This window comes from Litorisediminivivens sp. KMU-197, assembly GCF_056858395.1.
In genome coordinates this window covers 57,115-111,555 of the sequence record NZ_JBXEQG010000005.1, presented here as the reverse complement: position 1 = coordinate 111,555, position 54,441 = coordinate 57,115, and the positions used below count along the sequence as shown (strand labels likewise).

Below are 54,441 nucleotides of genomic sequence, written 5' to 3'. Positions count from 1 at the left end.
CCTGCGGGTTCGATCTGACGACGCCGGGGTTCGTCTGGGAGGGCGTGGTGCAGGCGGTGGCCGAGACCTCGACCGTGACGGTCGACACCGGCGGCGGATTCGCGCCGGGGTGGTTCCAACGTGGGCGCATGGATGTGCTGAGCGGGGTGGCCGAGGGGCTGTTCGGCGCGGTGAAACGGGATGTCATCGTCGATGGGCGGCAGGAAATCGAGCTGTGGGAGCCGCTGCGCGCACAGATCGCGGTGGGCGAAACCGTGCGGCTGACGGCGGGCTGCGACAAGCGGGTGGAAACCTGCCGGTTCAAGTTCGACAACCTGCTGAACTATCGGGGCTTTCCGCATGTGCCGGAGGATGACTGGCTGATTGCCAGCCCGGCGCGCTCGGGCGGCAAGTCGGGCGGCAAGCGCAAATGACCTGCACCGGCGACAGGGTCGTGGCCGCGGCGCGCGGGTGGATCGGGACGCCCTATCTGCACCAGGCCTCCGTGCAGGGTGCGGGGTGCGATTGCCTCGGGCTGTTGCGCGGGGTCTGGCGCGAGGTATTCGGCGCGGAGCCGGAAGCCGTGCCGGCCTATACCCGCGACTGGTCGGAGCCGCAGGGAGACGAGCGGCTGTGGCGGGCGGCGCAGGCGCATTTGCTGGCGAAGCCGTTGCAGCAGGCCGCGCCGGGCGATGTCCTGCTGTTCCGAATGCGGGACGGCGCAGTCGCCAAGCATCTGGGATTGCAGGCGCGTATCGGGGCGCAAGGGTCCTTCATCCATTCCTACACCGGCCACGGGGTCACCGAGAGCCCGCTGAGCGCCCCCTGGGCGCGGCGCATCGTGGCGCGGTTTGCATTTCCTTGAAGGGGAGGCCATCTGATGGCGACTATCGTTCTTTCCGCCGCCGGCGCGGCGCTTGGCAGCTCGGTCGGGGGCACGTTCCTTGGCCTGTCGATGACAGCTGTGGGCCGCTTCGTGGGCGCCACCATCGGGCGGGCCATTGACCAGCGGCTGATGGGGCAGGGGTCCGAGGTGGTTGTTGAGGGCAACCGGATTGACCGTTTCCGGGTGAATCGCGCGGGCGAAGGCGCGCCGGTGGCGCGGGCCTACGGTCGGATGCGGATGGCGGGGCATGTGATCTGGGCCAGCCAGTTCACCGAGCATGTGAACACCAAGAAAAGTGGCGGCGGTGGCGGCAAGGGCGGACCGCCGCAGCCCAAGGTGAAGGAGACGCGTTATTCCTATTCGGTGAACCTTGCGATCGCGATCTGCGAGGGCGAGATCACCAGCGTCGGGCGCGTCTGGGCGGATGGCGAGGAGATCTCGCCTGAGAGCCTGACGATGCGGGTCTATACCGGCGCCGAGGTTCAATTGCCCGACGCCAAGATCGAGGCGATCGAGGGCGCGGGCGCGGTGCCGGCCTATCGCGGGACGGCCTATGTGGTGCTGGAGGACCTTGACCTCAGCGCGTTCGGCAACCGGGTGCCGCAGTTCAGCTTCGAAGTCTCGCGGCCGGTGCAGACCGACACGCCCGAAGGCTACAAAGAGGTCCCGCATAACCTGCAGGCGGTGGCGCTGATCCCGGGGACCGGGGAATATGCGCTGGCGACGACGCCGGTGAGCTACAAGTACGGGCCGGGGCAGCACCGGCTGGCCAACGTGAACGGCGCATCGGGGCGGAGCGATCTGGACGTGTCGCTGGATCAGCTGGTTGAGGAATGTCCGAACATGGGCGCGGCCTCATTGGTGGTGTGTTGGTTCGGGGACGATCTGCGGGTTGGCGAGTGTACGGTGCAGCCCAAGGTCGAGCAGACCGAGTTCGACGGCAAGGATGCGGGCTGGAAGGTCAGCGGAATGGCGCGGGGCGCGGCGGAAGTGGTGCTGCTGGATGAAGGGGGCGAACCGGTGTATGGCGGGACCCCCAGCGACGGGTCGGTGCTGGAAGGCATCGCGGCGCTGAAGGCGCGCGGGCAGGTGGCGATGTTCTATCCGTTCATCCTGATGGAGCAGCAGGCGGATAACGGACTGCCGGATCCCTACAGCGACGCCGTGGATCAGCCGGTGCTGCCGTGGCGCGGGCGGATCACCACGTCGAAGGCGCCGGGGCAGCCGGGGTCTCCGGACGGGACGGCGGCGGCCGAGGCTGAGGTGGCGGCGTTCTTCGGGACCGCGCAGGTCGGTGACTTCGCGGTGGACGGGGTGAGTGCGGCGAACGGTGGCGTGATCGGCGCGTTGGCGGGGGCTGCCAAGGTCATCGACAAGACCGTTGTTTACAGCGGACCGCAGGGCTGGGGCTATCGCCGCTTTATCCTGCATTACGCCACGCTGTGCGCCGCCTCGGGTGGTGTCGACGCCTTCTGCATCGGCTCCGAGATGCGCGGGCTGACCCAGATACGCGGGGCCGGGGGCAGCTTTCCCGCCGTAGACCAGTTGCGACAGCTGGCGGCGGACGTGCGCGAGATCCTCGGCCCCGATGTGAAGATCTCCTATGCGGCCGACTGGTCGGAGTATTTCGGTTATCACCCGCAGGACGGGTCGGGAGACGTGTACTTCCACCTCGATCCGCTGTGGGCAGATACGAACATCGATTTCGTGGGGATCGACAACTATATGCCGCTGTCGGACTGGCGCGACGACGCGGATCACGCGGATGCGGGCTTTGGCGCGATCTACAACCTTGATTACCTGCGCGGCAATGTGGCGGGGGGCGAGGGCTACGACTGGTACTACACCACGCCCGAGGCGCGAGAGGCGCAGCGGCGCACGCCCATTACCGATGGCGCCTATGGCGAGGACTGGGTGTTCCGCTACAAGGACATTCGCGGGTGGTGGGAGCACGCGCATCACAACCGGACCGGCGGGGTGGCCGAACCCGCGCCCACGGCATGGCTGCCGCAGATGAAGCCGGTGTGGTTTACCGAGTTTGGTTGTGCAGCCGTCGACAAGGGCACCAACCAGCCCAACAAGTTCCTCGATCCGAAGTCGAGCGAGTCGGGCCTGCCGCGCTATTCCGACGGGCGGCGCGATGAGCTGATCCAGCGGCAGTACCTGCGCGCTGTGACCGAGTACTGGGGTGACCCGGCGAACAATCCGGTGAGCGAGGAATACGGCGCGCCGATGATCGACATGGGCCGGGCGTTCGTCTGGGCATGGGACACGCGTCCTTTCCCGGCGTTTCCCGGCAACGAGCTGTGGAGCGATGGTGAAAACTACGCCCGGGGGCATTGGCTGAACGGGCGGGTCTCAGGGATGTCGCTGGCCAAGCTGGTCGAGGAAATCTGCATCGAGGCGGGGGTGCTGGCCTATGACGTGTCGGGCCTGCACGGTTTCGTGCGGGGATATCTGAGCGAGCAGATTGGCGACATGCGCAAGCTAATGCAGCCGCTGATGCTGCGTTACGGCTTTGATGCGGTGGAGCGCCGGGGTGTGCTGCATTTCGTCATGCGCAACGGCCTGAACCCCAAGGCGGTCGATGCCGCGCGGCTGGCGCTGAACGAGGACCTCGACGGGGTGCTGACCCAGACGCGGGCGTCGGAGGCCGACATGGCGGGACGTGTGAGGCTGGAGTTCATCCGCTCGGACGGCGATTACGAGACTGTGGCCGAGGAAGCCGTATTGCCGGACGAGGCGACACATGCGGTGTCGCGCAGCGAGATACCTTTGGTGATGACCCGCGCCGAGGGGCGGCAGACGGTCGAGCGCTGGCTGGCGGAGGCCCGGGTAGCGCGGGAGACGGCGCGTTTCGCGCTGCCGCCGTCGCGGCTGGACATCGGGCCGGGGGACGTGGTGTCGCTGCCCGAGGGCGCATCGCGGGCCTTGTACCGCGTCGATCGGCAGGAGGTGGGCCGCGAGCAGATCGTCGAGGCGGTCAGGATCGAACCCGAGGTCTACAAGCCGGTGGACCTGCCCGACGAGCTGCCCTCGGTCCCGGAATTCGTGGCGCCGGTGCCGGTGCTGCCGCTGTTCATGGACCTGCCGCTGATGCGCGGCGACGAGGTGCCGCATGCGCCGCACCTGGCGGTGGCCGCGAAACCCTGGCCGGGGAGCGTGGCGGTCTACGACTCGGCGCAGGATGCGAACTATGCGCTGAACGATATCATCGCGGCGCGGGCGACCTTTGGCGTGACCGAGACGCCACTGTTCGCCGCCCGTTCCGGGCTGATTGACCGCGGTGACGCGGTGCAGGTGAAGCTGACCACGGGGATGTTCGAGACGATCGACGAGGCCGGATTGCTGGCGGGTGGCAACCTGTGCGCCATCGGTGACGGCACGCCCGGTGGGTGGGAGCTGTTCCAGTTCCGGGACGCGGAGTTGGTGGATGAGGATACCTGGCTGCTGAGCCACCGGTTGCGGGGGCAGCTGGGCACCGATGCGCTGATGCCGCAAGCCTGGCCTGTGCGCAGCTATGTGGTGCTGATGGACGGCGCGCCACAGCAGATCGACCTTGCCTTTGCGCAGCGCAGGCTGGCGCGGCATTACCGGATCGGACCGGCGCGGCGTCCGGTGAGCGACCCGTCCTACGTGCAGGAGGTGCATGCCTTTGACGGAAACGGCTTGCGGCCGCTGAGCCCGGCCCACTTGCGGGGGACATGGCAGGGCGCGGACCTAGCGGTGGACTGGGTACGTCGGACCCGGATCGACGGCGACAGCTGGGACCTGGCGGATGTGCCGCTCGGCGAAGCCTTCGAGCGGTATATCCTGCGGGTCATGGACGGCGTGACGGTGCTGCGCGAGGAGGTGCTGGATGCGCCGGGGTTCAGCTACACGGCCGGGATGCAATCCGCGGATGGGGCAGTGCCCGGCTTTGCCGTCGAGGTGGCGCAGGTGTCGGATGTTTACGGGCCGGGGCTGTTCGCGCGGTGGCAGGCCTGATGCGGCCGGTGCTGCATGGAGACGTGACGGCGGCGGCGCGGGCCCTACTGCTGGTGCCCGAGGCCGCGCGGGACGGGCTGTGCCGGCGCATGATCGAGGAGGCGGATTTCGCGGATCGCTATGCCAAGCGGCTGGGCCGGCCGCACCGCGACTGGGGCAATGGCACGCTGATGGCGGCGGCGCGGGCGCGTCCGCTGGCGGATGAGCCGGCGCTGGGCGAGGAACGCTATTGCCGCTGCATGGAGACGGTGTTCCGTGGGCTGCTGGACTGGCGGGCGGGGCGGCGGATCGGGTGAGGGAGGTACGTAATGTGCTATTGCCGCCGAACCTTTTCACGCTGATCCGGGCCTGATCCGGCACCTCACGTCCAAGCTTGAGAAGAGGTCCCGGCTCAAGTCCGGGACTGCGGCGGCGTCAAACTTCCGACTGACGGCCGCCTGATGCGCCGGGCTTGCCTCATCCGCGGGCGCAGCCGATGCAGAGCGTCACCGCGGGGTCGAACTCCAGCCGTTTCACAGCGATCCGCTCACCGCAGTCGTCGCAATAGCCGAAGTCGTCGCCGCCCAACCGGATCAACGCCTGACGCAGCCGCGCGGCCTGGGCATCGCGGCGGGTTTGCGCCGCCTTGGCCATGCTTTGGCTGAGCAGCGCGTCCTGCCGGCTGAGCCGCCCGACGGATTGCTGATCCAGCGTGACCACCGATTGCCCGTCCCGGCCACGGTCGCTTTCATCGGCGAGCTCCGCAAGTTTGTCCTCTATCACCTTGCGAAAGCGGTCCTTTTCCGAATCGATCATGCCCGCGAATGCCCTTGATCACAGGTTTGCGCTTGGCGTTGGCCTCTGCGATGTTATATCCAAGGGACGACAGCCGAGACGAGGATGCCATGGCCCGTACACAAGCGCAAATCGCCGAGGTCGACCCGATCTGGGCGCGGATCCTCGAAGAATCGGAAAAAGCCGTTGCGGATGAGCCGCTTCTGGGCGGGTTGATCCACCAGAGCGTCCTGCACCATCCGTCGCTCGACCGGGCGCTCAGCTACCGGATTTCGCTGAAACTGGCTTCGGGCGAGATGTCCGAACAGATCCTGCGCGAGATCTGTGACGAGGCCTTTGTTTCGGACGCCACCATCGGACGGTCGGCACGGGCCGACCTGGCGGCGGTTTTTGACCGGGACCCGGCCTGCCACCGGTTCATCCAGCCGCTGCTGTTCTTCAAGGGCTTCCAGGCGGTGCAGTCCTATCGCGTCGGGCATTGGCTCTGGCATCAGGGCCGCCGCGACATGGCCTATTTCATCCAGATGCGCGTGTCCGAGGTGTTCGGCATCGACATCCACCCTGCCGCCCGCATCGGCAAGGGCATCATGATCGACCACGCGCATTCCATCGTCATCGGCGAGACCGCGGTGGTGGGCGACAACGTGTCGATGCTGCATTCGGTCACGCTGGGCGGCACCGGCAAGGAAGAGCAGGACCGTCACCCCAAGATCGGCGATGGCGTGCTGATCGGGGCCGGGGCCAAGGTTCTGGGCAATATCCGCGTCGGCAACTGCGCGCGGATCGCCGCGGGATCGGTGGTGCTGGCGGAGGTTCCGCCCTGCAAGACCGTCGCAGGGGTGCCGGCGCGGATCGTCGGCGACGCGGGATGTGCCCAGCCGTCGCTGAGCATGGACCAGATCCTGCGCAACGGCGGCTGACGCGCGCCCGGAAAGGCCGCCAAAACAAAACACTTGTCAGATGACCTGTGCCCTCCGACAATCGGTCGGGCATTTCGTGGCTTTTGTCATCTGCATTTTAGGCAGTTCTTCATTGCCGTTCTCGCGCCTGCGCGCCAATGGCCTTTTTTCTAGGGAGGACCGGACATGGGCGTCACCGATCATGTCGATTTCAATCAATTCATGGAGGGCGTGAAGCGCCGCAATCCCGGACAGCCGGAGTTCGTTCAGGCCATCCACGAGGTCGCGCAGGACATCTTCGACTTCATCCAGGACAAGGAGGCCTATCACGAATACCAGATCCTGCGGCGTATTGCAGAGCCGGACCGTGTGGTGTCGTTCCGGGTGTGCTGGGAGGATGACAATAACAACATCCGTGTGCAGCGCGGCTGGCGGGTGCAGAACAACAACTCGATCGGGCCATACAAGGGCGGCATAAGGTTTCATTCCAACGTCACCGAAAGCGTGCTGAAATTCCTTGCCTTCGAACAGACCTTCAAGAACAGCCTGACCGGCCTGCCGATGGGCGGCGGCAAGGGCGGCGCGAACTTCAACCCCAAGGGCAAGTCGGACCACGAGGTGATGCGCTTCTGCCAGTCGTTCATGACCGAGCTCTACCGCCATGTCGGCGCCGATACGGACGTGCCGGCGGGGGATATCGGGGTGGGCGCGCGCGAGATCGCCTATATGTTCGGGCAGTACAAACGGATCACCAACCAGTTCACCGGGGTGCTGACCGGCAAGGGGCTGGAATACGGCGGCAGCCTGGTCAGGACCGAGGCCACGGGCTATGGCGCGGTCTATTTCCTCGAGGATATGCTGAAGCGGCAGGGGCAGGAGATCCTCGGCAAGACGGCGGTTGTCTCGGGGTCGGGCAACGTGGCGACGCATGCTGCCGAGAAGATCACTCAGCTTGGCGGCAAGGTGCTGACGCTGTCGGATTCACGCGGGTTCATCCACGATCCGGACGGCATCGACCTCGACCGGATCAACTGGGTCAAGGAGCACAAGACCAGACGGCGCGGACGGATCGCGGATTACGTGGAGGAGTTCGGGAGCGCCACCTATCATGAGGGCCAGCGGCCCTGGGGGGTCGCCGCCGATATCGCCGCGCCCTGCGCCACGCAGAACGAGCTGAACGGAGACGAGGCGCGGACGCTGGTCAAGAACGGCTGCATCGCGGTCACCGAGGGGGCCAACATGCCCACCGACCTTGAGGGCGTCGAGGTGTTCAAGCAGGCGCGCATCCTGTTCGCGCCGGGCAAGGCGGCCAACGCGGGCGGCGTGGCCATGTCGGGGCTGGAAATGAGCCAAAATTCGGCACGGATGTCATGGCGCGAGGACGAGTTGCAGGCCCGGCTGCGCGAATTGATGATGGGCATTCACGACCGCTGCCTGGAATTCGGCTGCGAGGACGGCAATCCCGACGGCCAAGGCTATTGCGACTACGTGAAGGGCGCCAATATCGCGGGCTTCAAGAAGGTGGCCGACGCGATGCTGGCCTACGGGGTTGTCTGACGGCGCTCAGACCCGGTCCGCGGCTTTCGGGGCGTGTTCGAACCGCGGCCGCGACAGCCAGCGCATCACCACGCCGCCCAGCGACATGGCGATGTAGAACAGCTGGATCATGGCGGCGCTCAGGTTGAAGTCCGCCCAGAGGCTGACCAGCACGCAGCTCGCAGCGACGAAGACCAGCACGAAATACGCCGTTCCCCGGCTGTCCAGCCGACCCATGCAGAGACAGAAGAACCCGCCCACGTAGAGCAAGACTCCGATCAATCCGATGCTGCGGCAAATGACGTCGATTTCGGGCAGGGTGACGTAATCAATGACCATGGTGCCTCGCAACCGGGGGAAATATCCCCGAACCAGACGCCCCGGAAATACGGAGCGTGAGAGCACCTTACGGCATCGCGAGAGCCTGTCAGGTCAGGAGAACCTTGCTTGACAGTTCGCGCCTCGGCTGGGCGGGGTCAGGCCAGCAGGGCCATGGGGTTCTCCAGCCCGTCCTTGATCGCCGCCAGAAGCTCGGCGCCGAGCGCGCCGTCGATGACCCGGTGGTCGACCGAGAGCGTGACCGACATGACGGTGGCCGCGGTGATTTCCCCGTCTTCGTCCACGACGGGTTTCCGGACGCCGGCCCCGACGGCCAGGATCGCGCCGTGGGGCGGGTTGATGACGGCATCAAAGTTCTCGACCCCCATCATCCCGAGGTTGGAGATCGCGAAGCTGCCGCCCTGATACTCCGGCGGCGAGAGCTTGCGGTCGCGGGCGCGGGCGGCGAGGTCTTTCATTTCGGTCGAGAGCGCCGAGAGCGTCTTGGCATGGGCGTCGCGCAGCACCGGCGTGAAGAGGCCGCCCTCGATGGCGACGGCAACGGCCACGTCGGAGGGTTTCAGCCGCAGGATGCGGTCGCCGGCCCAGACCGCGTTGGCGTCGGGCACCTGTTGCAGCGCGGCTGCGCAGGCCTTGATGATGAAGTCGTTGACCGAAAGCTTGACGCCGCGCGCCTCGAGTTGGCGATTCAGCTTGGCGCGGAAGTCGAGCAGCGCGTCGAGGCGGATGTCGCGGCGCAGGTAGAAATGCGGGATTTGCTGCTTGGCCTCGGTGAGGCGCGCGGCAATGGTCTTGCGCATGCCATCGAGGGGGACCTCGTCGTGATCGCGGTCCTGGTACATCGCCGCCACCTGGCTGGCGGAAGCGGCGGGCGGAGGTGTCGGGGCAGCCGCGGCTTGTTGGGCCTGCTGGGGTGCTTTCGGCTGCTCCTGCGCAGCCTCGACGTCGGCCTTGACGATGCGGCCGCGCGGGCCGGAGCCCTTGATCCCGGCCAGGTCCAGCCCCCTGTCGGCGGCGATGCGACGTGCCAGTGGCGAGACGAAGATGCGGTCACCGTCCGAGCTGTTCCGGGCCGGGGGGGCGGGCTTCTCGGGACCCCCTGCGGGGGCCGCCTCGTCGCCCGCGTCGGCAGGCTGCGCCGCCTCCGGCACGGGGGCGGAGGGTGCCGCGTCGATGTCATCGGCGCTTTCGCCCTCGGCCAGGAGCACCGCGATCGGCGCGTTGACCTTGACGCCCTCGGTGCCGTCCGCCACCAGCAGCTTTCCGATCACGCCTTCGTCGACGGCCTCGAACTCCATTGTCGCCTTGTCGGTCTCGATCTCGGCCAGCAGGTCGCCCGAGGCCACGGTGTCGCCTTCCTTGACCAGCCATTTCGCGAGCGTGCCTTCCTCCATCGTCGGGCTCAGGGCGGGCATCAGGATTTCGGTCGGCATGTCTTCGTCTCCGGACGTGGCGTCTTGGGTGAGGGCGGGAGCGAGGGGCCTGCCCCTCGCGCTCCCCGGGATATTTTCAGCCAGAAGAAGGCATCAGGGTGATCTGGTCATAGGGGGCTTTCGCGGATCCCCCGTGGGCAAGGGATTCGATGGCGGCTTCGATCCTGTCCTTGTGGCCGGCCATCCAGACATAGGCGTCCTGATGGCTGGGCCGGCCCACCACGCGGGTGTCGGCGGCCAGCCGTTCGGGCACGAGCGCGGTGACGGTACGCCCGTCGACCACATGGGTGACGCGGTAGCACTCAGTCTCGATATCGCGGCCGTGAACCTCCATCAGCGGTACGTCACCTTCTTCACGGCTTCGATCACCTCGGCGGTCGAGGTCAGCGCGTGTTTCTCGAGGTTGGCGGCATAGGGCATGGGCACGTCCTTGCCGGTGCAGTTGATCACCGGGGCGTCGAGCCAGTCGAAGGCCCGTTCCATCAGCACCGCCGAGATGTGGTTGCCGATGGAGCCAACCGGGAAGCCTTCCTCGACCGTGACGCAGCGGTTGGTCTTCTTGACGCTTTCGATGACCGTTTCGGTGTCCATAGGGCGCAGGGTGCGCAGGTCGATGACCTCGGAGTCTATTCCGTCTTCGGCCAGATTTTCCGCGGCTTCCAGCGCGTAGGTCATGCCGATCCCGAAGCTGACAATCGTCACGTCGCTGCCCTCGCGCCAGATGCGGGCCTTGCCGAAGGGGACGGTGAAATCCTTCATTACCGGCACGTCGAAGCTCTTGCCGTAGAGGATCTCGTTTTCGAGGAAGATCACCGGGTTGGGGTCGCGGATGGCGGATTTGAGCAGGCCCTTGGCGTCCGAGGCCGAGTACGGCATGGCCACCTTGAGGCCGGGAATATGGGCGTACCACGCCGCGTAATCCTGGCTGTGCTGGGCGGCGACCCGGGCGGCGGCGCCGTTGGGGCCGCGGAACACCATCGGCGCGCCCATCTGGCCGCCGGACATGTAGAGCGTCTTGGCCGCCGAGTTGACGATCTGGTCCATCGCCTGCATGGCGAAGTTGAAGGTCATGAATTCGACGATGGGGCGCAGGCCGCCGAAGGCCGCGCCAACGGCGAGGCCGGCAAAGCCGTGTTCGGTGATCGGGGTGTCGATCACGCGTTTCGGGCCGAAGTCGTCCAGCAGGCCCTGGCTGATCTTGTAGGCGCCCTGGTATTCGGCGACCTCCTCGCCCATCAGGAAGACGCTGTCGTCGGCGCGCATCTCCTCGGCCATGGCGTCGCGCAGAGCCTCGCGGACGGTCTGCTGCCGGGTTTCGGTGCCTTCGGGCCAATCGGGTTCGCGGTCCCGGCGGGCCGGGGGCGGACCGCCACCATCGTCGTCAGACGTGGCGTTGCGGGCCTTGGCGGGAGGCCCCGGCTCGGGGGGTGGGGCTGCGCCGGAGGAGTCGGCGGATGTGTCGATATCCGCGGCGCTTTCGCCGTCTTCGACCAGCACCGCGATCGGGGTGTTGACCTTGACGCCCTCGGTGCCTTCGGCGATCAGGATCCTGCCGACGGTGCCTTCGTCCACCGCTTCGAATTCCATGGTCGCCTTGTCGGTCTCGATCTCGGCGATGACGTCGCCGGAGGCGACCTCGTCACCTTCTTTCACCAGCCATTTCGCCAGTGTGCCCTCTTCCATGGTGGGCGACAGTGCGGGCATCAGGATTTCAACCGCCATCAGGCATCCCCTTCGGTTTCGGGCGCAAGGAAGCCCACGATATTGCCCTGTCCGTCCTCGACATAGGCCGCGCGACCGATGCCGGGATAATCCGTCGGCGGCAACGCCTCGGCCCCGCCGTTGGCCAGCGCCCAGGCATAGCGGTCGTCGCAATCGGCCACTTCGAACGTCAGGGTGCAGCCGCGCACCGGGCCGCCGGGGGCGGGCGCCTCACCCATCCGCTGCATCATGCCGCCGGTCAGGCCATCGCCGAGGCCGGGGCCGGAGATCAGCTGGTAATCAACCTCTTCGCCGCCGGGCATCGGGTCGAAGGACCAGCCGAACAGCCCGGAATAGAAGGCGCGCGCGGCGGCGGTGTCGGCGGCGTGAATCTCGAAATGTGCGGCCATCAGCCTGCCTCCGCGTAGATGTCCGTCCAGAGTTCGTCCAGCGGCGGTTCGGGACTTTCGCGGGCGAAGTCGGCGGCGTCGCTGACCACCTTCTTGATCTCCTTGTCGATCGCTTTCAGGTCATCTTCGCTGGCGTGCTTGCCCTCGAGCAGCAGCGAACGGACGTGTTCGATGGGATCGCGTTCCTCGCGCATCTTCTGCACCTCTTCGCGGGTGCGGTACTTGGCCGGGTCGGACATCGAATGGCCACGGTAGCGGTAGGTCTTGACCTCGAGGATATAGGGCCCCTTGCCGGAGCGACAGTGACCAACGGCCTTCTCGCCGGCCTCCTTGACCGCCAGGATGTCCATGCCGTCGACAACCTCACCGGGGATGCCGAAGGCTGCGCCACGGGTATAGAGGTCGGGGGTGGAGGTCGACCGCTGCTGCGCGGTGCCCATGGCGTACTGGTTGTTTTCGATCACGAAGATCACCGGCAGATCCCACAGGGCGGCCATGTTGAAGGTCTCGTAGACCTGGCCCTGGTTGGCGGCCCCGTCGCCGAAATAGGTGAAGGTGACGCGGCCATTGTCGCGATACTTGTCGGCGAAGGCGAGGCCCGCGCCGATTGGCACCTGTGCGGCAACAATGCCGTGACCGCCGTAGAAATGTTTCTCTTTCGAGAACATGTGCATCGAGCCGCCCTTGCCCTTGGAATACCCGCCCTCGCGGCCGGTCAGTTCGGCCATGACGCCCGCCGGGTCCATGCCGCAGGCCAGCATGTGACCGTGATCGCGGTAGGAGGTGATGCGCTTGTCGCCTTCCTCGGCGGCGGCCTCGAGCCCGACGACAACCGCTTCCTGACCAATGTAGAGGTGGCAGAAACCGCCGATCAGGCCCATGCCGTAAAGCTGTCCGGCCTTTTCTTCGAAGCGACGGATCAACAGCATGTCACGGTAGTATTGCGTCAGGTCGTCCTTGGAAACGTTGGGCTTTTTCACTGCCTTGCGTGCAGCCATCCCGGCACCCTCCCCCGTAGCGAATGGTTTAGTGTTGAACTAAAGCGTAACGCATGGCGGGGCCGGAGGGGAAGGGGGAATGGTGCGGCGGGCGGCATCGGGCCGGCTTTGACCCGGAGCGGAGGTTTGCGGCGGCCACCAAGCGCGTTGACAGAGGGCAAAGGTCGCCATGCAACGCCGCACCTCGGCCCGGGCACGCGCGGCTTCGCGTCCAGTTGAAGTCGGCGGATGGTGCGTGAGATCACGCACCCTACGGGATCTGTGCCAAGGACGGCTTCAGTCCGTCAGCGGATGACGACCTCGTCCATCCGGATCAGCCCCAGCACTTCGCGGGCCTGTTGATCGAGCAGGTCGAGATCAAGGTAATCGTCGGACAGACGGCGCGTCAGGTTCTCCATCCTCACGACCTGGGCGCGCAGGGTGTCGCGCTCGGCCTCGAGTTGGGCGGCATCGTCGAGGATCTCGGCACGGCGGAACAGGCCGTAATCCCCCTGCACGGCGGCAAAGGTGAAATAGGCCGCCAACGTGAAAGCAATGCCGAACACGCTCAGGGGCACGATGTTCCTGCGGGCGGGACTGACGCTCATTTTCTGCCTCGAAACGCATCTCTTGGTGGATGCAGTATCGCGACTATGACACAGGCGATTCGCGGTGTGAATCCCTTTCCCGAAAAGGCCGGGGTAAATCTGTGTCCTCTGAGCCAGAGTCCGCCACCGAAGCGGTGCCTTTCCAGCGCTTTACAACGGATATCCATGTTGACTAGCGCGGATCGAAAGTTATTTTCGCGCAGCTTTGCCGTGGTGGAGACGTTGCAGGGCGACTGTCGGCCGGGAGGGCCGCGCCATTGAAGCGTGGCGACCGGTGAGGAGAATACTTGTGCTCGATTTCAGATTAACCCGGCCCAGCGCGTTTGCGGCCGTGGTGGCCGGTCTCGTCTCGGTCGTGGTCTTCGCTGCCATCGCGGGCGGCGTGTTCGCACCACCCGACGACGTTTTCATGCGCGTGGCATTCTGCGCCGCCACCTGCCTGCTGACCTTCGATGTGATCGAAGGTGCCTATGTCGCCCGCCGCAAGGGGCATGGGATTGCCGACCCGCACCTTTGGGTGCACGCATTCTATCTTGGATTCGCCGTCACGGTCCTGATGGTGCTGATGCGTTGGGAGGGCATGGGAACCGCCTGTGAGCTGTTTGCCACCAATGCACAGGGTGGGGCGATCTTTGGCGCAGTCGTGGCCTATGCCGCCCGCGTGATCCGTCTTGCCCCGCTCGAGAAACGTTATGATCTGAGCCGGCCGGCCACGTCCAGAACCTTCGGTCGCGTGTATTTCCTGTGGCCGTTCATCGTGACGGCGCTGATCGCATGCTTTCTGATCTATCCGCCGCAGCAGGGGTTTGATCCCAACTTCTTCCTGTTTCAGGTCATTTTCCTGGGAACGCTGGTCCCGCTCTATGGCTTCGGGGAAAAACGCTTCTGGCAAGGCTTCTGGCCGCGGGCTCTGGGGCTGGGGCTGCTGTTCCTGGGCCTTTTGGTGCTGTGATCCTGCGCGGCTGATCCTCAATTGAAATGCGCCCCCGCGAATATTCGCGAGGGCGCCGGGAACTTCGGGAAACGGGGCGTCAGCCCGCCTTGGAAGCCTCGTAGATCGAGTCGATCGCGTCACCCAGCATGGTGTTGAATTCAGCGTCCGATTGCTGCGCCGACAGGCCCTCGGTCAACCCGCGCGAGAAGCTGGCGATCAGACCCTTGTTCTGCGCCAGAAGCTCGTTGGCCTCGGCCCGCGAATAGCCGCCAGACAGGGCCACGACGCGCATGACACCCGGGTGGTCGATCAGCGGCTTGTAGAAATTAGCCTCGGACGGCAGCGACAGCTTCAACATGATTTGCTGGCCCTCGGGCAGCGAATCGAGGTGCGCGAGGATCTTGTCGCGCAGGATCGCCTCGGCCTCGGCCTTGTCGTCGATGGTGATGGTCACTTCGGGTTCGAGGATCGGCATCAGTCCGTGGCTGGCGATCTGCTTGCCCGCCTCGAACTGCTGCGCCACGATCGAGGCGATCCCCGCCTCGTTTGCAGCGTCGATGACTGACCGCATCTTGGTGCCGAAGACGCCCTTTTCGACGGCGCGTCGGCATAGCGCATCGAGGTCCGGCATCTCCTTCATCAGTTTCACGCCGTCCGAGGCTTCGGTCAGACCCTTGTCGACCTTGAGGAAGGGGACGACGCCGCATTCCTTCCAGAGGTATTCCGCGGTGGGCGTGCCGTCGATGTCGCCGTCCATCGTACGTTCGAACAGGATCGCGCCGATCACCTTGCCGTTCGAGAAGGGCGGCGCCTTGATGATCCGGGCGCGCATCTCGTGGATCTTGGCGAACATCTCCTCGTCGCCGGAATAGACGTCTTCCTCGATGCCGTAGAGCCGCAGCGCCTTGGGCGTGGAGCCGCCGGATTGATCGAGCGCGGCGATGAAACCATCCTTTTCGGCCATCTGCTTGGCCATTGCGTCGTTTGTCATGTGGTGATGTCCGTTCCTGATGAAATGATCCCTGGGGCCGCCGTCCCCGCGCGCACAGTGGTAAGCGAGCCGCGATGGGCTTGCAACGTGATGGCGCAAACAGCCCTACCGTCCAAGCGCTTTGACCGTGATCCTACGGCAACAGGGGCGCGTCGCCCGTTCTGGGCCTGACCCGGGCTCTAATGGCCGCGTCGCGCAAACGCCCCGGATCGTGCCCGGGGCGTGCCTCCGCCCGATGCGCGTGACAGGCGGCGTCACCCCAGCGCCGCGACGCCCGGCAGGTCCTTGCCTTCCATCCACTCGAGGAAGGCCCCGCCGGCAGTGGAGATATAGGTGAAGTCGCCGGCCACACCGGCTTTGTTGAGCGCCGCCACCGTGTCGCCGCCGCCAGCGACGGAGATCAGCTTGCCCGCCTTCGACAGCTCCGCCGCCTGTTTCGCAGCGGCATTGGTGGCGGCGTCAAAGGGCTCGATCTCGAAGGCGCCCATTGGGCCGTTCCAGATCAGGGTCTTGGCGCCCTGAAGGGCCTTGGCGACCTTCGCCACCGTGCCGGGACCGGCATCGAGGATCATCGCGTCGCCGGGGCATTTGTCGGCGGCCAGCACCTCGTGCGGGGCGTTGGCCTTGAAATCGCGCGCCACCACGATGTCGATGGGCAGGATGATCTCGCAGCCCTGCGCGTCGGCCTTTTCCATGATCTCCCTCGCGGTGCCGGTCATGTCATGCTCGGCCAGTGATTTGCCGACGTCGATGCCCTGCGCGGCGAGGAACGTGTTGGCCATGCCGCCGCCGATCACCAGCGTGTCGACCTTGCCCACGAGGTTGCCGAGCAGGTCCAGCTTGGTCGAGACCTTGGCCCCGCCGACCACCGCCACGACCGGCCGCTCGGGATTGCCGAGCGCCTTTTCCAGCGCCGTCAGTTCCGCCTGCATCAGCCGCCCGGCACAGGACGGGAGCAGGTGCGCGACGCCCTCGGTCGAGGCATGCGCGCGGTGCGCGGCGGAAAAGGCGTCGTTGCAATAGACATCGCCCAGCGAGGCGATGAACTTGGCCATTCTCGGATCGTTCTTTTCTTCCATGTCGGAAAAACGCGTGTTTTCCACTAGCACCACGGCGCCCTTGGGCAGTGCGTCGATCTCGTCACGCGAGGGGCGCTCGATGAAGGTGACTTCCTTCTCCAGTGCCGCCTCAAGTGCCGGCAGAACCTGGCGAAGGCTCATTTCGGGGTCGGGCTTGCCCTTGGGGCGGCCGAAATGCGCCAGCATCACCGGCTTGCCGCCCTTGTCGAGGATATCGCAGATCGTCGGCACGATGCGCCGGATGCGGGTGTCGTCGGTAACCTTGCCGTTTTCCATCGGGACGTTGATGTCGACCCGCACCAGCACGACCTTGCCGTCCAGATCCATGTCGTCGAGAGTTTTCCAGGCCATGTCGGGTGTCCTTACGTCGGGTTCAGGTTGCGCCTTGTTTGGCCGCTAACGTCGCGCGGGTCAATCGCGCGCTTGCCGAGGGCGGCCGGGCAACTTAGGTATCTGGGCAATTGAACAAAGAGGAGGCCCTTATGGCCGAGATCAAGGATCCCGAAAACACCATCCTGATGGAGCTGAAGGGCGGCACCGTCACCATCGAGCTGCTTCCCGACGTGGCGCCGAAGCACACCGAGCGGATGAAGGAACTGGCCCGCGCCGGTGAATACGACAACGTCGCGTTTCACCGCGTGATCGAGGGCTTCATGGCCCAGACCGGCGACGTCGAGCACGGCGACATGGAAGACGGCTTCAACCTGCGCCGCGCGGGCACCGGCGGTTCGGACAAGCCGGACGTGCCGGCCGAATTCTCGAAACTGCCGCACGACCGGGGCACGCTGGGTGCGGCGCGGTCGCAGAACCCTAATTCGGCAAATTCGCAGTTCTTCATCAACTTCTCGGACAACCATTTCCTGAACGGCCAATACACCGTCTATGGCCGCGTCATCGAGGGCATGGAGCATGTCGACGCCATCACCCGGGGTGAGCCGCCTGCCGAGCCCGACCGGATGATCAGCGTCAAGGTGGCCGCAGATGCGTAACCTTGCCATCGCCCTCGGTCTTGCCGCAGGCCCCGTGCTCGCCCTTCTGGGCGGTGCGCCGGCCGGCGCGACGGGCCTCAAGATTGAAATCGAGGGCGAGGCCACGGGCACCGTCACCATCGACCTGCTGGAGGATACCGCACCGAAGCATGTGGCGCAGATCGCCGCGCTTGCCGAGGCCGGCGAATACGACAACGTGGCCTTTCACCGGGTGATCGACGGCTTCATGGCCCAGACGGGCGATGTCGAATACGGCGACACCACGGCCGAGGATTTCTCGATGCGGTTGGCCGGGCGGGGGGCATCGTCCAAGGCCGACCTGCCGGCCGAGTTCTCGGACATCGCGTTCGACCGGGGTGTCGTCGGCATGGCTCGCAGCCAGGATCCGAACAGCGCCAATTCGCAGTTCTTCATCATGTTCGACGAGGGCCACTTCCTGAACAACCAATACACCGTGGTGGGCCGCGTGACCGAGGGCATGGATGTCGTCGATCAAATCAAGCGCGGCAGCGGTCCGAACGGCGCGGTAATCGGCACGCCCGACGTGATGAAAACCGTTACGGTGACCGACTAGGTCCGACCCCACGGGCGATCAAACCCGCGTGCGGGGGGCTATGCAGATACCCTCCGCACGGCGCATCCTCTTGCCAAAGGGAGATGCATCATGACGCTTAGAACCATCCTGTGCGCCGCTGTTTTCGCTGGTCTAGCCAACCTTGCCACGGCCGATCCGGGCCGCTGGCAAGGCGAATGGCCACGTACCAACTTTAGCAAGAACACCGTCGACAGCTGGTCCGAGATCCTCTCTGGCGGGCCGCCCAAGGATGGTATACCGGCGATCGACAACCCGGACTTCATCCCGGTGGCGCAGGAGTCCCGCATCGGCGCCCGCGAGCCGGTGATCGCGGTGGAACTGGGCGGCGCCAAGCCCCGGGCCTATCCGATCCGCTACCTCACATGGCATGAGATCGTGAACGATCAGGTCGGCGGTGTACCGATCGCGGTTACCTTCTGCCCGCTGTGCAATTCGGGCATCACCTTCGACCGGCGCACCGCCAAGGGTGTGCTCAGCTTCGGGGTTTCCGGCAAGCTGCGGAATTCCGACATGGTGATGTACGACCGCCAGTCCGAAAGCTGGTGGCAACAGGCGGTGGGCGAGGCCATCGTGGGCGAGTTGACAGGGACCGAGCTGAAGATGCTGCCCACGTGGATGGAAAGCTGGTCGCAGTTCAACGCACGCAATCCGGACGGGTTGGTGATGGCCGAACCGGACTGGCCCCGGCGCTATGGCGAAAACCCCTATCGCAATTACGACAGCTCGGCGCGGCCGTTCCTGTATCGGGGCGAGATGCCACCGCACGGGGTGCCGCCGCTGATGCGGGTGGTGCGCGTGGGCGACAGGGCCTGGCCGCTGTCGCGTTTCGAGACGACGCAGAAGATCGAAGAGGCCGGCGTCACGCTGAGCTGGCAGGAGGGACAGGCCTCGGCACTGGATTCGAGCGCCATCAACAAGGGGCGCGAAGTCGGCAATATCCGGGTGCGGGACGGCGCGGGCAAGGACGTGCCGCATGACGTGATGTTTGCCTTCGCCTTCCACGCCTTTTGGCCTGAAGGGTCATGGATGATGGGCCGCTAGGCGGGGAAAAATCGTCGACGATTTTTGCAAAATCCATCGATGGATTTTCTCACCCGGAACAGCTCGCCCCGCCCAGTACGCAGAACTTGGCGCAATGCGGGTGGTTCAGCGCCACGGGCCGCTCGGCCTCGGCCAGCGTCTCGCCCATGTCGAACTCTGGCTCATAAGGCAGCAGCGTGCAGGCCACGACCGAGGGACGCTCGGCGCCCTTGCGCTTGACCACCATGCGCGACGAGGAACACATCACGTCGGCGGGCGACTTGCCGAGGATGCCCCAGCAGGCGGTGGTGATCTCGGGCACTTCGACGCTGGCATCCATTTCCGGGAACAGCACAGTCATTGCGGGATCGGCGGCGTCGATGGCGAAACCCTCGCGCTCGAACAGTCGTGCAAAGCCATCCCGGGCCTCGGCCTCGCTCTCGGCCCAGATGATCCGTCCGGCCACTGCCATGCGGATGCCTTCGTCGCGCAGCCAGCGCATGCCTTCCAGCGTCCGCTGATAGGCGCCGCCTCCGCGTTCCGCGTCGTGGTTCACCTCTGACCAGTGATCGAGCGAGATGCGCAGGGTCAGCCGTTCGCCATGGTCGCGCTGTAGTTCCCGCAGCCCGGCCTGCACCGATTTCCGCATCATCGGACGCATGGCATTGCTGAGTATCAGCACCTCGTAGCCGCGATCCAGCGCTGTGCGGGTCATCGCGATCATCTCTGGGTTCATAAAGGGTTCGCCGCCGGTGAACCCGATTTCGCGCACGCCCCAATTGCGGTCGGCAAGCTGATCGAGATAGGCCGCGACCTCGTCGGCGGACAAATAGACCAGCGCGTCGTTGCTGGGAGAGCTCAGGATATAGCAGTTCGCGCATTCGATGTTGCACAGGGTTCCGGTGTTGAACCACAGCGTCTGCGGTGCCTTCAGCGCGACATGAGCACGTGGCTCACCCTTGGCCGTTATCTTCGGATCCAGAAACTTTCCTGCATTGGCGCTCGAAACATCCTGATCTTTCATCGGCTTGTCGCATCCTCCCAAGTGTGACCCCGAGGTAGCCCGCGGCTTGCGCGTTGCCAATGCTCAACATAATGCCTGACGCCATTGTGAAGGTCGAAATGCGTGTTAGACTTTTCCGCGCGCGAAGGTTACATGTGCCCCGAAATGGGCCGTTAGCGCTAACGGCTATGCATGCCACCTTTTCCGGGCCCGCGATCGGCCTGAACGACATGAAAGAGGGATACCCATGGTCTCACGCGTCATTCCGGTTGAGCCGTTCGACCTCGTGATCTTCGGCGGCACCGGCGACCTTGCGCGCCGCAAGATCCTGCCCGGCCTGTTCCGCCGGTACTGTTCCGGCCAGATGCCCGATGATGCCCAAGTGATCGGCGCCGCGCGCTCGGACATGGACACCGAGGCGTACCGGCAGATGATCCGCGACGCGATCAACGAATTCGACGGTCACCGCCCCGAGGATTGCCCCGACCTGGCCGGCTTCCTGTCGCGGCTGCAATACGTCACCGTCGACGCCAAGGGCGACGGCGGATGGCAGGAACTCAAGGGCCTGTTGCGTGATGACACCGTCAAGGCGTTCTACTTCTCGGTCGCGCCTTCGCTGTTCGGCGACATCGCGGAACGGCTGCACAACAAGGGCCTCGCCGGGCGCAACAGCCGCATCGTGGTGGAAAAACCCTTCGGCCGTGATCTGGCGTCGGCGAAGGCGCTCAATGCTTCGCTGGCCGAGTATTTCCACGAGGACCAGATCTATCGGATCGACCATTACCTCGGCAAGGAAACCGTCCAGAACCTGATGGCTGTCCGCTTCGGCAACATGCTGTTCGAGCCGCTGTGGAACGCGCAATACGTTGATCACATCCAGATCACCGTGGCCGAGACCGTCAGCGTCGGCGGGCGCGGTGGATATTACGACAAGTCGGGCGCCATGCGAGATATGGTGCAGAACCACTTGATGCAGCTGCTCTGCCTGATCGCCATGGAGCCGCCGTCGAAATTCGAGCCCGACTCGGTCCGCGACGAGAAGCTCAAGGTCATCCGCGCGCTGGATCCGGTCCAGCCGCACCACATCGTGCGCGGCCAGTATGACGCCGGCGGTGACGAGGCCAGCTATCGCGACCATGCCGAGAACCCGCGGTCGCGGACCGAGAGCTTTATCGCGCTGAAGTGCCATGTCTCGAACTGGCGTTGGGCCGCGGTGCCGTTCTACCTGCGCACCGGCAAGCGGCTGAAGGCCCGCGCCAGCGAAATCGCGGTGGTGTTCAAGGAAACCCCGCATTCGATCTTCGGCGAAGAGGCCGGCAACCACCGCAACATCCTGACCATCCGTCTGCAACCCAACGAGGGCATGGAGCTGGGCGTCACCATCAAGGAACCGGGTCCGGGCGGGATGCGCCTTGTCGATGTGCCGCTCGACATGTCCTTCTCGGACGCGCTTGGCCCGGATGCGGAAGAGGTGCCCGATGCCTATGAACGGCTTATCATGGATGTTATTCGCGGCAACCAGACGCTGTTCATGCGGGGTGACGAGGTCGAGGCCGCCTGGGCCTGGACCGATCCCATCATCAATGGTTGGGAGGCGCGCAGCGACGTGCCGAAGCTCTACGAAGCCGGGTCGTCCGGACCCGAGGATTCGCTGATGCTGATGCACCGCGACGGGCGCCGCTGGCGTGAAATCAAGGCCTGACCGGCCAGAGGGGAGACAGCGACATGGACTTCATCGACTATCCCGACCGCGAGATGCTGGTGATCGACCTGGCCAACAAGCTGGCGGGCGAGCTGCGCTCGGCGCTGGAACACGAAGACAGGGTGCTGATGGCGGTGCCCGGCGGCACCACGCCGGGGCCGATCTTCGACGACCTCTGCGCCGCCGATCTGGACTGGTCGCGCGTCGACGTGATGCTCACCGACGAACGCTGGGTGCCCGAGGACAGCCCGCGGTCCAACACCCGGCTGCTGCGCGAGCGGCTGCTGGTCGAACGCGCCGCGGCGGCGCGTCTGCTGCCGCTCTACCTGCCGGGCGGCGAACCCGAGGAGCGGCTGGACGAACTGGCCGAGAATATCAAGCCGCGCCTGCCGATCCAGGTATTGTTGCTTGGCATGGGCGAGGACATGCACACCGCTTCGCTGTTTCCCGGTGCCGACCGGCTCGACGACGCCTTGGCGTCGAACGCCCCCACGCTGATGGCAATGCGCGCGCCCGGTGCGCCCGAGCCGCGGATCACCCTGACCGCCCCGATCCTCGACGGCGCGATGTACAAGCACATCGTGATCTTCGGCGACGACAAGCGCGCGGCGCTGGAAAAGGCCCGCACCCTCACGCCGAAAGAGGCGCCGGTGGCTGCCGTGCTGTCACAGGCCTCGGTCCACTGGGCGTCCTGACGCGCGCTTCCAAGATTATCCCTTTCTGACAACCCAAGGAATGAACCCGCCATGTGGAGCAACCTGAAATCCATGGCCGCCGAGGTCGAAACCCGCAAGATCACCGACCTCTTCGACGATCCGTCCCGGGCGGAGGATTTTTCGACCACCTTCGACCATCTGTTGTTCGACTACTCCAAGACCAACATCGACAAGCCTGCGCTGAGCGAGCTTCTTGCTCTGGCGGACCGCGCCGGGGTGGCCGCCAAGCGGGAGGCCATGTTCGAAAGCCAGAAGATCAACGAGACCGAGGGCCGCGCCGTGCTGCATACCGCGCTGCGCAATCTCGACGGCGATCCGGTGATGGTGGACGGACAAGACGTCATGCCAGGCGTGCTGGACACGCTGACCCGGATGGAGCAATTCGCCACAGACGTCCGCGAGGGGCGGTATACGGGGCAGGGCGGGGCGATCACCGATGTGGTCAACATCGGCATCGGTGGCTCGGACCTCGGTCCGGTGATGGCCTACAAGGCGTTGGCGCCTTACGCGGACGGACCGCGGATCCACTATGTCTCGAACGTGGACGGCGCGGACATTGCCGACACGCTGCGCGGGCTTGATCCGACGACGACGCTGGTGATCGTCGCGTCCAAGACCTTTACCACCATCGAGACCATGACCAACGCCCGCACCGCGCGCGCCTGGATGTCCGACACCGTGTCGGACCCGGCGGCGCAATTCGCGGCGCTCAGCTCCGATACCGGAAAGACCGGCGACTTCGGCATCGCGCCGGAACGTGTGTTCGGCTTCGAGGATTGGGTCGGCGGGCGCTATTCGGTTTGGGGACCGATCGGGCTGTCGCTGATGATCGGCATCGGCGCGCAGGCCTTCCGCGCCTTCCTTAATGGCGGTCAGTCGATGGATCGCCACTTCCGGAGCGCCGACTTCGCCGAGAACATGCCGGTCCTTCTGGCGCTTGTCGGCATCTGGCACAATCAGGTGCTGGGACATGCCACCCGCGCCGTGCTGCCCTATGACAACCGGCTGGTGCGACTGCCCGCCTACCTTCAGCAGCTCGAGATGGAATCGAATGGCAAGAGCGTCGGCATGGACGGCAACACGCTGAGCCACGACACCGGCCCCATCGTCTGGGGCGAGCCGGGCACCAATGGCCAGCACGCCTTCTATCAGTTGATCCATCAGGGCACACGGGTCGTCCCTTGCGAATTTCTGGTTGCCGCCGAGGGCCACGAGCCTGACCTCGCGCATCACCACCAGCTTCTGGTTGCCAACTGCCTTGCGCAGTCCGAGGCGCTGATGCGCGGGCGCACGCTGGACGAAGCGCGGGCCAAGGTTGCGGACAAGTTCGACGGTGAGGAACTGGAGCGTCAGGCCCGTCACCGCGTCTTCCCGGGCAACCGGCCGTCCACGACGCTGGTCTATCCCAAGCTGACCCCGGAGGTGCTGGGCCAGATCGTGGCGCTCTATGAGCATCGCGTCTTTGTAGAGGGGGTGATCCTCGGCATCAATTCGTACGATCAGTGGGGCGTCGAGCTGGGCAAGGAACTGGCGACCGCGCTGGGGCCCATCGTCGCGGGCGATGCCAGCGCCGAGGGCAAGGATGGATCGACCCGGCAACTCATCGACTTCGTCCAGAAGAACCGGGACTGACACAGGGTTTGGAAAAGAAAAAAAACGGGGGTGCAAGACCCCCGTAAGTTTATTGGTAGAGTGGTGACTAAACGGTTCTGAAGCGGACGAGAGGGCCGCTCAGAAAAGCCCTTCCCAGCCACCGCGGACAAGGGCTGTTTCTCCACCGCCGCGCAGCACCAGGTACAGCAGGCCGAACAGGAAAGCCGTCGCGAAGAGGATTTCCCACAGCGCCGCAGGCCCGGTGACCGAGTAGGGGGCGGTGTAATCAAACAGGATCAGACAGGTGACCAGCACCATCGCGCAGAAGGCGATAATGCGGGTGCGAATGCCGATCATCAGCCAGATTGCGAAGATCGACATCAGGACGACAACGGGAAAACGCAGCGAGTCGAACTCGATCGCGTAGTCGAAGTTCATCCAGGAATAGGAGAGCGGTCCATTGTAGAGACCGAAGGTGGTGAGGGCGCACACGATTAACGTGTATCCACAGAAGAGACGGGCTCCCAGGGCCGCCGATAGATACTTGCTCATTGTCTGCCTCATGGTCTGCTCGGTTGAGCGATTGTTGTTTTCTACAATCTACAAATTTTTGAAGCGTTCTCAAGACGGAAACGTGCAATTTTCCCGTATGTTAACACTCTAAACGAGCGTTCAATTAATAAGTGTTTGAATACAAACAATAAATTATAGTGTTTTTTTTGCAATAACCTACCGTTTCGTAAACGGGACTGATTAATGATTTTGGTACTAAAGTATCGCTTTCGTGACATTCGGATATGTTGGGGTGCTGACGTAGAAGTGCCGCAACGTCAACTTCCAAAGCGCTTGCATCAGAATCAGCCCCCTTTGATCACCCTAAGGATGAGCTATTTCGACTCACACGAACGTTACGCGGCCTGTTGGGCGCGTAAGCTGATTATTGCTGTTTTCGGGTTTCCGTCTGCGGGAACATGCCGGTCGGTAGAATAGTTAATGGACGTCGTCCGCGCCCGCACTAGGGTAACCGGCACCTCACTCTGAAGATCTATGGAGACTTACATGAAACTGAAAGCAATCGTGGCAGCCCTCGGCATTTTCGGCCTGGCGGCCTGTGACACGCTGACCCCGGACCAACGCTCGGTGGTTGGTGTGACCGGCGGTGCCGCGGCAGGGCTGATCACCGCCCGTGTGCTCGAAGCCGATCCGAGCTGGACGCTGATCGCCGCTCTGGCAGGTGCCGCAGCCGGTACCGTCGTGGCCCAGAACTCGGCCACCAACCGTTGCGCCTATGCGCGTGGCGACGGCACCTACTACACCGCGGCTTGCTAAGCCGGGTCAAAGGTCCATTTCGAAATACACAAGATGCCCCTCGGCTTCGGGGGGCATTTTTTGATAGGGACCGCGCAGGCGGAAGCCCATCGACAGGTAAAGCGTCTTGGCAGCTTCCAGCGCGTGCCCCGTGTCCATCACGATCCGACGAACACCCTGCGCGCGACAGCCCTCAATCAGGGAGTGCATCAAGGCGTATCCTGCGCGCTTGCCCCGTGCCGCATCCTGCAGATAGACGCGCTTGATCTCTGCGGTGTCCGGAAAGATTGCATGCGCCATGCCACAGCCCACCGGTACCCCGTCCAGCAGGGCGATGCGGATCAATCCGCCGGGCGGCGCGTGTATCTCTTCCAGACGCTCCAGTATCGCGGCGTACTTGTCCCGCGCGTAGACCTTTTCGACGATGGCGCGCGACGCAGGGGGGAGGGTCAAAAGAAAGGCACGGTACTCCCAGCACAGACCGCGGACCGCATCCAATTCTGCCGCGTCGCGCGGCGCCCTTATCACCAGCGACGACACGAATAAGGCCCCTGAAATCTTTTTCAGGGACCTTACACCGTTTCATGGGCCGGGGCGCAGCTTATTTCAGGATCGACCGCCCGGCATATTCCGCCGTCTCGCCCAGCATCTCTTCGATGCGGATCAGCTGGTTGTACTTCGCCAGCCGGTCCGAGCGCGCCAGCGAGCCGGTCTTGATCTGCCCGCAGTTGGTGGCGACGGCGAGGTCGGCGATGGTGGCATCCTCGGTCTCGCCCGAGCGGTGCGACATGACGTTTGTATAACGCGCACGGTGGGCCATATCGACGGCCTTCAGCGTTTCGGTCAGCGAACCGATCTGGTTGACCTTGACCAGCATGGAGTTCGCCACACCGCGCTGAATGCCATCGGCCAGCCGGGTGGGGTTGGTCACGAACAGGTCGTCACCCACCAGCTGAATCTTGTCGCCCAGCTTCTCGGTCAGGATTTTCCAGCCGTCCCAGTCGTCCTCGGACATGCCGTCCTCGATCGAGATGATCGGATAGTCGTTGCAGAGCGCGGCGAGGTAGTCGGCGTTCTCCTCGGACGTCAGCGACTTGCCTTCGCCCTTCATCTCGTACTTGCCGTCCTTGTAATACTCGGTCGCGGCGCAATCCATGGCGAGGTAGATGTCCTCGCCCGGCTTGTAGCCCGCTTTCTCGATTGACTTCAGGATGAAGTCGAGCGCTTCGCGGGTGGAGCCGAGTTCGGGCGCAAAGCCGCCTTCGTCGCCCAGCCCGGTGGACATGCCCGCCGCCGACAGTTCTTTCTTGAGCGTGTGGAAGACTTCGGAGCCCATGCGGACTGCTTCGCGGATGTTCTCCGCCGCCACCGGCATGATCATGAATTCCTGTATGTCGATCGGGTTGTCGGCATGTTCGCCGCCATTGATGATGTTCATCATCGGCACCGGGATCACCCGCGCCGAAGTGCCGCCCACGTAGCGGAACAGCGGCTGAAGCGTCGACTCGGCGGCGGCCTTGGCCACGGCAAGTGATACCCCGAGGATGGCGTTCGCGCCCAGCCGGCCCTTGTTGTCAGTGCCGTCGAGTTCGCACATCGCCATGTCGATGGCGACCTGTTCTGTGGCGTCCATGCCGACGATCTCGTCCGCGATTTCGCCATTCACGGCCGCGACCGCTTCGAGCACACCCTTGCCCATGTAACGGGCCTTGTCGCCGTCGCGCTTCTCGACCGCCTCGTAGGCGCCGGTGGAGGCGCCCGACGGCACTGCGGCGCGGCCCTGGGTGCCGTCCTCCAGCGTGACGTCGACCTCAACGGTCGGATTGCCCCGGCTGTCGAGGATTTCGCGGGCAAAGATGTCGATGATGGTGCTCACTTGCATGTCCCTCATGCTGATTTGGTTGCGCTGTCCTTACCAGAGGGCAGGCAAAAAGCAAACGGCGGACGTTAGCGCTAACCGATGTGTCGCATGACAGCGCGGGCGACGAGGTCCCGGCTCAGGGCCGCGACGGGGCAGGGGCCGATTGCGCCAGACGTCTTTCGCGCAGGAAAGTATAGAGCCCGGCGGCGAGGATGATCGCCGCCCCGGTCAGGGTCAGCGCGTCGGGCCGGTCGCCCAGAACGAGGATGCCGAGACCCATGGTGAACACCAGCCGGCTGTAGCGGAAGGGCGAGACCACCGAGGCCGGCGCCATCCGCATCGCCTCGGTCACAAGGTAATAGCCGCTGGTGGTCACCAGCACCGCCGCCGCCACGTAGACATAGGCCAGCCCGCCGACCCCGGTCTCCGGGCCCATGATAAGCATCAGCACAAACCCCGCCGGCACCGTCGCCGCGAAGCCCCATGTCGACAGCGCAAGGGAAGGCACGGTGTCGGGCGCAAGCCGGGTCAGCAGATCGCGCCCGGCCAGCGCGCAGGCCGCCATCACCATCAGCAGCGCCGCCGGCTCGAACCCCTCAAACCCCGGACGCACCACCAGCAGCATCCCGAACAACCCGACGAGGATCGCGGCCCAGCGCCGCCACCCCACGGTTTCGCGCAGGAACACCGCCGCGCCCAGCGTCACCAGCAGCGGCGTCGACTGCATGATCGCCGCGACCATCGGCAGCGGTGTCCATGAAATGCCGGTCACCAGACCCAGCGCCGCGAGGATTTCGAACCCGTTGCGGCCGAGGACGGCGGGATGCCAGAACAGCGGCGACAGCAGGGCGACACCGCGCACCTTCGCCAGCAGCACGAACAGCAGGGTCCCGCCCGCGCTGAGCAGGAACATCACCTGCCCGGGTGGCATCCGCGACCCCGACAGCTTGATGAACAGGTCGCTGAGCGCGAGACACGCCATCGACGCCGTCATGAAAAGGATCGCGCGCAGCACATGCATCTTGGAAGTCCGGGGCAGGGAAGGTCGGCTCCTGCCTATCCCGTCACCGCGCGGGTGCCAAGCAGGTCAGGTCTCGGTGGTTTCCACAACCTCGAAGTCATGTGTCAGCGTGGCGGTTGCCGCCATCATCGCCGAGGCCGAGCAGTATTTCTCGACCGAGAGGTTCACCGCGCGTTCAACCCGTGCCGGATCGATCCCACGCCCGCTGACGATGAAGTGCATGTGGATGCGGGTGAAAACCTTCGGCTCGGTCTCGGCGCGGTCGGCATCCAGTTCGACCACCACGTCGTCGACCTTTTGCCGGCCCTTTTCGAGAATCGAGACCACGTCATAGGCTGAACAGCCCCCGGTGCCAATCAGCACCAGTTCCATCGGCGACGGCCCCGGTTTCAGCCCGTCGCTGTCGCGTGCGGTTCCGAAGGCGATGCTGTGCCCGGTGGACGATTCGCCGACGAAGGTGCGTTGCCCGGCCCATGTCACCCGTGTTTTCATGCAGTCTGTCTCCTGAAATGCTGTGTCGCGCCTCTATAGCAAATCGCCGCCGCTTGGCCATGCCGCGTAAGTCCATCGTGTTGGCAAACGAAGCAGGGCGGGGAGCGCCCAATTCGCCGGCGCCGCTGGAGAGCGCAGGGAACGGGCGGTGAGATCAGGCGGCGATGCCGCTGGGCCCGTGTTTCAGGATCGCCCACTGGCCGTAACTGTCGTCAAGGTCCAGTTCGATGACACCTTCGGCCCGGGTGCTGGCGCTGCCGATCTCGGCCAGCGTGAACTCGATGCCGCCGGGAATGTCGATCCGCACGCGGTGCGGCGCACCGCCGTGGGGCGGCTGAATGGGCCGGCCCGTCGAGCTCAGAACGCCGGAGATCGTGACCTTTGCGGTCCGTTCCTCGATATCGACGTCGAACTCGATCGGTTTGTAGAGCGGGTCATGCACCTTGCTGGACATCGCATGATAGACCCACCAGTGCGTCGCTTCGTCGTCGGTCTCTCCGCCGCACAGCACCGTGCGCAGGGCCTCGCGCTGGGCTTCGTCGGCGCGTTCGTCGATGATCACCTGCATTTCGCCCCCGCCCTCAAAGATCGGTCCGGGCCAGGCATAGATCAGCGCCGTCCGAAGCCCCTTGAGATCGGTGTCGCCGAAGTGCCCCTTGTCGATCTCCATCACCTCGAACCCGCGGCAATGCCCCTGTGTCGGAAGATCCTCGAACTGGCAGGGACAGCCGTAGTTGCAATTGCAGTTTCCGAACGACCGGCCCTCGATGTACCAATCGACATGTGCCATGGCGGTCTCTCCATGCTGAATGGGTCTCTGGAATGCGGTGCTAGTATAGCACGTATCCCGTAATCCCGCACGAAGTCGGGCGGGCCTACTTGCGGATCGGCACCCCGTAAAGCTCCAGCCTGTGCCCCTTCAGTCGATACCCCAGTTTCTCGGCGATCTTCTCCTGCAGGGCCTCGATCTCCGGATCGACGAATTCGATCACCTCACCCGAGTTCATGTCGATCAGGTGGTCGTGATGGTCCCGCTCGGCATCCTCGTACCGGGCGCGGCCGTCACCAAATTCCAGCTTCTCGAGGATCCCGGCTTCTTCAAACAGTTTTACCGTGCGGTAAACCGTCGCAATCGAGATCGCGCTGTCCCGTGCCGAGGCGCGCGCGTAAAGCTCTTCCACATCCGGATGATCGTCGCTTTCCTGCAAGACGGCTGCAATCACCCGCCGCTGGCCGGTCATTCGCAGGCCCTTTGCCTCGCAGCGTTCCATAATGGTCTGGTTCATGATCCCGTCCGGTCCTACGTCGCGGCCCCGGGTCTAGGCGATTTGCCGGACCGGGAAAAGCCCCCGGGGCTTGACTTTGCCCTGCGGAAAGACGATGTCCCCCCAAGCGATGTCCACTGCCGCGTGAGCAGCCTGTGCGCCCGAGAGCGCCGATCCGAGGACCGCTGATGTTCCCAAAATCACGCGTGGGGCCGAACCGCAAAGCGGCGCTGGGGCAATTCTGCCCGGGCGCAGGGCTTTTGCGGCCACCACCGCGCCCCGCGTTCCGGGGCAGTCTAAGGGCGGGGCCATGGGGTCGCGTCCGGAAGGAAATACTTTGACGCAATTCGACATGATGGGCCTGCCCAAGCACCTGCTGACCCGCCTTGCCACCATCGGCATCGACGAACCCACACCAATCCAGAGCCACGCGATCCCGCATGCGCTGAACGGCCGCGACGTGATGGGGCTGGCCCAGACCGGCACCGGCAAGACCATGGCCTTCGGCCTGCCGCTGATGACGCAGCTGCTGGAATATGGCTCCAAGCCCGAACCTAAATCCATTCGCGCGCTGATCCTTGCGCCGACCCGCGAGTTGGCGAAGCAGATTGTCGAGCATATGCGCGTGCTGTCCGAAGGCACTGCCGTCAAAACCGGCATGGTCGTCGGCGGCCAGTCGATCAACGCCCAGATCAAGCGGCTCGAGCGCGGCACCGACCTGCTGGTCGCCACGCCCGGCCGTCTGATCGACCTGATGGACCGCCGCGCCCTGCGCCTGAACGACACCGCCTTTCTGGTGCTCGACGAAGCCGACCAGATGCTCGATTTGGGCTTCATCCACGCCCTGCGCCGTATCTCGCGCGAGCTGCCCGAGGAGCGCCAGACCATGCTGTTCTCGGCCACCATGCCGAAGCAGATGAACGAGATCGCCAACAGCTATTTGACCAACCCGATCCGTGTCGAGGTTTCGCCTCCGGGCAAGGCCGCCGACAAGGTCACGCAGGCGGTGCACTTCGTCACCAAGCAGCACAAGCCGGGCCTGCTGAGCGAGCTGCTTGACGGTCACCGGGACGAGTTGGCGCTGGTGTTCTGCCGCACCAAGCACGGCGCCGAAAAGCTGATGAAGGGGCTGGTGGCGCAGGGCTTCGCCGCCACGTCGATCCACGGCAACAAGAGCCAGGGCCAGCGCGACCGTGCGCTTGCCGCATTCCGCGAAGGCACCATGCGGGTGCTGGTGGCGACCGATGTCGCGGCGCGGGGCATCGACATCCCCGACGTGCGCCACGTCTACAACTTCGACCTGCCCAACGTGGCCGACAACTATGTCCATCGCATTGGCCGCACGGCACGTGCTGGGCGTGACGGCGCCGCGATCGCCTTTTGCGCACCGGACGAGATGGGCGAGTTCAAGGCCATCCAGAAGGTGATGAAACTGACGATCCCGGTGGCCTCGGGCCGCCCGTGGGAAGACATCACCCCGCCGGAAAATGCAAACAAGGGCAGGGGCCGTGGGCGCGGTCGTCCCTCGGGCGGAGGCGGCAACGCCGGTGCCGGCAAGCCCGGCGCGGGCCGTCGTCGGCGCCCCAACCGCAGCAAATCCAAGGCTGCCTGAAAAAGAAAGGCCGGCGCTGCATCCCAGCGCCGGCCCTTTTCATTTTCCGCAAAGACCCGTCTCGCACCAAGTCATTCCCATTCGATGGTGCCCGGCGGTTTCGAGGTCACGTCATAGGTGACCCGGTTGATGCCCTTGACCTCGTTGATGATCCGCGTGGCCGTTTCACCGAGGAAATCGTGGCTGAACGGATAGTAATCGGCCGTCATCCCGTCCACTGACGTCACCGCGCGCAGTGCGCAGGCGAAGTCGTATGTCCGCCCGTCACCCATCACGCCCACGGTGCGCACCGGCAGGATCGCGACAAAGGCCTGCCAAATCTCGTCGTAGAGCCCATGCTTGCGGATCTGGTCGATATAGACAGCGTCCGCCTTGCGCAGGATCTCCAACTTTTCACGGGTGATCTCGCCAGGGCAACGGATCGCGAGACCCGGACCGGGGAAGGGGTGGCGGCCGATGAAACTTGCCGGCAGGCCCAGTTCATGGCCCAGGGCGCGCACCTCATCCTTGAAGAGCTCGCGCAGCGGCTCGACCAGTTTCAGCCCCATCTTCTCGGGCAGGCCACCGACGTTGTGATGCGATTTGATGGTCACCGAAGGACCGCCGGAAAAGCTGACCGATTCGATTACGTCGGGGTAGAGCGTGCCTTGGGCGAGGAACTCGGCGCCTTCGATCTCGCCCGCGTACTTCTGGAACACGTCGATGAAGAGCTTGCCGATGATCTTGCGCTTGGTCTCGGGGTCGCTGACGCCTTCCAATTCGCCCAGGAACAGCTCGGTCTCGTCGGCGTGGATCAGCGGAATGTTGTAACTGTCGCGGAACATGGTCACGACTTCCCGCGCCTCGTTCTGACGCAGGAGACCATGGTCGACGAAAACGCAGGTCAGTTGGTCGCCGATCGCCTCGTGGATCAGCACCGCCGCGACCGACGAATCGACCCCGCCCGACAGCCCGCAGATCACCTGCTTGTCACCCACCTGTTCGCGGATCTTGCGGATCGCCTCGTCGCGGTAGGCATCCATCGTCCAGTCGCCGCTGAAACCCGCGTCCTTGATGAAGTTCTCATAGAGCGTCTTGCCGTTGGGGGTGTGGTGCACCTCGGGATGGAACTGCACCGCGTAGAAGCGCCGGTCGAGGTCAGCCGCGACGGCAAAGGGGGCGCCGGGCGAGGTGCCGTAGACCGCGAACCCCGGGGCAAGTTCGGCCACGTGGTCGCCGTGGCTCATCCACACCTGCTCGCGTCCCGAACCGTCCATGAACCAGCCGGTCAGGAAGTCGGGCCGGGTCTCTGAAGGCGTCACCCAGGCGCGGCCAAATTCTGCCGTGGCATGTTCGCCGGCTTCCACGCGTCCGCCAAGGTCGGCCATCATCACCTGTTGCCCGTAACAGATGCCAAGGATCGGCACGCCCAGATCGTAGACCTTTTTCGGCGGTCGGGGAGAGCCCTCGCGCATCACCGAGTCCGGCCCGCCCGAGAAGATCACGGCCTTGGGCGCGAACTCGGCCAGAAAGGCATCGGTGACGTTCTGGTAGGGGTGAATTTCGCAATAGACGTTCAACTCGCGCAGGCGCCGCGCAATGAGTTGCGTCACCTGGCTGCCGAAGTCGATGATCAGAAGGCGGTCATGGGTATCCTGGGTCATGGCAAGGCTTTAGGCGCGGGCGGTTGGGAGGGCAAGAGCGAGGTTGCGGATTCGTCGGCCATGCGGGGCGGGAATGGTGCGAGGGTGCGGCCATGCGCGTGATCCGAAGGGGCCTTCGGGGCCGGTCAAGAGGTGCGGGACGTTCGCCGTTTGGGCGGCTTGGAGCGGCCGTTTCTCAGCTTTCGCGGGCGTGGCTGGCACATTGTCGCCGTCACCGTATTTTTGCATCGCGCGCCACAGCATCCAGACGCACTGAATGTCCGCCCAAGCGTTTCTTCGCCGTTCTTACCCCATCGAATCCGACCGGGGACGCCCGCGCCAGGCCGAGCGCTTCACGTCCCGCCGCCACGACCAGATCGCCACACCGGTCCATGTCACCACGTAGAACAGCCCGCCGGCGAACAGGGCCTCGCCCGGGATCGGCCCCACGGCGGCGCGGTCTATCGCCTGATCCCAGCTTTGGATCGGCCCCGGGTGCACCGCGATCTTACCGGCGAAGGCCAGCGTCTGGATCAGCAGGATCCACAGGTAGTTCGACCGTATGCGCCGCCCGATCGCCACCAGGAAGGTCACGTGATAGCGCGGCCGCAGGTAATCCTCGGCCAAGGTTTTCTGCCAGTGCTCCTCCAGGTGCAGGTCGCCGTCGTCAAGCATCGGCGCGTAGAAATGCGTTTCGAGCCAGCGGCACCGTGCCCGCCAGACGTTGAAATAGCGATAGCGCCGCGCTTCGAGAAACAGAAACAGCATGATCAGCACGCCCACCAGCACAAGAGGCAGGGGCGAGGCCTCGGGTGAGGAAAAGGAGATCGACAGGGCCACGCCCAGCGTCACCACCGACCAGTTGGTCGTGGTGTCCAGCCGCGTGCGCCAGATCGTACTGCGATAGACCTCGCCACGATACAAATGCGCGACCGCCGTGATTTCCGGCGATGTCAGTGTCTTGCGCTCATCGGGCTGCGCCTTGGTCTGGGTGCCTGTCGCCATGCCACCGCCTTTGCTGCCCGCTCCCGCATCCATAATGCACAGGACCCCCGTCCGGGTCAAAACCGGTGTGCAATGTCGCTTTCGCCTCTCAGGCGGCGCAATTTGTCAGCGCCGATCGCGGCCCATTGGCTATTCCCGGTGCCAGACCGATGACGCGACGCACCGCGAGACCTGACGAAAGGGCGACACCATGGCAGATGCAGACAGCCGCAGGCGGGCACGAGGCGGAGGCGGCGCGGCCCGCCGTGCGCAGCGCTCTGCCGTCAGCTTTGATACCGCGAAGTTCATCGAGCGCAACATTCCCAACTTCGAGGTCTTGAACGACGAAGCTCTGGAAATCATCGAATACAACGCCGAGACCGTGCTCGAAGAGATCGGCGTCAACTTCGTCAACAACCCGGAGGCCTGCGCCCGCTGGACCGAGGCCGGGGCCGATGTCCGTGGCGAACGGGTACACATCCCGCGCGGTCTGGCCCGGAAGCTCTGTGCCACGGCGCCGTCGCGCTTTACCCAGCATGCGCGCAATCCGGCCCGCAATGTCGAGATCGGCGGAAAATCCCTCGTGCTTGCCCCGGTTTACGGACCGCCCTTCGTGCGTGACAGCGCCGGCGGCCGCCGCTATGCGACGATGGAGGATTTCCGCAACTTCGTGAGACTGGGCTACATGTCCAAATGGCTGCACCATTCTGGCGGCACAGTCTGCGAACCCACCGATGTCCCGGTGAACAAGCGTCACCTCGACATGCTGCACGCCCACATGACCCTGTCGGACAAACCGTTCATGGGTTCGGTGACCGAACCGTCGCGGGCGCAGGATTCGGTCGAGATGTGCGAGATCCTGTTCGGAAAGGACTTCGTGCAGGACAACACGGTGATGACCTCGCTCATCAACGTGAACTCGCCGCTGACGTTCGACGACGTGATGATGGGCGCGCTCGAGGTCTATGCCAAGAACAACCAGGCCTGCATCGTCTCGCCCTTCATTGTCGGCGGTGCGATGGCGCCGGTGTCGGTGGCGGGCACGCTGACCCAGGTACTGGCCGAGGTACTGGCCGGCATCGCCTACAGCCAACTCGTTCGTCCCGGTGCGCCGGTGATCTTCGGCGCTTTCGTGACCTCGATCGACATGGGTTCGGGCGCGCCGACCTTCGGCACCCCCGAGGCGTCGCACATCCTTTATGGCGCCGGTCAACTAGCGCGGCGCATGAACCTGCCGTTCCGCTCCGGCGGCGGGCTTTGCGGGTCGAAACTGCCCGACGCACAGGCCGCCTATGAGACGTCGCACACGCTCAACGCCGCTCTGCTCGGCGGCGTCAACTTCATGCTGCACGCCTGCGGCTGGCTCGAAGGCGGTCTGGTGGCGAGTTTCGAGAAGTTCGTGATGGACGCCGACCAGCTTGGCGTGCTGCACCAGTTGGCCCGCGGCATCGAGATCGACGAGAACGCCCAGGCCATGGACGCGATTCGCGAGGTTGGCCCGGGCGGTCACTATCTGGGCTGCGCCCATACGCAGGCCAACTTCCAGCATGCCTTCTGGAAGACCGACCTGCTGGACTACAAACCGTTCGAGACATGGGACGAAGAGGGCGGCCGCGACACCCAGACGCTGGCGGCCGAGCGGGTTGCGAAGCTGTTGGCCAACTACCAGCAGCCGCAGATCGACCCGGCGGTGAACGAGGCGCTTGCCGGTTACGTGGCCCGCAAGAAGGCCTCGATGAAGGACGCCTTCAGCTGATAGGCACGTGCGTCCGGCGGATCACCCCGCCGGTCGCATCAGCCTTGCTTCGCCCATCATGGCGATCATGACCTCGACGTGCCGGGCTACGCTGTAGCTGGCGCAGCGTTCCAGCCTTGCGTCGTTCAGCGCACCTTCCAGTTCCATCAATTTGGCCAATGCCGGCCCGCTACGCCGCGGGGCGGCGGCCCCAAGTGTGCGCGCCAGATGCACCTCGCGCCGATAGTCGACCAGCCCTGCACGCGCCGCCCGGATGAGAAGCCGGGGGCGGCGGAGTTGGCTGAATATGGTGACGGCATCTTGCATGTCGGTTCCTTTCCGAAGCGGTTCGCATTTCCGGCACTTTCTCACAATCTAACGGGGTGTTGCGCAGGCTGCTCGCCTTAAGCGCGGACCGATCAGCTTTATTTATACTTTGGAAACAATGCTGTTATGAGGCGACAACAGTTAACCATTGGGTAACTAAATCGCCTTTAGGTTGTGGATAATTCGAACCAAATTGAAGGCAAGGCTTGCGTTAGATGGTGACTGACCAAAGGGGCAAGGGGGACGCGGGCACCGGATCCGGCAAATTGCCGGGCTGGGTGCCTGCTGCGGCATCGCACTACATTCGGCACGTCGAACAGGGACAATCGCTCCGGCAACTGGCCAAGGCCTCCGGTCTGCATCCGTCCACTGTGCTGCGTCAGGTGCGCCGGCTTGAGAACCGGCGGGACGATCCGCTGGTCGATGCGGCCCTTCGCCAGCTTGGCCGATCCAAAGACCCCGCGACGCTTGCGATAACGAAAGGCAAGGACATGGCGGCACAGTCCCGGAAAGAGACAATTCCGACAGACGATGAAACCCTCGACCGTGAGGCCCGGCGCATCCTCAGACGGTTGACCGAGACCGGCGCTGTGCTGGCAGTGGTTCCCGATATGGAAAAGGCGGTGGTAGTGCGCGACACGCCCTCGGGCGCGACCCAGCGCACCGCAGTGGTCGACACTGCGATCGCCGAGGCCATGGCGCTGAAAGAGTGGATCGCCTGCAAGACACCGGGGCGGATCGCGCGCTATCAGATCACCGCTTCGGGGCGTGCGGCGCTCGGTCGCCTGCTGGCGCAACATGAAAGCGGTCTGCAATCCGGCACCGCATCCGGCATGGCTGAAGCCCCCGTCGCCTTCATCGGCCCCGCGGCCGAGGCCACGCCACGCCGCCGCCGCGTCCGCTATAGCAGCAACGAAACCCCGCTCAGCGCCTTGGCGCGGCGGCGTGACAAGGACGGCACACCGTTCCTGTCGGACGATCTGGTGGCAGCAGGCGAACGGTTGCGCGAGGATTTCGAATTGGCGCAGATGATGCCAAGCTCGACGCAGAACTGGGACCGTTTCCTGACGCCGGGGGCCGACATCCCGTCAGGCCGGGGCGACGGCCCGATGGCCGCATCGGACGCCCGCCGTCGCGTGGCCGAAGCGCTCGGCGATCTCGGGCCCGGGCTGGGCGACGTGGTTCTGCGCTGCTGCTGCCAGCTGGAAGGGCTGGAAACCACCGAGAAACGCATGGGATGGTGCGCGCGGTCCGGAAAGATCGTGCTTCGCATCGCGCTGCAACGTCTCCGCCGTTTCTACGACGAGGTGCTGGGCGGCGACACTTTGATCGGCTGATCGCGCGGGGACAGCACAACGGAACAAGCCGCGTCCCGGTCCCCGTGCCGGGACCTCCTGCCTAATCCGCGGATAAACAGGCGGGGCGACCCCGTATCAGGTCCGGCAGTATCCTGACGGGCCTTACTGCAACAGCCCGTCGAAATCCTTGGCGCAGGTGATGTCGATCTCGGACAGTCCGCCGGCCTCATGCGTGGTATAGCTGACCTCGCAATAACCCCAGCCAAAGGCCACGTCCGGGTGGTGCCCGTGCCGGTCAGCCATCCAGGCCGCGAGGTTGGCAAGGTACACCGCCTTAGCGAACCCCTTCACCTCGATCCGACGGGTGATGGTGGTGCCGTCGTCGGACAGCGTCCAGCCGTCGTCCAACTCCTTCATCGCCGCTGCTGCCGTGTCGCGGTCCAGCGTCGGGGTGTCGGCGGAACAGCCGCCTCCGATCTTGCAGATACTCATCACGCACTCCTCATGCTGCGGCGTCATCTTTCGGCGGATAGGAGGGCGCATGCAAGCCCAGCTGCTGCGCCTGACGCACGTCCGCCATCAGGTCGCGTTCGGCGGCGGCGAACAGGTCGTCCAGATCCTCGATCACGAAGTAGACCGGCTGATGGATGTCGATCCTGTAGGGCGTGCGCAGCATGTCGATGATGTCGAACGGGCGCCGCTCCGGCCCGTTTTCGCTGACCGCCCAAGGCAGTTCGCTGACCGAGGAGGCCAGACCCGACCCCAGCGTCTTGTATCCGTCACCCTCGCGCACCAATCCGAATTCAATCGAGAACCAGTAGAGCCGGATCAGCCACGAGTAATCTTTCGGCCCCGCCTGCTGCCCGGCCTTGCCAATCGCCTCGGAGAACCCGGCGAAGCGGGGGTCGGTTAGAAGCGGCGTATGGCCGAACAGCTCGTGAAAGATATCCGGCTCCTCGATATAGTCGAAATGTTCGCGCCGCCGGATGAACGACGCCGCCGGGAAAGTTCTCTCTGACAACATTCCGAAGAAGGTGCCGAAGGGGATCAGCGCCGGCACCGGCTGCACCTGCCAGCCGGTGAGCCCGCGCAGCGTGTCCGAGACCTCGGTGCATTGCGGCACACGGGTCTTCGACAGGCCGACCCGCTCCAGCCCATCCAGATAGGCCGTCGCCGAATGCGCCAGCACGTTGGGCAGCTGCCGGGCATAGAGATCGCGCCAGACGGCATCCTCTTCGACCGTATAGGCAATGTAGCCGTTATCGTCGGGATGCTTGGCGATGTAACTGGTATTCTTGGGCATGGTTCGCTCCTCCTCACGCCCAGTGTGCGCCCCTGACAAGGAAATTTCTTGCCTTTCCTGCCGGGAAATCGCCAATATGAGGCAAGTCATTGCGCACTTATCGGAATCACAGGCAATATGACCCTTACCCTAGATGACACTGACCGTCGGATCCTTGATATCCTGCAAACCGACGGCAAGGCCAGCATTCAGGAGATCGCCGACAAGGTTGCGCTCTCCACATCGCCATGCTGGCGCCGCATCAAGCGCATGGAGGAGGCAGGGCTGATCATCGGTTATGCCGCGCGTCTCAATCCCAAGCTGCTGGGGTTGCATGCGCTGGCCTATGTCTTCGTTTCGCTGATGGACCACCGGGAGGAGACCATCGGCGCATTCAACCGCCTGATCCAGACCCAAGAGCGGATCATCGAATGTGCCTCGGTCACCGGCGAAAGCGACTATATCCTCAAGATCGCCGCCCGCGACCCGGAGGACCTTGAACATTTCCTGATGCGCGGGGTGCTGGCCTCGGGCCTGGTCCGTGCCAGCCACACAAACTTCGTCCTGCGCCGCACCAAGCCGACCTCGCCCTGGCCGCTGCTCTAGGGTCGGCGGAAGGGGCAGACATCATCCTTGAAGGGCACGCGGCGGCGGCGGAACGCGGTGCCGTCCATCGCCTCCGGTCGGCTGATCCGATCCATTCGGAAGTGGCGGAAGTCCGCGCGGTCAGGATCCCATCCCACGAGATACCACAGCGGCGGCAGGATCAGGATTGCCTGCGGCTCGACCGTGCGCTCGGTGACGTTACCCTTGGCGTCGCGATAGCGAAACCGCATGTGCCGCCGCTCCAGAAAGGCGGTCTCGAAGGCCACTAACAGATCGGCGTCGATGTCACCGAGATCCGACAAGTCCTGACGCGGCGACAATTGCCCCACGTGCAGGCAGTCCAGCAGGCGGCGCAGGTCGCGCAACCTGTCGCCCGGCAGGGTCCGCTCGATCTTGGCAAGCCCCGCGTCCGCGAGGTCCGAGAACGGCAGAGCCCGCGCCGCACGAATCGCCGCAACCGTGACAAGCAGCGCGAAGACCTCGGTCACCGCAAGCGGCGCCTTGCGTTGCGCCGACTGCGGATCCAATTGCACCCCGCCGCCGCGCCCGCATTCTGTGTGAATGACATGGCCCTGGTCGCGGAGCCCGGCGATGTCCCGCAGCACGGTGCGGCGCGACACGCCGGTCTCTTCCGCCAGCTGGGCGACGGTGGATGTGCCGCTGCGGCGAAGGCTGCGAAGGATGCCGTCCTGACGGGTTTGGATATTCATGGTCCCTTGTAGCACGAAAGGTGACATCTGGTGGCACCATTATCGCCTAGTGCAGGGACATCATCACAAGAAAGGACCTGACATGACGCCTCCGACCCCAATCGCCGCCACCCGGCCTGGATCCGGCCCGTTCAACCCGCCGCATCTGCCCGATCCCCGCCCCAACGGCTACAGCACCGCCGCCATCACCTCGGGCAGCGGCCGGCTTGCCTTCATCTCGGGGCAGGGCGGACAGGATCGCAGCGGCGCGCTCGCGCCCGATTTTGCCACCCAAGTGGCACAGACCTACAGCAACCTCGTCGCGGTGCTGGAGGCGCTGGGTACGGCCCCCGACCAGGTCATCAAGCTGACCGTCTTCGTGGTTGATCATGACATGGCGAAGCTCGCCATCCTCACCGAGGCCGTCACCCGCACCTTCGGCGGGGCCCTGCCTGCCCAGACGCTGGTGCCGGTGCCGATGCTGGCCATCGACGCCATGCTGTTCGAGGTCGAGGCTACCGTCCAACTCGACTGACCCCGTAAAGGAGAAGGACCGAGGCAGTCCCCGGTCCTTCTCTGGTTTCAAAAATATCCCGAAGGAGCCGAAGGCGGGGGCAGCGCCCCCACGGCCCGGCCTATTCCGCCGCGACGCCCTTGGACTGGTCCGCCAGGTAGGCCAGCAGCGTTTCGGGCGACGACACGCCGTAGGGATCCTCGCCATGGTTGTCCGCCAGCCCCGGCTCCTCGAACCAGGCCTCGATGACACCGTCGTCGACGATTGCCGCATAGCGCCACGACTGCATCCCGAAGCCGAGGTTGTCCTTGGCCACCAGCATGCCGATCTTGCGGGTGAACTCGCCCGAGCCATCAGGGACCACGGTGACGTTCTGCAGCTTCTGGTCGGCGGCCCACTTGTTCATCACGAAGCTGTCGTTGACCGACATGCAATAGATCGCGTCGATCCCATGACCTGCGAAGGTCGCGGCGTTCTGCTCGAAGCCGGGCAGTTGGTAGGTCGAGCAGGTCGGCGTGAAGGCACCGGGCAGCGAGAACAGGATCACCCGCTTGCCGGCAAAGTAGTCAGCGGTGGTCTTGTCCTGCCAGCGGAACGGGTTGGGCCCATCGAGGCTGTCGTCGCGCACGCGGGTCTTGAAGGTCACATCGGGCAAGCTCTGGCCGGTTTTCATGTCTGCTCTCCTGTCTTCAGCATCGATTCCGTCTGGCCTGCCATCAAGTATTCTGCACCTGCGAAGTCAACCTTCGCAGATGCAGAAGGAGTTCGTACCGAGGCACTTCGGGACCGTTGCATAGCGGCTTTGCCGAACGGGCATGGCCCGGGCGAGCTGGCTATGTTATATGCCTGAAATCTCATCACGTCGCGGCGGGAGGACATCGTGCGAGACCTCAAGATCCCTGAGCAGCGCCACCCGGAAAAAGCACATCGTCCGGACAATGCGCAGCCCAAGAAACCGTCGTGGATTCGCGTGAAGGCGCCGGGCGGCGCCGGCTATAACGAGACCCGCCGCATCATGCGCGAGAACAAGCTGGTCACCGTCTGCGAAGAGGCCAGCTGCCCCAATGCCGGCGAATGCTGGAGCCAGGGTCACGCCACAATGATGATCATGGGCGACATCTGCACCCGCGGCTGCACCTTCTGCAACATCGCCACCGGCCGCCCGCAGGATCTCGACGCGTTCGAGCCGGGCAGGGTGGCCTTCGCGGTCGAGAAGCTGGGGCTCAATCACGTGGTCATCACCAGCGTCGACCGCGACGATCTCAAGGACGGCGGCGCCGATCACTTTGCCCAGACCATCCGCGCGGTGCGCCACCGATCGCCCGATACCACCATCGAAATCCTGACGCCGGACTTCCTGAAATGCGCCGATGACGTGCTGGAAACTGTGGTCGAGGCCCGCCCCGACGTCTTCAACCACAACCTCGAGACCGTTCCCGGCCTTTATCCCGAGGTCCGCCCCGGCGCCCGCTATTTCCACAGCCTGCGTCTGCTGCAACGGGTCAAGGAACTCGACCCGTCGATCTTCACCAAGTCCGGTATCATGGTCGGGCTGGGCGAGGATCGGCAGGCTGTGATGCAGGTGATGGACGACATGCGCGCCGCCGATGTGGATTTCCTGACCATCGGCCAGTATCTGCAACCCACCCCCAAGCACCACGGCGTCGACCGCTTCGTGCATCCCGACGAGTTCGCCGCTTACGAGAAGGCCGCCTACGGCAAGGGTTTCCTGATGGTCTCGGCCACGCCGCTGACGCGGTCCTCCTACCACGCCGGCGACGATTTCGCCCGTCTCCGCGCCAACCGCGAGGCAAAGCTCGCCAAGGCCTGAGTTCACAACAACGCCGTCCCGGCCCGGCGCCGGGACCTCCCCGCCAGCCCAATGCGACCCGCCGTCCCGGACCGATCCGGAACCTCATGGCCGCCCTGCTGTTCGACGGTTTACTTCTTCCTGCGCCCGACCTTTTCGGCCATCTGCGCCGCGGCAGAGATCTCCTCGGCGATCTCGCGGGCTTCCTCGGCCGAGAAATCCATCGGAATTTCGGCCTCTCCTGCGCTGACGAAAATGCGCACCATACCGGTATCGGTCGGGCCGATCTGAAGGTTGGCTTCGATGTCTCGTTCGGTGTTGATACCCATGGGAACCCTCCGCAAGCCGCCGTCATCGGGGCCGGAACCGGCTATCGCAGCGCACCACGAAAGGCAAGATCACAAGCCCATGCCGGCATGGTGGAAAATGCGGCGGCCAATTCTGGCCTGATAGATCGCTGGATCGCCACCGACTTGGCGCAAGCTCGGCGCGCGCCCCGCGTCGGGGCGGCATCAATATCTCTGCAAACCTGCCAAATTTTCCGCCGCAAACGGCTTGCAATCGCGCGTCGTCAGGGCTATTCCGCCTGCCAGTGCCGCCTTAGCTCAGTAGGTTAGAGCGCTTGATTGTGGATCAAGAGGTCGCCCGTTCGAACCGGGCAGGCGGTACCATCATTCCCCGTTAGCGAAGTCACCCTCCGGTCATTTGGCCCGGCAGGCACCTTGCAGCCTTAATGGATAGTTAACCACGGCGGTGCATCATCCTCCTGCGTCCCGTCGGGGCGTTTTGCGACAGTTCGGAAGGAGGAGAGATGGACCTGCGCCTGTCGGCGGTGCTGATCGCCGTGCCCGTCGCGGTATTGGGGGCCATGGGCGTCTGGACCGACTCGGCGGCAACCTGGTTCTCACACGGGCCGCTGCAAGCCGGGCATGAAACGGTTGCCTGCCGTGACTGTCATCAGCCCAGCCCGGGCACCATTCGCCAACAAATTCAGGCCCGCGTGGCCTATGCGCTCGGGCGTCGGTCCGACGACGCCGATTTTGGCCGTTCCGAGGTCACTACCGACGCCTGCCTCGACTGCCACGCGCGACCCAACGAACGCCACCCGGTCTACCGCTTCCGCGAACCCCGCTTCATCGAGGCATTGCAGGTGGTACAGGCCGACGGATGCCTCGGCTGTCACGGCGAACATGACGCCCGGCGCGTCGCGGCCAAGCCGAGTTTCTGCCGCGCCTGCCATGCCGAGTTGAAGCTTGTCCGCGATCCGGTGGACATACCGCACGCCACGTTGATCGCGGCAGGCAAGTGGGGCACTTGTCTGGCCTGCCACGATTTCCACGGCAACCACGTCCATGAGCCGCCGACCCGCGTCAGCGACATGGCCCATGCCGCCGACCTTTCTGCCTATTTCGCGCAAGGCCGAAGCCCCTACGGCCCCTTCAAACTTTATGAGGCGGAGGGCAGATGATGCTGAAACCCTTGATCTCCGGCGGGCTGCTCACCTGCCTTGCCATCTACCTCTTCGTCACTGCGCCGCCGCCGCTGCCTTCCGAAGCGGCGCTGCGCGCCGGCGACCGGACCTTGCCCGTGCAACAGGTGTTCGAGGCCGTCAACGCCATCAACCACGCGGCCCGCGCCATCTATACCGCGCGAGTGGTGGGGCAGGGTCTCGAGGCCGGGCTTAAGTTCGGCGAGGATTGGGCCGAGCCCGGCGTCGAAAAGGGGCCGCTGCCCGCGCTCTTCCTGCGTATGGCCGCCGCCCGGCTGGAGACGAAACCACAACCGCTGGGCCTCTACCTCGGCTCGGACGCGCCGATCAACCCGTCCAACCTGTTTACCGGCCCTCAGGCACAGGCCTTTGCCCAGGTCCGCGCAACGCAAGCTCCGGTGTATTCAACCACCGCCCGCGGCGATCAGGTCGGGATGTACCCCGATTTCGCCTCGGCGCGGCCCTGCGTCACCTGTCACAATGACCACCCGGACAGCCCCCGCAAGGACTGGCAGTTGAACGAAGTCATGGGCGCCACCACCTGGACCTATCCCGACGCCCAGCTTCCCACCGTCGAATACCTTGCCGTGACCGAAGCTTTTTACAACGCGATTTCAGAAGCTTACGCCGCGTACCTCAGCAAGAGCCTCAGCTTCGATCCGCCCGTGGTCATCGGCGGCGAATGGCCTGCGAAAGACCGCCGCGTCCTGCCGGACCTGCCCACTTTCATGGCCGAGGTTCGCGCCCGCGCCGGGGGACCCGTGATGCGGGCCCTCATCCTGACCGACAGGGATACGTCGAAATGACCCAGGTTCTCGCTCGCATTCGAAGACGCCCTTACGTTCTGATTGGCCTTCTCGGTCTCGGCCTCATCACCATCGCGCTTACCGCCGGGGCCGCGTTTCGCCCTATCGCCTTCGGCACCTCGTGGCAGGTGCTGACCGGAGCGCTCCTGCTCACCGGAATGGTCTATCAGTGGATGTTGCTCATCGCGCGCCGCACGGGGCGCGCCGCAGATGTCCGCCGCCACTACGCCGCCCATCGCTGGGTCGGCACCGCGATGACTCTGTTCTTCGCGCTGCATGCTGTCCGCTTCGGCCATGCCTGGACTAATGCGCTTGCGCTGACTTTCATCGCCGTCGCCGCCACCGGCCTTCTGAACCGCGAGGTCGTCCCCTATCGCGACCGCCGCATCTATCATCTCTGGCTTTGGCTGCACATCGCGCTTTCCTCGGCTCTGGTGCCGCTGATCGCCTTTCACATATGGATCGCGCTCACCTACCAGTGATCGCGACCTCCTGCGTCAGCCGCCCGGTCACCCGATCATAGATCAGGATGCGGTTGTCGCCGGTCACCACCGCCACCCAGCCGGTGCCGAAGGTCACCGCCTCGGCGGTGACGCCCGCCGGCAGGGACAGGTCCTCAGGCACCTGCGGCCCGGGATCGCGGAAGCGGATGACAATCAGCGCGACAATCAGTATGACGCCCCCGATCATCACCGCCGTCAGCACCGTGACCAGCAGCCGCAGAATGCGCAGGTTGGCCGGTTCCGGCACTTGCCCGTCAGAAGGATCATCCATGCCGGACCTCCGTTTCACCCTTGGCGCCAATCCGCCCGCCCGGCTTGATAAGGCCTTGGCCCGCGATGTGCCAGAGCAAGCCGCCCTGTCGCGCACCCGCCTCGCGCGGTTGCTCGAAGGGGGCGCGGTGCAGGTCAATGGCGCGGTCGAAACCAATCCGAAGGCGAAGGCCGGCGAAGGGGCCGAGATCATCATTAGGCTGGAAGAGGCCGAGGACAGCCACATCCTGCCCGAGGACATCCCCCTGAGCGTGCTCTACGAGGACGAGCACCTGATTGTCGTCGACAAGCCCGTGGGCATGGTGGTGCATCCCGCGCCCGGTACGCCTTCGGGCACGCTGGTCAACGCGCTTCTGCATCATTGCGGCGACACGCTCTCGGGGGTGGGAGGGATGAAACGCCCCGGCATCGTCCACCGCATCGACAAGGACACCTCCGGCGTACTGGTGGTCGCCAAGTCCGATGCCGCGCATCACGGTCTTGCCGCACAATTCGAAAAACACAGCGCCGGGCGGGTCTACAAGGCCCTTGTCTACGGTGTGCCAGACGCCGCCGATCCCCGGCTGCGCGGTCTGCGCGGCATCAGCTTCGAGCCCGGCAATGTGATGAAGATCACCACGCAGTTGGCCCGCCATCGTACCGATCGGCAGAAACAAGCGGTCTGCTTCGACGGCGGCCGTCACGCCGTCACCCGCGCAAGGCTGGTCGAGTCGTTCGGAACCCCCCCGGCCCTGGCCCTGATGGAGTGCCGGCTGGAGACCGGCCGCACCCACCAAATCCGTGTCCACATGGCCCATGCCGGCCATGGCCTTGTCGGTGACCCGGCCTATGGCGGCAAACGCCGCATTGCCCGCACTGCACTGAGCGAGACCGCGATGGCGGCCCTTGCGGGGTTTCAGGGACAGGCGCTACATGCCGAACGCCTCGGGTTCGCGCACCCCGTCTCCGGCGAGCAGATGAGCTTTGCCGCCAAGCTGCCAGAGGCCCTGCAACGGCTTCTGGACACCCTTCGGGACGGATGAGTCGTGCCAAACATGAAACATTTCGGCTATCCGGACTGACCGGGAACACCAGCCAACCTGACCTGTTGAACAGTAAATGTGCGTAATGAGACGGTGAATTCACCGTTTGATGACGATATCTGTCGTAACTCGCACATGCGCGTGAGCCCGGTCCCTGCGCGCTTTCAAACTGAACGGATCGGTACAATAATGAACGTCGAAGCGGATATGTGCCCTTGAATCGCACCTGTCCCACTCCATATTGAATGTTAAGCCCCTAAACATGGGAGGGACACGACATGGCCAATTATGCAAACCTGCCGGCTCCGACGCCCGAGGGCGGGCTGTCGCGGTACTTGCAGGAAATCCGGAAATTCCCGCTGCTGGAGCCGGAAGAGGAATACATGCTTGCCAAACGCTGGGTCGAGGAACAGGACACCGAAGCGGCCCACAAGATGGTCACGTCGCACCTGCGTCTGGCTGCCAAGATCGCCATGGGCTATCGCGGCTACGGGCTGCCGCAGGCCGAGGTCATTTCGGAGGCCAATGTCGGGTTGATGCAGGCGGTCAAACGCTTCGACCCCGAGAAAGGCTTCCGGCTTGCCACCTATGCGATGTGGTGGATCCGCGCCTCGATCCAGGAATACATCCTCCGGTCCTGGAGCCTGGTGAAGCTTGGCACCACCTCGGCGCAGAAGAAGCTGTTCTTCAACCTCCGCAAGGCCAAGGCCAAGATCGGCGCATTGGAAGAGGGCGACCTTCGGCCCGAGAACGTCGCCCAGATCGCGACCGACCTCGGCGTGACCGAGGCCGAGGTGATCAGCATGAACCGCCGCATGTCCGGCGGGGACGCGTCGTTGAACGCGACCGTCGGCGCCGAGGGCGAAGGCACCATGCAGTGGCAGGACTGGCTGGAGGACGAAGATGCCGACCAGGCGGCTGATTACGAGGAACGCGACGAGCTTCAGGCCCGCCGCGCCATGCTGGCCGAAGCCATGGACGTGCTCAACGACCGCGAGAAGGACATCCTGACCCAGCGCCGGCTGTCCGACCAGACGGTGACCCTTGAGGACCTCTCCGGCCAGTATGACGTCAGCCGCGAACGCATCCGCCAGATCGAGGTCCGCGCCTTCGAGAAGTTGCAGAAGCGTATGAAGGAACTGGCCAAGAAGCAGGGTATGCTGCCGGTGGCATGATCTTTCGAATTCATTAAAAGGCCCGGTCGCTGACTGGGCCTTTTTTGGTGCCCGGACTGCACAGCCCGCGCCGCCGGGCAGCCATCCCCGCTCCACCGCTTGATACAGGTCAATGCGGTCGTCGCTTCCGCAGCGGAAGCTTCCCCGACGCGTCGGCATGTTGCCGGACGCGGCATGAGGGAGGATGACGATGCAACTCAAACCAATCATGCGAACGGCGATCCTGGCCTTTGCGCTTGTCGCCAACACGGGGCCGGCGCGGTCGGAAACCGTGTCAGGCTATGATATCGACAGCAGGGTCCTGATCGGCCTGCAGGTCGCGCCGGACGGTATTCAGACGATGATGCCCGACGGGTGGAACGCGATCGGCTTTCCCGGAGGACCGCTGAAAGGCGCGAACCTTCTGCTGGCCCTAATCGACGGGGTGCTGGAGCGCGACGCTGAGGGCAAGCCGCTTGATCCCGCGAGCCGCCGCGCTGCGGCACTTGTTGGGCTTGGCAAGAAAGATGATGCGGTGCGGATGTACGTGCTGCGTATCTACACCACGGTGCCGGGCCGCGATCCCTACGGCGTCGCCGCCAAGGCCGAGATTGACCGGACCACGACACTGAGCGGCCCCGCGAACGGTGCGCGGACCAGTTCCGACACGTGGAGCATCCGACCGTCCGAGGGTGGCGAGATCGGCTTTTCGCTGGATTACGCCACCGGGGCGCGAGGCTGGAGCGCAGGAGAGAGCCATCCGTATTCCGCTGCGGACCCGTCGTTTTCCCGCATCTATCGCTACGAGCAGCTGGTCGATCTTGTCTCCAGCGCCGCGCTGGGTAAACCGCCCAGCGGTCAATTCGATCTGACGGTGACTGCAGAGGAACTTTCAGCGGTTTTCGACGGCACGGAGGAGATTATGGCGATCATGGATGTGCCGGTCTATGTGCGCACCGTATCGCTTCCCTGAGACGGACGCGCCGTGGCCGTGCCTTCGGACTTGCACGATGGGCAGGAACGGATAGGTTGCCCCCTTGAAAGCGGAGGGCACCCGATGACCGATCACGTTTCCTGGGGCATCCTCGGAGCCGCAAATTTCGCGCAGAAACACATGGCTCCGGCCATTCATCTCGCGCGGCGGGGCAGGCTTTCTGCGCTGGCGACGTCTTCGGCGGACAAGGCAGCGCCGTTCCGGGAGTTGAACCCCGATCTGCAAGTGTTCGAGGATTATGACGCGCTGCTGGCAAGCGACAGCGTCGATGCGGTCTACATCCCGTTGCCGAACCATTTGCATGTCGAATGGACGGAAAAAGCCTTGCGCGCGGGTAAACACGTGCTGGTCGAGAAACCTCTTGCGATGAAGGCCGAGCACTTCGACCCGATCATCGCGCTCAGGGACGAGACCGGACTGCTGGCCGCCGAGGCTTACATGGTTGTCCATCATCCGCGCTGGCTCAAGGTGCGCGAACTGCTCTGGGCGGGCGAGATTGGCGAGATCGCGCTTTGGGACACGGTGTTTTCCTATGACAACCGTCTCGACACCGCCAATATCCGCAACCGCGCCGACACCGGCGGCGGCGCGATCCCCGACATCGGTGTCTATACCTACGGCACCGCGCGTTTCGTGACCGGGGAAGAGCCCGACACCATCCTAGGCGCCGAGGTCCGCTGGGAAGACGGCGTCGATGTCTGGAGCCACGTCACCGCGCGCTTTCCCTCGTTCCATTTCTCGGCCGTCAACTCAATGCGCATGGCACCGCGGCAATACGTGGCGATCCAAGGCGACAGGGGGGTGATCACCGTCAAAGCGCCATTTAACGCCGGGGTCTTCGATCAGGCCGAAGTGACGCTCGACCGGCGTGGCATGGAGCGGGTGACCTGGCGATATCCGGGCGTGAACCAATACATCGCTCAGGTCGAGGCATTCAACGCCGGCGTTCTGGACGAAGCGGACTACGCCTGTCCGCTGGAATTCTCGCGCGGGACGCAGGCGATGATCGACCGCGTCTTCGACAAGGCAGGCCCGCCACCCGCGTGACATCGTCCCGGGCGTGACCCGGGACCGCATGTCCGCGCGGGGCCCTCCGGCCTCAGACCGCGTGGATTCGCGCCGGGGGATTGTTGCCGCTGTTGGCGTCGATGAACTCCAGCACCAGCGGGCGGATGTTGTTGCGCCAGGACTTGCCGGCGAAGATGCCGTAGTGACCGGCGCCTTCCTCGACATGGCTGGCCTTCTTTTCAGCCGGCAGGCCGGTGCAGAGGTCGAGGGCCGCGATGCATTGTCCGGGTGCCGAGATGTCGTCGTTCGCGCCCTCGACCGACTTGACCGCCACGGTGGTGATCTTGCCGATATCGACCGGCTTGCCGTCGACCACGAACACGTTTCTGGCGATTTCGCGGTTCTTGAAGATCCGCTCGACAGTCGACAGGTAGAACTCTGCCGTCATGTCCATCACCGCAAGGTATTCGTCATAGAACCGGTTGTGCGCATCGTGATCCGAAGCCAGACCCTGCGCCGCGCGCATGATCTGATCGGTGAAGGCCTTGGAGTGCCGCTCGGCGTTCATCGACATGAAGGACGACAGTTGCAGCAGGCCCGGATAGACCTTACGGCCCACACCCGGGTACTTGAAGCCGACCTGCTGGATCATCGACTGTTCCAGCTGGCCCATGGTCACGCGCCGGCCGAAATCGGTCACGTCGGTGGGCGTCGCATCCGGATCGATCGGTCCGCCGATCAATGTCAGCGAACGCGGCTGCGCCTCGGGGTCTTCCTCGGCCAGATAGGCGGTGGCCGCGAGCGTCAGCGGCGCCGGCTGGCAGACCGCGATGACGTGGGTTTCCGGACCCAGGTGGCGCATGAAATCCACAAGGTAGAGTGTGTAATCTTCGACATCGAACTTGCCCTCCGACACGGGAATATCACGTGCATTGTGCCAGTCGGTAACATAGACTTCGCAGTCAGGGAGCAGGGACCGGACGGTCGACCGGAGGAGAGTGGCATAGTGTCCGGACATCGGTGCAACCAGCAGTACCTGACGCGGGGCCGGCTTGCGGCCCGCAACCTCGAAGTGTATCAGATCGCCGAACGGGCGACTCACCTCGGTGCGGATGTTCACAAGGTGATCGCGACCGTCCTCGCAGGTGATGGAATGAATGCCCCAATCCGGTTTGGCCACCATGCGCTCGAACGTGCGTTCGGTCACTGCGCCCCAAGCCGCCACCCAGTTCATGGTTGGGTTCGGCCACATGGAAAACGCCGGGTAAGAGGCCATCGCCTCGGCCGTCGCCCCGAGCCACTGGTGGGTGTTTCGGAGGGTTTCCATCATGTCGTAGGTCATCATGTAGCGCATTTGGTCGCTCCGATAGGGCGGGGGGCTGCACCCCGCTGTTGTGCCGCTTTGACCCCTCCCTCAAAGCGACCTATTGCTGCAACTGCAAGATAAAGGGGATTCGTTAAGATGACAATCGAAGACAGTCAACAAGGTAATAACATTGCGCATCTGGACGAAAATATTGCCAAAATTGACGAGTTGACCAAACGTCTGACCCGAGCGCTGACGCGGCGGAAACCGGCGAACCCCCAACTTCAGGCCCCGGAAGGCGAATTGTTCGCACGTGCAGCAAGCGCCTACTGGCAGGAGTGGATGAACAATCCGGCCAAGATCCTCGAGCACCAGGTGGAATACTGGGGCAAGTCGCTCAAGCACATGGTCGAGGCGCAGCAATTGCTGGCACAGGGCAAGCTTGCCGCGCCCGAGGACAACACCCCCGACGACCGGCGCTTTTCGAACCCGGTGTGGAAGACCAACCCCTATTTCAACTTCATCAAGCAGCAGTACCTGATCAATGCCGACGCCATCAAACAGGCGGTCGAGGCGATCGACGACATAGATGAAAAGGAAAAGCGGCGACTGCGCTATTTTTCGCAGCAAATCGTCGACATGATGGCCCCCACCAACTTTTTCGCCACCAACCCCGACGCGCTGATGAAGGCGATCGAAACGGAAGGCGACTCCGTGGTCAAGGGGCTGGAGAACCTGGTTGCCGACCTCGAGGCGAATAACGGTGAACTGGTGGTGCGGCTAGCCGACGAACAGGCGTTCGAGATCGGCGGAAACATCGCCACCACCCCCGGGAAGGTCGTCTTCCGCAACGAGTTGATCGAGCTGATCCAATACGCCCCTACTACCGAGAAGGTGCACGAGACCCCCATCGTCCTGTTCCCGCCGTGGATCAACAAATTCTACATCCTCGACCTGAAGGCCCAGAACTCGTTTATCAAGTGGGTTGTCGACCAGGGTCATACGCTGTTCGTGGTGTCGTGGCGCAATCCCGACCGCAGCCATGCCAACATCAGCATGGACGATTACGTGCAGGACGGTTTCCTCACCGCCATCGAAGAGGCGAAATCGATCTGCAAGGTTAAACAGGTCAACGCCATCGGCTATTGCATCGCCGGCACGACGCTGCACCTGACGCTGGCCTTGTTGAAGAAGCGCGGCGACAAGTCGGTCAAGTCCGCCACCTTCTTCACCGCGCTCACCGATTTCTCGGATCAGGGCGAATTCACCCCCTTCCTTCAGGACGATTTCATCGACGGGATCGAGGCCGAGGTCGAACAACAGGGCATCCTGCGCAGCTTCATCATGGGCCGCACCATGTCGTTCCTGCGCTCCAACGACCTGATCTACCAGCCCGCCATTCGCAACTACATGATGGGCGAAACGCCTCCGGCGTTCGACTTGCTCTACTGGAACGGCGACGGGGCAGGGCTGCCCGGCAAGATGACGATGCAGTACCTGCGCGGCCTCTGCCAGCGCAACGAGTTCATCGAGGGCACCTTCGAGTTGCTGGGCGAGAAGCTTTCGATCAAGGACGTTACCGTGCCGATCTGCTCGATCGCGACCGAGACCGATCACATCGCCGCATGGAAGGACGTCTATCGCGGCTTCATGCAGACCGGTAGCCGCACGAAAACCTTCATCGTCGGACAGTCCGGCCATATTGCGGGCATCGTGAATCCGCCTTCGAAGAAGAAGTACGGCCACTACACCAACGACGATTTGCCGCCCACTGCGGACGAATGGATCGAGGGCGCGGAGCTCCACGAAGGGTCTTGGTGGCCGCGTTGGCATGATTGGCTGAAGCCACGTGCGGGCAAACAGGTCGATGCACGCGAACCGGGTGATTCCCAGCATCCGCCGCTTGAGGATGCGCCCGGAACCTATGTAAAAGCCAAGGCAATAGTCTGAAAATAAACGGAAATATCGTGTTTCTGCGCCGCAGCAAAAAAACCTTGAAATGCTGCACTGCAGCGGTTATATAGTCTGCAGACGCCAAGGACGGGGTGGGCCCGCCCGGCGCAGAGACAAAGGATCAAGACAATGGCCGCAGCCAACAAAGCACAAGACGTGACCGCAATGCTGAAAGACGTCATGGGCGCATTCCCGGTTGATACCGCCGCCTTCGAAGATGTTTTCAAAACCCAGGCGACCCTGAACGAGAAACTGTCCGCAGTTGCTCTGGACGCCGCCGAGAAATCGACCGAGATCTCGTCCAAGTGGACCAAAGACACCCTGTCCAAACTGGCAGAGCTGTCGAAAGCCAAAACCGAGCCGGCCGACTACGCCAAAGCCATGACCGATTTCGCTTCGGCTCAGGCAGAAGTTGCAGCCGAAAACGTTGCAGCCTTCGCCGAGATCGCCAAGAAAGTCCAAATGGAAACCGTCGAACTGATGATGGCGGCAGGCAAGGAATTCTCGGAAGAAGCTTCGGCTGCCGTGAAGAAAGCCACCAACGACGCGACTTCGGCTGCCAAGAAAACCGCCGCAACCGCGAAATAAGCTTCGGCTTACCGATGTAGACGCGCTGTCATCTCCTCCCCAACATGCGCGAACATCCGAAGGGCGGGTCCGAAAGGACCCGCTCTTTGCATTTGAGGGGCACCTCGCGTGTCGCGGTTAACGCAAAACGCCATGCATTCTTCCGATTGTAGCCATTTTCCTTCTGTAACTTGCGGCGCGTAAGCGGCGCGTTCATTCCCGCCATGGCAAGTTTGGTGGAATCAGGGAACAGAACCGATGGCCACATACAGTCCAGAACCCAATGTGCCGGACCGCAACGGTCCCAGGCAGCGCGGGTACATGCCTTCCTGCCAGGTCGGTTGAGGCATGGCGGTCTATTTCTCCGAGATCCGGTTCGAGAACTCCGAGAACTTCACCGAGATCGTCGCCACGAACGGTGAGGATCTGTCCGGATACTCGGTCGCGGTCTACGATTCTGCCGGTAAGTTCGTGTCTTCGCATTCGCTTGCGGGTGAATACTTCGACACTACCGCCGGGAGCGATATCTACCTGCTCGACACCACCGAAGGTCTGCCAGACCTCGGCCAGCAATGGGGTGTCGCGCTGATTGACGACACCGGTGCCGTGGTCCAGTTCATCAGCGGCGACGAGAACGTCATCACGCCCAGCGAAGGACCGGCTGCCGGAGCCACCAGCACGCCCGGGCCCTCGACGTCCGGGGGCGAAAGCATCGAAACCTTCGACGGTGGGCTGACCTACGTGGCACAGCCCGCGCCCAATCCCGGCACCATCCCCTGCTATGCACCTGGC

General features: G+C 64.2%; 58 protein-coding genes and 1 tRNA gene (2 of these 59 cut by a window edge). 31 read left to right on the top strand and 28 right to left on the bottom strand.

Translation table 11 applies throughout. The annotated features are described in order from the left end of the window. The 4 genes in view from AC04PT_RS12800 to AC04PT_RS12785 are tightly spaced (at most 15 nt apart) and all read left to right on the top strand, a layout consistent with a single transcriptional unit that may run on beyond the window. Positions 1–413 carry the end of a DUF2163 domain-containing protein gene (locus AC04PT_RS12800; protein WP_482874090.1) on the top strand. The gene continues 469 nt to the left of window position 1, outside the view, so only the last 413 of its 882 coding nucleotides appear in the window; the start codon falls outside the window, past its left edge; it ends in the stop codon at positions 411–413. Then, positions 410–844, top strand: a complete 435-nt coding sequence (locus AC04PT_RS12795; protein WP_482874089.1) for an NlpC/P60 family protein — start codon at positions 410–412, stop codon at positions 842–844. Before AC04PT_RS12800 ends, AC04PT_RS12795 begins: the two co-directional genes overlap by 4 nt. A gap of 15 nt (positions 845–859) precedes the next feature. Next, on the top strand, positions 860–4,852 hold the full coding sequence (locus AC04PT_RS12790) for a baseplate multidomain protein megatron (protein WP_482874088.1): 3,993 nt from the start codon (positions 860–862) through the stop codon (positions 4,850–4,852). After that, positions 4,840–5,148: a DUF7742 family protein gene (locus AC04PT_RS12785; protein WP_482874087.1), complete on the top strand. Its 309-nt coding sequence runs from the start codon at positions 4,840–4,842 to the stop codon at positions 5,146–5,148. Before AC04PT_RS12790 ends, AC04PT_RS12785 begins: the two co-directional genes overlap by 13 nt. Before the next feature lie 160 nt (positions 5,149–5,308). Here the strand turns inward: AC04PT_RS12785 and AC04PT_RS12780 are convergent, their stop codons facing one another. Next, the gene (locus AC04PT_RS12780) at positions 5,309–5,647 is read right to left on the bottom strand and encodes a TraR/DksA family transcriptional regulator (protein ID WP_482874086.1); all 339 of its coding nucleotides are present in this window, start codon (positions 5,645–5,647) and stop codon (positions 5,309–5,311) included. Positions 5,648–5,736: 89 nt separating this feature from the next. On the opposite strand from AC04PT_RS12780, the gene cysE reads away from it, so the two are divergent. Both cysE and gdhA read left to right on the top strand, forming a co-directional pair. After that, complete coding sequence (gene cysE, locus AC04PT_RS12775; RefSeq protein ID WP_482874085.1) at positions 5,737–6,546, top strand: serine O-acetyltransferase; 810 nt, start codon at positions 5,737–5,739, stop codon at positions 6,544–6,546. A gap of 165 nt (positions 6,547–6,711) precedes the next feature. Next, the gene (gdhA, locus tag AC04PT_RS12770) at positions 6,712–8,082 is read left to right on the top strand and encodes an NADP-specific glutamate dehydrogenase (protein WP_482874084.1); all 1,371 of its coding nucleotides are present in this window, start codon (positions 6,712–6,714) and stop codon (positions 8,080–8,082) included. 6 nt (positions 8,083–8,088) lie between these two features. On the opposite strand, the gene AC04PT_RS12765 is transcribed toward gdhA, so the two are convergent. The 7 genes from AC04PT_RS12765 to AC04PT_RS12735 form a co-directional block, all read right to left on the bottom strand. Next, positions 8,089–8,400 carry a CBU_0592 family membrane protein gene (locus tag AC04PT_RS12765; RefSeq protein WP_482874083.1) on the bottom strand — a complete coding sequence of 104 codons (312 nt, stop codon included), beginning with the start codon at positions 8,398–8,400 and terminating at the stop codon, positions 8,089–8,091. Between the two features lie 137 nt (positions 8,401–8,537). Continuing rightward, complete coding sequence (locus AC04PT_RS12760) at positions 8,538–9,833, bottom strand: pyruvate dehydrogenase complex dihydrolipoamide acetyltransferase (RefSeq protein ID WP_482874082.1); 1,296 nt, start codon at positions 9,831–9,833, stop codon at positions 8,538–8,540. A gap of 76 nt (positions 9,834–9,909) precedes the next feature. Next, positions 9,910–10,167 (bottom strand): hypothetical protein, encoded by a 258-nt coding sequence (locus tag AC04PT_RS12755; RefSeq protein ID WP_482874081.1) that lies wholly within the window; start codon positions 10,165–10,167, stop codon positions 9,910–9,912. Beyond that, a complete protein-coding gene (locus AC04PT_RS12750; RefSeq protein WP_482874080.1) occupies positions 10,167–11,555 on the bottom strand; it encodes a pyruvate dehydrogenase complex E1 component subunit beta in 1,389 nt (462 codons plus the stop codon). Before AC04PT_RS12750 ends, AC04PT_RS12755 begins: the two co-directional genes overlap by 1 nt. Next, complete coding sequence (locus tag AC04PT_RS12745) at positions 11,555–11,944, bottom strand: VOC family protein (RefSeq protein WP_482874079.1); 390 nt, start codon at positions 11,942–11,944, stop codon at positions 11,555–11,557. The genes AC04PT_RS12750 and AC04PT_RS12745 overlap by 1 nt, the downstream gene beginning before the upstream one ends. Then, positions 11,944–12,942: a pyruvate dehydrogenase (acetyl-transferring) E1 component subunit alpha gene (gene pdhA / locus AC04PT_RS12740; protein WP_482874078.1), complete on the bottom strand. Its 999-nt coding sequence runs from the start codon at positions 12,940–12,942 to the stop codon at positions 11,944–11,946. Before pdhA ends, AC04PT_RS12745 begins: the two co-directional genes overlap by 1 nt. A 284-nt stretch (positions 12,943–13,226) precedes the next feature. Then, entirely contained in the window at positions 13,227–13,529 is a 303-nt protein-coding gene (locus AC04PT_RS12735; protein ID WP_482874077.1) for an FtsB family cell division protein, read from the bottom strand. 289 nt (positions 13,530–13,818) lie between these two features. Here AC04PT_RS12735 and AC04PT_RS12730 point away from each other — a divergent pair, with 289 nt between their 5' ends. Continuing rightward, complete coding sequence (locus AC04PT_RS12730; protein WP_482874076.1) at positions 13,819–14,481, top strand: hypothetical protein; 663 nt, start codon at positions 13,819–13,821, stop codon at positions 14,479–14,481. Between the two features lie 79 nt (positions 14,482–14,560). Here AC04PT_RS12730 and AC04PT_RS12725 read toward each other — a convergent pair whose 3' ends face one another. Then, positions 14,561–15,454, bottom strand: a complete 894-nt coding sequence (locus AC04PT_RS12725) for a fructose bisphosphate aldolase (RefSeq protein WP_482874075.1) — start codon at positions 15,452–15,454, stop codon at positions 14,561–14,563. Between the two features lie 254 nt (positions 15,455–15,708). Continuing rightward, complete coding sequence (locus AC04PT_RS12720; RefSeq protein WP_482874074.1) at positions 15,709–16,884, bottom strand: phosphoglycerate kinase; 1,176 nt, start codon at positions 16,882–16,884, stop codon at positions 15,709–15,711. 131 nt (positions 16,885–17,015) lie between these two features. Here AC04PT_RS12720 and AC04PT_RS12715 point away from each other — a divergent pair, with 131 nt between their 5' ends. The 3 genes from AC04PT_RS12715 to AC04PT_RS12705 all read left to right on the top strand — a co-directional run bounded on the left by AC04PT_RS12715 (position 17,016) and on the right by AC04PT_RS12705 (position 19,158). Further along, positions 17,016–17,522, top strand: a complete 507-nt coding sequence (locus AC04PT_RS12715) for a peptidylprolyl isomerase (protein ID WP_482874073.1) — start codon at positions 17,016–17,018, stop codon at positions 17,520–17,522. Further along, a complete protein-coding gene (locus AC04PT_RS12710; RefSeq protein ID WP_482874072.1) occupies positions 17,515–18,096 on the top strand; it encodes a peptidylprolyl isomerase in 582 nt (193 codons plus the stop codon). Before AC04PT_RS12715 ends, AC04PT_RS12710 begins: the two co-directional genes overlap by 8 nt. A gap of 90 nt (positions 18,097–18,186) precedes the next feature. After that, on the top strand, positions 18,187–19,158 hold the full coding sequence (locus tag AC04PT_RS12705) for a DUF3179 domain-containing protein (protein WP_482874071.1): 972 nt from the start codon (positions 18,187–18,189) through the stop codon (positions 19,156–19,158). A gap of 49 nt (positions 19,159–19,207) precedes the next feature. Here the strand turns inward: AC04PT_RS12705 and AC04PT_RS12700 are convergent, their stop codons facing one another. Next, on the bottom strand, positions 19,208–20,161 hold the full coding sequence (locus AC04PT_RS12700; RefSeq protein ID WP_482874070.1) for a radical SAM protein: 954 nt from the start codon (positions 20,159–20,161) through the stop codon (positions 19,208–19,210). Between the two features lie 226 nt (positions 20,162–20,387). Here AC04PT_RS12700 and zwf point away from each other — a divergent pair, with 226 nt between their 5' ends. The 3 genes from zwf to pgi are packed head-to-tail and all read left to right on the top strand — an operon-like array spanning position 20,388 to position 24,190. Further along, positions 20,388–21,842 carry a glucose-6-phosphate dehydrogenase gene (gene zwf / locus AC04PT_RS12695; protein WP_482874069.1) on the top strand — a complete coding sequence of 485 codons (1,455 nt, stop codon included), beginning with the start codon at positions 20,388–20,390 and terminating at the stop codon, positions 21,840–21,842. Between the two features lie 23 nt (positions 21,843–21,865). Further along, on the top strand, positions 21,866–22,537 hold the full coding sequence (pgl, locus tag AC04PT_RS12690) for a 6-phosphogluconolactonase (protein WP_482874068.1): 672 nt from the start codon (positions 21,866–21,868) through the stop codon (positions 22,535–22,537). A gap of 51 nt (positions 22,538–22,588) precedes the next feature. Next, entirely contained in the window at positions 22,589–24,190 is a 1,602-nt protein-coding gene (pgi, locus tag AC04PT_RS12685) for a glucose-6-phosphate isomerase (RefSeq protein ID WP_482874067.1), read from the top strand. Positions 24,191–24,289: 99 nt separating this feature from the next. On the opposite strand, the gene AC04PT_RS12680 is transcribed toward pgi, so the two are convergent. Beyond that, positions 24,290–24,703, bottom strand: coding sequence for a hypothetical protein (locus tag AC04PT_RS12680; protein ID WP_482874066.1), 414 nt, complete (start codon positions 24,701–24,703; stop codon positions 24,290–24,292). A 507-nt stretch (positions 24,704–25,210) separates the two neighbouring features. Between AC04PT_RS12680 and AC04PT_RS12675 the strand changes: the two genes are divergently transcribed. After that, positions 25,211–25,480 carry a glucose-6-phosphate isomerase gene (locus AC04PT_RS12675; RefSeq protein ID WP_482874065.1) on the top strand — a complete coding sequence of 90 codons (270 nt, stop codon included), beginning with the start codon at positions 25,211–25,213 and terminating at the stop codon, positions 25,478–25,480. A gap of 6 nt (positions 25,481–25,486) precedes the next feature. On the opposite strand, the gene AC04PT_RS12670 is transcribed toward AC04PT_RS12675, so the two are convergent. The 6 genes from AC04PT_RS12670 to AC04PT_RS12645 all read right to left on the bottom strand — a co-directional run bounded on the left by AC04PT_RS12670 (position 25,487) and on the right by AC04PT_RS12645 (position 30,119). Beyond that, a complete protein-coding gene (locus tag AC04PT_RS12670) occupies positions 25,487–25,999 on the bottom strand; it encodes a GNAT family N-acetyltransferase (protein ID WP_482874064.1) in 513 nt (170 codons plus the stop codon). Positions 26,000–26,060: 61 nt separating this feature from the next. Continuing rightward, on the bottom strand, positions 26,061–27,335 hold the full coding sequence (eno, locus tag AC04PT_RS12665; RefSeq protein WP_482874252.1) for a phosphopyruvate hydratase: 1,275 nt from the start codon (positions 27,333–27,335) through the stop codon (positions 26,061–26,063). Between the two features lie 121 nt (positions 27,336–27,456). After that, a complete protein-coding gene (locus tag AC04PT_RS12660) occupies positions 27,457–28,341 on the bottom strand; it encodes a DMT family transporter (protein WP_482874063.1) in 885 nt (294 codons plus the stop codon). A gap of 66 nt (positions 28,342–28,407) precedes the next feature. After that, the gene (locus AC04PT_RS12655; protein ID WP_482874062.1) at positions 28,408–28,833 is read right to left on the bottom strand and encodes an OsmC family protein; all 426 of its coding nucleotides are present in this window, start codon (positions 28,831–28,833) and stop codon (positions 28,408–28,410) included. A gap of 154 nt (positions 28,834–28,987) precedes the next feature. Continuing rightward, entirely contained in the window at positions 28,988–29,623 is a 636-nt protein-coding gene (locus AC04PT_RS12650) for a DUF1326 domain-containing protein (protein ID WP_482874061.1), read from the bottom strand. Between the two features lie 85 nt (positions 29,624–29,708). Further along, positions 29,709–30,119 carry a Fur family transcriptional regulator gene (locus tag AC04PT_RS12645; protein ID WP_482874060.1) on the bottom strand — a complete coding sequence of 137 codons (411 nt, stop codon included), beginning with the start codon at positions 30,117–30,119 and terminating at the stop codon, positions 29,709–29,711. 316 nt (positions 30,120–30,435) lie between these two features. Here AC04PT_RS12645 and AC04PT_RS12640 point away from each other — a divergent pair, with 316 nt between their 5' ends. After that, entirely contained in the window at positions 30,436–31,710 is a 1,275-nt protein-coding gene (locus AC04PT_RS12640) for a DEAD/DEAH box helicase (RefSeq protein ID WP_482874059.1), read from the top strand. A gap of 71 nt (positions 31,711–31,781) precedes the next feature. Here AC04PT_RS12640 and guaA read toward each other — a convergent pair whose 3' ends face one another. Both guaA and AC04PT_RS12630 read right to left on the bottom strand, forming a co-directional pair. Continuing rightward, positions 31,782–33,353 (bottom strand): glutamine-hydrolyzing GMP synthase, encoded by a 1,572-nt coding sequence (gene guaA / locus AC04PT_RS12635; RefSeq protein ID WP_482874058.1) that lies wholly within the window; start codon positions 33,351–33,353, stop codon positions 31,782–31,784. A gap of 285 nt (positions 33,354–33,638) precedes the next feature. After that, complete coding sequence (locus AC04PT_RS12630; RefSeq protein ID WP_482874057.1) at positions 33,639–34,337, bottom strand: DUF2270 domain-containing protein; 699 nt, start codon at positions 34,335–34,337, stop codon at positions 33,639–33,641. Between the two features lie 190 nt (positions 34,338–34,527). Here AC04PT_RS12630 and AC04PT_RS12625 point away from each other — a divergent pair, with 190 nt between their 5' ends. Next, positions 34,528–36,072 carry a trimethylamine methyltransferase family protein gene (locus AC04PT_RS12625; protein WP_482874056.1) on the top strand — a complete coding sequence of 515 codons (1,545 nt, stop codon included), beginning with the start codon at positions 34,528–34,530 and terminating at the stop codon, positions 36,070–36,072. A gap of 21 nt (positions 36,073–36,093) precedes the next feature. On the opposite strand, the gene AC04PT_RS12620 is transcribed toward AC04PT_RS12625, so the two are convergent. Continuing rightward, on the bottom strand, positions 36,094–36,378 hold the full coding sequence (locus tag AC04PT_RS12620) for a DUF6477 family protein (RefSeq protein ID WP_482874055.1): 285 nt from the start codon (positions 36,376–36,378) through the stop codon (positions 36,094–36,096). A gap of 215 nt (positions 36,379–36,593) precedes the next feature. On the opposite strand from AC04PT_RS12620, the gene AC04PT_RS12615 reads away from it, so the two are divergent. After that, positions 36,594–37,715 carry a DUF6456 domain-containing protein gene (locus tag AC04PT_RS12615; protein ID WP_482874054.1) on the top strand — a complete coding sequence of 374 codons (1,122 nt, stop codon included), beginning with the start codon at positions 36,594–36,596 and terminating at the stop codon, positions 37,713–37,715. Positions 37,716–37,838: 123 nt separating this feature from the next. On the opposite strand, the gene AC04PT_RS12610 is transcribed toward AC04PT_RS12615, so the two are convergent. Both AC04PT_RS12610 and phhA read right to left on the bottom strand, forming a co-directional pair. Further along, positions 37,839–38,168 carry a 4a-hydroxytetrahydrobiopterin dehydratase gene (locus AC04PT_RS12610; RefSeq protein WP_482874053.1) on the bottom strand — a complete coding sequence of 110 codons (330 nt, stop codon included), beginning with the start codon at positions 38,166–38,168 and terminating at the stop codon, positions 37,839–37,841. 10 nt (positions 38,169–38,178) lie between these two features. Beyond that, the gene (gene phhA / locus AC04PT_RS12605) at positions 38,179–38,979 is read right to left on the bottom strand and encodes a phenylalanine 4-monooxygenase (RefSeq protein ID WP_482874052.1); all 801 of its coding nucleotides are present in this window, start codon (positions 38,977–38,979) and stop codon (positions 38,179–38,181) included. A gap of 117 nt (positions 38,980–39,096) precedes the next feature. On the opposite strand from phhA, the gene AC04PT_RS12600 reads away from it, so the two are divergent. Next, positions 39,097–39,564, top strand: coding sequence for an Lrp/AsnC family transcriptional regulator (locus AC04PT_RS12600; RefSeq protein WP_482874051.1), 468 nt, complete (start codon positions 39,097–39,099; stop codon positions 39,562–39,564). Here AC04PT_RS12600 and AC04PT_RS12595 read toward each other — a convergent pair. Beyond that, positions 39,561–40,274, bottom strand: a complete 714-nt coding sequence (locus AC04PT_RS12595; protein ID WP_482874050.1) for a helix-turn-helix transcriptional regulator — start codon at positions 40,272–40,274, stop codon at positions 39,561–39,563. The genes AC04PT_RS12600 and AC04PT_RS12595 overlap by 4 nt on opposite strands. An 82-nt stretch (positions 40,275–40,356) precedes the next feature. On the opposite strand from AC04PT_RS12595, the gene AC04PT_RS12590 reads away from it, so the two are divergent. Then, entirely contained in the window at positions 40,357–40,788 is a 432-nt protein-coding gene (locus AC04PT_RS12590; RefSeq protein ID WP_482874049.1) for a RidA family protein, read from the top strand. A 100-nt stretch (positions 40,789–40,888) separates the two neighbouring features. Here AC04PT_RS12590 and AC04PT_RS12585 read toward each other — a convergent pair whose 3' ends face one another. Continuing rightward, positions 40,889–41,440, bottom strand: coding sequence for a redoxin family protein (locus tag AC04PT_RS12585; protein WP_482874048.1), 552 nt, complete (start codon positions 41,438–41,440; stop codon positions 40,889–40,891). A gap of 207 nt (positions 41,441–41,647) precedes the next feature. Here AC04PT_RS12585 and lipA point away from each other — a divergent pair, with 207 nt between their 5' ends. Next, positions 41,648–42,598, top strand: a complete 951-nt coding sequence (gene lipA, locus AC04PT_RS12580; protein WP_482874047.1) for a lipoyl synthase — start codon at positions 41,648–41,650, stop codon at positions 42,596–42,598. A 110-nt stretch (positions 42,599–42,708) separates the two neighbouring features. On the opposite strand, the gene AC04PT_RS12575 is transcribed toward lipA, so the two are convergent. After that, on the bottom strand, positions 42,709–42,906 hold the full coding sequence (locus AC04PT_RS12575; protein ID WP_482874046.1) for a DUF6324 family protein: 198 nt from the start codon (positions 42,904–42,906) through the stop codon (positions 42,709–42,711). A gap of 265 nt (positions 42,907–43,171) precedes the next feature. Between AC04PT_RS12575 and AC04PT_RS12570 the strand changes: the two genes are divergently transcribed. The 4 genes from AC04PT_RS12570 (at position 43,172) to AC04PT_RS12555 (ending at position 45,354) form a co-directional block, all read left to right on the top strand. Then, positions 43,172–43,248, top strand: a tRNA-His gene (locus AC04PT_RS12570). Between the two features lie 140 nt (positions 43,249–43,388). Beyond that, entirely contained in the window at positions 43,389–44,045 is a 657-nt protein-coding gene (locus AC04PT_RS12565) for a cytochrome c3 family protein (protein WP_482874045.1), read from the top strand. After that, positions 44,045–44,872, top strand: coding sequence for a c-type heme family protein (locus AC04PT_RS12560; protein ID WP_482874044.1), 828 nt, complete (start codon positions 44,045–44,047; stop codon positions 44,870–44,872). The genes AC04PT_RS12565 and AC04PT_RS12560 overlap by 1 nt, the downstream gene beginning before the upstream one ends. Beyond that, positions 44,869–45,354, top strand: a complete 486-nt coding sequence (locus AC04PT_RS12555) for a hypothetical protein (protein WP_482874043.1) — start codon at positions 44,869–44,871, stop codon at positions 45,352–45,354. The genes AC04PT_RS12560 and AC04PT_RS12555 overlap by 4 nt, the downstream gene beginning before the upstream one ends. On the opposite strand, the gene AC04PT_RS12550 is transcribed toward AC04PT_RS12555, so the two are convergent. Further along, on the bottom strand, positions 45,341–45,646 hold the full coding sequence (locus tag AC04PT_RS12550; RefSeq protein WP_482874042.1) for a DUF6476 family protein: 306 nt from the start codon (positions 45,644–45,646) through the stop codon (positions 45,341–45,343). The two genes, AC04PT_RS12555 and AC04PT_RS12550, sit on opposite strands and share 14 nt — an antisense overlap. On the opposite strand from AC04PT_RS12550, the gene AC04PT_RS12545 reads away from it, so the two are divergent. From AC04PT_RS12545 to AC04PT_RS12530, 4 genes are all read left to right on the top strand, one after another. Beyond that, positions 45,645–46,667 (top strand): RluA family pseudouridine synthase, encoded by a 1,023-nt coding sequence (locus AC04PT_RS12545; protein WP_482874041.1) that lies wholly within the window; start codon positions 45,645–45,647, stop codon positions 46,665–46,667. The two genes, AC04PT_RS12550 and AC04PT_RS12545, sit on opposite strands and share 2 nt — an antisense overlap. Positions 46,668–46,945: 278 nt before the next feature. Continuing rightward, positions 46,946–47,842, top strand: a complete 897-nt coding sequence (rpoH, locus tag AC04PT_RS12540; RefSeq protein WP_482874040.1) for an RNA polymerase sigma factor RpoH — start codon at positions 46,946–46,948, stop codon at positions 47,840–47,842. 190 nt (positions 47,843–48,032) lie between these two features. Then, positions 48,033–48,794 carry a hypothetical protein gene (locus AC04PT_RS12535; protein ID WP_482874039.1) on the top strand — a complete coding sequence of 254 codons (762 nt, stop codon included), beginning with the start codon at positions 48,033–48,035 and terminating at the stop codon, positions 48,792–48,794. Between the two features lie 84 nt (positions 48,795–48,878). Next, positions 48,879–49,862, top strand: coding sequence for a Gfo/Idh/MocA family protein (locus AC04PT_RS12530; RefSeq protein ID WP_482874038.1), 984 nt, complete (start codon positions 48,879–48,881; stop codon positions 49,860–49,862). A 52-nt stretch (positions 49,863–49,914) separates the two neighbouring features. Here AC04PT_RS12530 and phaZ read toward each other — a convergent pair whose 3' ends face one another. Next, positions 49,915–51,177 carry a polyhydroxyalkanoate depolymerase gene (gene phaZ / locus AC04PT_RS12525; RefSeq protein ID WP_482874037.1) on the bottom strand — a complete coding sequence of 421 codons (1,263 nt, stop codon included), beginning with the start codon at positions 51,175–51,177 and terminating at the stop codon, positions 49,915–49,917. Positions 51,178–51,285: 108 nt separating this feature from the next. Here phaZ and AC04PT_RS12520 point away from each other — a divergent pair, with 108 nt between their 5' ends. From AC04PT_RS12520 to AC04PT_RS12510, 3 genes are all read left to right on the top strand, one after another. Next, positions 51,286–53,079: a PHA/PHB synthase family protein gene (locus AC04PT_RS12520; protein WP_482874036.1), complete on the top strand. Its 1,794-nt coding sequence runs from the start codon at positions 51,286–51,288 to the stop codon at positions 53,077–53,079. Positions 53,080–53,211: 132 nt separating this feature from the next. Continuing rightward, complete coding sequence (locus AC04PT_RS12515) at positions 53,212–53,670, top strand: phasin family protein (protein WP_482874035.1); 459 nt, start codon at positions 53,212–53,214, stop codon at positions 53,668–53,670. 327 nt (positions 53,671–53,997) lie between these two features. After that, positions 53,998–54,441 carry the 5' portion of a Hint domain-containing protein gene (locus tag AC04PT_RS12510; protein WP_482874034.1) on the top strand. 345 nt of this gene lie beyond the right edge of the window, so the window shows 444 of its 789 coding nt (coding positions 1–444); the start codon lies at positions 53,998–54,000; its stop codon lies off the right edge, out of view.

Coding starts and splice junctions, on each gene's coding strand:
- AC04PT_RS12795 (WP_482874089.1), top strand. CDS start 410: ATGACCTGCACCGGCGACAGGGTCGTGGCCGCGGCGCGCGGGTGGATC.
- AC04PT_RS12790 (WP_482874088.1), top strand. CDS start 860: ATGGCGACTATCGTTCTTTCCGCCGCCGGCGCGGCGCTTGGCAGCTCG.
- AC04PT_RS12780 (WP_482874086.1), bottom strand. CDS start 5,647: ATGATCGATTCGGAAAAGGACCGCTTTCGCAAGGTGATAGAGGACAAA.
- cysE (WP_482874085.1), top strand. CDS start 5,737: ATGGCCCGTACACAAGCGCAAATCGCCGAGGTCGACCCGATCTGGGCG.
- gdhA (WP_482874084.1), top strand. CDS start 6,712: ATGGGCGTCACCGATCATGTCGATTTCAATCAATTCATGGAGGGCGTG.
- AC04PT_RS12765 (WP_482874083.1), bottom strand. CDS start 8,400: ATGGTCATTGATTACGTCACCCTGCCCGAAATCGACGTCATTTGCCGC.
- AC04PT_RS12760 (WP_482874082.1), bottom strand. CDS start 9,833: ATGCCGACCGAAATCCTGATGCCCGCCCTGAGCCCGACGATGGAGGAA.
- AC04PT_RS12755 (WP_482874081.1), bottom strand. CDS start 10,167: ATGGAGGTTCACGGCCGCGATATCGAGACTGAGTGCTACCGCGTCACC.
- AC04PT_RS12750 (WP_482874080.1), bottom strand. CDS start 11,555: ATGGCGGTTGAAATCCTGATGCCCGCACTGTCGCCCACCATGGAAGAG.
- AC04PT_RS12745 (WP_482874079.1), bottom strand. CDS start 11,944: ATGGCCGCACATTTCGAGATTCACGCCGCCGACACCGCCGCCGCGCGC.
- pdhA (WP_482874078.1), bottom strand. CDS start 12,942: ATGGCTGCACGCAAGGCAGTGAAAAAGCCCAACGTTTCCAAGGACGAC.
- AC04PT_RS12735 (WP_482874077.1), bottom strand. CDS start 13,529: ATGAGCGTCAGTCCCGCCCGCAGGAACATCGTGCCCCTGAGCGTGTTC.
- AC04PT_RS12725 (WP_482874075.1), bottom strand. CDS start 15,454: ATGACAAACGACGCAATGGCCAAGCAGATGGCCGAAAAGGATGGTTTC.
- AC04PT_RS12720 (WP_482874074.1), bottom strand. CDS start 16,884: ATGGCCTGGAAAACTCTCGACGACATGGATCTGGACGGCAAGGTCGTG.
- AC04PT_RS12715 (WP_482874073.1), top strand. CDS start 17,016: ATGGCCGAGATCAAGGATCCCGAAAACACCATCCTGATGGAGCTGAAG.
- AC04PT_RS12710 (WP_482874072.1), top strand. CDS start 17,515: ATGCGTAACCTTGCCATCGCCCTCGGTCTTGCCGCAGGCCCCGTGCTC.
- AC04PT_RS12705 (WP_482874071.1), top strand. CDS start 18,187: ATGACGCTTAGAACCATCCTGTGCGCCGCTGTTTTCGCTGGTCTAGCC.
- AC04PT_RS12700 (WP_482874070.1), bottom strand. CDS start 20,161: ATGAAAGATCAGGATGTTTCGAGCGCCAATGCAGGAAAGTTTCTGGAT.
- zwf (WP_482874069.1), top strand. CDS start 20,388: ATGGTCTCACGCGTCATTCCGGTTGAGCCGTTCGACCTCGTGATCTTC.
- pgl (WP_482874068.1), top strand. CDS start 21,866: ATGGACTTCATCGACTATCCCGACCGCGAGATGCTGGTGATCGACCTG.
- pgi (WP_482874067.1), top strand. CDS start 22,589: ATGTGGAGCAACCTGAAATCCATGGCCGCCGAGGTCGAAACCCGCAAG.
- AC04PT_RS12680 (WP_482874066.1), bottom strand. CDS start 24,703: ATGAGCAAGTATCTATCGGCGGCCCTGGGAGCCCGTCTCTTCTGTGGA.
- AC04PT_RS12675 (WP_482874065.1), top strand. CDS start 25,211: ATGAAACTGAAAGCAATCGTGGCAGCCCTCGGCATTTTCGGCCTGGCG.
- AC04PT_RS12660 (WP_482874063.1), bottom strand. CDS start 28,341: ATGCATGTGCTGCGCGCGATCCTTTTCATGACGGCGTCGATGGCGTGT.
- AC04PT_RS12655 (WP_482874062.1), bottom strand. CDS start 28,833: ATGAAAACACGGGTGACATGGGCCGGGCAACGCACCTTCGTCGGCGAA.
- AC04PT_RS12650 (WP_482874061.1), bottom strand. CDS start 29,623: ATGGCACATGTCGATTGGTACATCGAGGGCCGGTCGTTCGGAAACTGC.
- AC04PT_RS12645 (WP_482874060.1), bottom strand. CDS start 30,119: ATGAACCAGACCATTATGGAACGCTGCGAGGCAAAGGGCCTGCGAATG.
- guaA (WP_482874058.1), bottom strand. CDS start 33,353: ATGACCCAGGATACCCATGACCGCCTTCTGATCATCGACTTCGGCAGC.
- AC04PT_RS12630 (WP_482874057.1), bottom strand. CDS start 34,337: ATGGCGACAGGCACCCAGACCAAGGCGCAGCCCGATGAGCGCAAGACA.
- AC04PT_RS12625 (WP_482874056.1), top strand. CDS start 34,528: ATGGCAGATGCAGACAGCCGCAGGCGGGCACGAGGCGGAGGCGGCGCG.
- AC04PT_RS12620 (WP_482874055.1), bottom strand. CDS start 36,378: ATGCAAGATGCCGTCACCATATTCAGCCAACTCCGCCGCCCCCGGCTT.
- AC04PT_RS12615 (WP_482874054.1), top strand. CDS start 36,594: ATGGTGACTGACCAAAGGGGCAAGGGGGACGCGGGCACCGGATCCGGC.
- AC04PT_RS12610 (WP_482874053.1), bottom strand. CDS start 38,168: ATGAGTATCTGCAAGATCGGAGGCGGCTGTTCCGCCGACACCCCGACG.
- phhA (WP_482874052.1), bottom strand. CDS start 38,979: ATGCCCAAGAATACCAGTTACATCGCCAAGCATCCCGACGATAACGGC.
- AC04PT_RS12600 (WP_482874051.1), top strand. CDS start 39,097: ATGACCCTTACCCTAGATGACACTGACCGTCGGATCCTTGATATCCTG.
- AC04PT_RS12595 (WP_482874050.1), bottom strand. CDS start 40,274: ATGAATATCCAAACCCGTCAGGACGGCATCCTTCGCAGCCTTCGCCGC.
- AC04PT_RS12590 (WP_482874049.1), top strand. CDS start 40,357: ATGACGCCTCCGACCCCAATCGCCGCCACCCGGCCTGGATCCGGCCCG.
- AC04PT_RS12585 (WP_482874048.1), bottom strand. CDS start 41,440: ATGAAAACCGGCCAGAGCTTGCCCGATGTGACCTTCAAGACCCGCGTG.
- AC04PT_RS12575 (WP_482874046.1), bottom strand. CDS start 42,906: ATGGGTATCAACACCGAACGAGACATCGAAGCCAACCTTCAGATCGGC.
- AC04PT_RS12565 (WP_482874045.1), top strand. CDS start 43,389: ATGGACCTGCGCCTGTCGGCGGTGCTGATCGCCGTGCCCGTCGCGGTA.
- AC04PT_RS12560 (WP_482874044.1), top strand. CDS start 44,045: ATGCTGAAACCCTTGATCTCCGGCGGGCTGCTCACCTGCCTTGCCATC.
- AC04PT_RS12555 (WP_482874043.1), top strand. CDS start 44,869: ATGACCCAGGTTCTCGCTCGCATTCGAAGACGCCCTTACGTTCTGATT.
- AC04PT_RS12545 (WP_482874041.1), top strand. CDS start 45,645: ATGCCGGACCTCCGTTTCACCCTTGGCGCCAATCCGCCCGCCCGGCTT.
- AC04PT_RS12550 (WP_482874042.1), bottom strand. CDS start 45,646: ATGGATGATCCTTCTGACGGGCAAGTGCCGGAACCGGCCAACCTGCGC.
- rpoH (WP_482874040.1), top strand. CDS start 46,946: ATGGCCAATTATGCAAACCTGCCGGCTCCGACGCCCGAGGGCGGGCTG.
- AC04PT_RS12535 (WP_482874039.1), top strand. CDS start 48,033: ATGCAACTCAAACCAATCATGCGAACGGCGATCCTGGCCTTTGCGCTT.
- AC04PT_RS12530 (WP_482874038.1), top strand. CDS start 48,879: ATGACCGATCACGTTTCCTGGGGCATCCTCGGAGCCGCAAATTTCGCG.
- phaZ (WP_482874037.1), bottom strand. CDS start 51,177: ATGCGCTACATGATGACCTACGACATGATGGAAACCCTCCGAAACACC.
- AC04PT_RS12520 (WP_482874036.1), top strand. CDS start 51,286: ATGACAATCGAAGACAGTCAACAAGGTAATAACATTGCGCATCTGGAC.
- AC04PT_RS12515 (WP_482874035.1), top strand. CDS start 53,212: ATGGCCGCAGCCAACAAAGCACAAGACGTGACCGCAATGCTGAAAGAC.